32 protein-coding genes (1 of these 32 running past the window's edge) are annotated in these 57,671 nt (G+C 37.9%); 3 read left to right on the top strand and 29 right to left on the bottom strand.

Annotated elements, in window-relative coordinates; translation table 11 throughout:
* The 16 genes from ACUNWD_RS18825 to ACUNWD_RS18750 all read right to left on the bottom strand — a co-directional run.
* Positions 1-244 carry the 5' end (the start) of an SDR family NAD(P)-dependent oxidoreductase gene (locus tag ACUNWD_RS18825; RefSeq protein ID WP_445589409.1) on the bottom strand. Its footprint begins 467 nt before the window's first position, so the window shows 244 of its 711 coding nt (coding positions 1-244); the start codon lies at positions 242-244; the stop codon falls past the left edge of the window.
* Positions 245-268: 24 nt separating this feature from the next.
* Complete coding sequence (locus ACUNWD_RS18820; RefSeq protein ID WP_445589408.1) at positions 269-1,123, bottom strand: amidohydrolase family protein; 855 nt, start codon at positions 1,121-1,123, stop codon at positions 269-271.
* A gap of 24 nt (positions 1,124-1,147) precedes the next feature.
* Complete coding sequence (locus ACUNWD_RS18815; protein WP_445589407.1) at positions 1,148-1,942, bottom strand: SDR family NAD(P)-dependent oxidoreductase; 795 nt, start codon at positions 1,940-1,942, stop codon at positions 1,148-1,150.
* Positions 1,943-2,066: 124 nt separating this feature from the next.
* Complete coding sequence (locus ACUNWD_RS18810; protein ID WP_445589406.1) at positions 2,067-2,621, bottom strand: sigma-70 family RNA polymerase sigma factor; 555 nt, start codon at positions 2,619-2,621, stop codon at positions 2,067-2,069.
* Positions 2,622-2,723: 102 nt separating this feature from the next.
* Positions 2,724-4,823, bottom strand: coding sequence for a glycoside hydrolase family 127 protein (locus ACUNWD_RS18805; RefSeq protein ID WP_445589405.1), 2,100 nt, complete (start codon positions 4,821-4,823; stop codon positions 2,724-2,726).
* Positions 4,824-5,376: 553 nt separating this feature from the next.
* Entirely contained in the window at positions 5,377-7,173 is a 1,797-nt protein-coding gene (locus ACUNWD_RS18800) for a CRTAC1 family protein (protein ID WP_445589404.1), read from the bottom strand.
* A 28-nt stretch (positions 7,174-7,201) separates the two neighbouring features.
* Complete coding sequence (locus ACUNWD_RS18795; RefSeq protein WP_445589403.1) at positions 7,202-10,111, bottom strand: tetratricopeptide repeat protein; 2,910 nt, start codon at positions 10,109-10,111, stop codon at positions 7,202-7,204.
* Positions 10,112-10,292: 181 nt separating this feature from the next.
* On the bottom strand, positions 10,293-12,395 hold the full coding sequence (locus ACUNWD_RS18790) for a beta-L-arabinofuranosidase domain-containing protein (protein ID WP_445589402.1): 2,103 nt from the start codon (positions 12,393-12,395) through the stop codon (positions 10,293-10,295).
* Positions 12,396-12,496: 101 nt separating this feature from the next.
* Positions 12,497-14,533: a beta-L-arabinofuranosidase domain-containing protein gene (locus tag ACUNWD_RS18785; RefSeq protein WP_445589401.1), complete on the bottom strand. Its 2,037-nt coding sequence runs from the start codon at positions 14,531-14,533 to the stop codon at positions 12,497-12,499.
* 113 nt (positions 14,534-14,646) lie between these two features.
* Positions 14,647-17,949, bottom strand: a complete 3,303-nt coding sequence (locus tag ACUNWD_RS18780) for a VCBS repeat-containing protein (RefSeq protein WP_445589400.1) — start codon at positions 17,947-17,949, stop codon at positions 14,647-14,649.
* Between the two features lie 12 nt (positions 17,950-17,961).
* Entirely contained in the window at positions 17,962-21,318 is a 3,357-nt protein-coding gene (locus ACUNWD_RS18775) for a VCBS repeat-containing protein (protein ID WP_445589399.1), read from the bottom strand.
* Between the two features lie 123 nt (positions 21,319-21,441).
* Positions 21,442-22,047, bottom strand: a complete 606-nt coding sequence (locus ACUNWD_RS18770; RefSeq protein WP_445589398.1) for a hypothetical protein — start codon at positions 22,045-22,047, stop codon at positions 21,442-21,444.
* Entirely contained in the window at positions 22,031-25,384 is a 3,354-nt protein-coding gene (locus ACUNWD_RS18765) for a VCBS repeat-containing protein (protein ID WP_445589397.1), read from the bottom strand. Before ACUNWD_RS18765 ends, ACUNWD_RS18770 begins: the two co-directional genes overlap by 17 nt.
* A gap of 155 nt (positions 25,385-25,539) precedes the next feature.
* The gene (locus tag ACUNWD_RS18760; RefSeq protein WP_445589396.1) at positions 25,540-27,123 is read right to left on the bottom strand and encodes a RagB/SusD family nutrient uptake outer membrane protein; all 1,584 of its coding nucleotides are present in this window, start codon (positions 27,121-27,123) and stop codon (positions 25,540-25,542) included.
* 11 nt (positions 27,124-27,134) lie between these two features.
* Entirely contained in the window at positions 27,135-30,404 is a 3,270-nt protein-coding gene (locus tag ACUNWD_RS18755; protein WP_445589395.1) for a SusC/RagA family TonB-linked outer membrane protein, read from the bottom strand.
* Positions 30,405-30,581: 177 nt separating this feature from the next.
* A complete protein-coding gene (locus tag ACUNWD_RS18750) occupies positions 30,582-31,730 on the bottom strand; it encodes a FecR family protein (protein WP_445589394.1) in 1,149 nt (382 codons plus the stop codon).
* 119 nt (positions 31,731-31,849) lie between these two features.
* On the opposite strand from ACUNWD_RS18750, the gene ACUNWD_RS18745 reads away from it, so the two are divergent.
* Positions 31,850-32,437: an RNA polymerase sigma factor gene (locus ACUNWD_RS18745; protein WP_445589393.1), complete on the top strand. Its 588-nt coding sequence runs from the start codon at positions 31,850-31,852 to the stop codon at positions 32,435-32,437.
* A 27-nt stretch (positions 32,438-32,464) separates the two neighbouring features.
* Here ACUNWD_RS18745 and ACUNWD_RS18740 read toward each other — a convergent pair whose 3' ends face one another.
* From ACUNWD_RS18740 to ACUNWD_RS18680, 13 genes are all read right to left on the bottom strand, one after another.
* A complete protein-coding gene (locus ACUNWD_RS18740) occupies positions 32,465-34,825 on the bottom strand; it encodes a hypothetical protein (RefSeq protein ID WP_445589392.1) in 2,361 nt (786 codons plus the stop codon).
* Positions 34,826-35,254: 429 nt separating this feature from the next.
* Complete coding sequence (locus ACUNWD_RS18735) at positions 35,255-36,205, bottom strand: radical SAM protein (protein WP_445589391.1); 951 nt, start codon at positions 36,203-36,205, stop codon at positions 35,255-35,257.
* Positions 36,198-37,526: an asparagine synthase-related protein gene (locus tag ACUNWD_RS18730; protein WP_445589390.1), complete on the bottom strand. Its 1,329-nt coding sequence runs from the start codon at positions 37,524-37,526 to the stop codon at positions 36,198-36,200. Before ACUNWD_RS18730 ends, ACUNWD_RS18735 begins: the two co-directional genes overlap by 8 nt.
* 36 nt (positions 37,527-37,562) lie before the next feature.
* Positions 37,563-39,224: a CRTAC1 family protein gene (locus ACUNWD_RS18725; protein WP_445589389.1), complete on the bottom strand. Its 1,662-nt coding sequence runs from the start codon at positions 39,222-39,224 to the stop codon at positions 37,563-37,565.
* Positions 39,225-39,226: 2 nt separating this feature from the next.
* Positions 39,227-42,781 carry an FG-GAP-like repeat-containing protein gene (locus tag ACUNWD_RS18720; protein ID WP_445589388.1) on the bottom strand — a complete coding sequence of 1,185 codons (3,555 nt, stop codon included), beginning with the start codon at positions 42,779-42,781 and terminating at the stop codon, positions 39,227-39,229.
* Positions 42,782-42,824: 43 nt separating this feature from the next.
* On the bottom strand, positions 42,825-43,937 hold the full coding sequence (locus tag ACUNWD_RS18715; RefSeq protein ID WP_445589387.1) for an ABC transporter substrate-binding protein: 1,113 nt from the start codon (positions 43,935-43,937) through the stop codon (positions 42,825-42,827).
* 59 nt (positions 43,938-43,996) lie between these two features.
* A complete protein-coding gene (locus ACUNWD_RS18710; protein WP_445589386.1) occupies positions 43,997-45,304 on the bottom strand; it encodes an ABC transporter substrate-binding protein in 1,308 nt (435 codons plus the stop codon).
* An 80-nt stretch (positions 45,305-45,384) separates the two neighbouring features.
* Positions 45,385-45,954, bottom strand: coding sequence for a Rid family hydrolase (locus tag ACUNWD_RS18705; RefSeq protein ID WP_445589385.1), 570 nt, complete (start codon positions 45,952-45,954; stop codon positions 45,385-45,387).
* A 55-nt stretch (positions 45,955-46,009) separates the two neighbouring features.
* Positions 46,010-47,146: a hypothetical protein gene (locus ACUNWD_RS18700; RefSeq protein ID WP_445589384.1), complete on the bottom strand. Its 1,137-nt coding sequence runs from the start codon at positions 47,144-47,146 to the stop codon at positions 46,010-46,012.
* Positions 47,133-49,169: a beta-propeller fold lactonase family protein gene (locus ACUNWD_RS18695; protein ID WP_445589383.1), complete on the bottom strand. Its 2,037-nt coding sequence runs from the start codon at positions 49,167-49,169 to the stop codon at positions 47,133-47,135. Before ACUNWD_RS18695 ends, ACUNWD_RS18700 begins: the two co-directional genes overlap by 14 nt.
* 30 nt (positions 49,170-49,199) lie before the next feature.
* On the bottom strand, positions 49,200-50,642 hold the full coding sequence (locus tag ACUNWD_RS18690) for an HzsA-related protein (protein WP_445589382.1): 1,443 nt from the start codon (positions 50,640-50,642) through the stop codon (positions 49,200-49,202).
* A gap of 11 nt (positions 50,643-50,653) precedes the next feature.
* A complete protein-coding gene (locus ACUNWD_RS18685) occupies positions 50,654-52,255 on the bottom strand; it encodes a CRTAC1 family protein (protein ID WP_445589381.1) in 1,602 nt (533 codons plus the stop codon).
* 399 nt (positions 52,256-52,654) lie between these two features.
* Positions 52,655-54,520: a glycoside hydrolase family 127 protein gene (locus ACUNWD_RS18680; protein ID WP_445589380.1), complete on the bottom strand. Its 1,866-nt coding sequence runs from the start codon at positions 54,518-54,520 to the stop codon at positions 52,655-52,657.
* Between the two features lie 1,025 nt (positions 54,521-55,545).
* Between ACUNWD_RS18680 and ACUNWD_RS18675 the strand changes: the two genes are divergently transcribed.
* Together ACUNWD_RS18675 and ACUNWD_RS18670 are read left to right on the top strand one after the other, a co-directional pair.
* Entirely contained in the window at positions 55,546-56,934 is a 1,389-nt protein-coding gene (locus ACUNWD_RS18675) for a phage integrase SAM-like domain-containing protein (protein WP_445589379.1), read from the top strand.
* A complete protein-coding gene (locus ACUNWD_RS18670) occupies positions 56,934-57,536 on the top strand; it encodes a hypothetical protein (RefSeq protein ID WP_445589378.1) in 603 nt (200 codons plus the stop codon). The genes ACUNWD_RS18675 and ACUNWD_RS18670 overlap by 1 nt, the downstream gene beginning before the upstream one ends.
* Positions 57,537-57,671: the final 135 nt, after the last annotated feature.

Below are 57,671 nucleotides of genomic sequence, written 5' to 3'. Positions count from 1 at the left end.
ATATTCCTGCGTTATTTATTAGAGCATCTATTCGGCCTTCCTTTTTCATTATCTCATCAACCATATTATTTATGAATGTTTGGTCAGTGATATCTCCACGAAAAAAATAATCATTGGCTTCACCCGAAATATCAGTGCCGTAAACTTTTGCTTCACTTTTTCTTAATTCTTTCGCAAGCGTACCACCAATTCCTCCGGCAGCACCTGTCACTATTATTACTTTATTCTTAAAATCTAAATACATGTTCTGATTATTTATTTTAATTAATTACGATAGTTTATAAAATGACATGGCATTTCCGCGATACAATTTATAGATCTCGTTTTCTGTAACTCCAACCAATAATTCATCTAAAGTATTTACCCAGCGTTTGTAGGTTGAGGCTTGAGTAACAACCGGCCAGTCGCCTCCAAACATCACTTTATCGAATCCGAAACTTTCAATTACATGATCAAAATATGGGGTTAAATCGTCTTTTGTCCATTTTAATTGATCAGCCTCAGTTACGAGTCCAGATATTTTGCAAAAGACATTATCCAACAACGACAATTCTTTTATCTCCTTTTTCCAGGGATCAAAAGTTTTTCCTTTTATATCGGGTTTCCCAATATGATCCAAAATAAAGAGGACATTTGGACATTGTTTTATCAGTTCTATTGTATTTTCCAGATGAACATGAGAAATACAGATATCAAAGCTCATGTCATAATCCGCCAACAATTTCACCCCCTGCACAAAATCAGGTTTGAGGCAAAACATAGGATCAGGCTCAAACTGTATAATACGTCGGATACCTTTAATCAATTTATTATCTGAATATCTATCCAGAATATTCTTCGCAGCGCGTCCGTCTTCCAACGGAGCCCAAGGAACTATTCCTTGAATCCTATTATCATTTTTTGCTTGTTCTGCAACCCACTCTGCTTCCTGCTCGCATTGCGAAAATTCACATTCGCATTGGACAAAGACCATTTTATCTATATTAAAACTACCTGTTGCCTCTTTGTACTCTGGTAGTAAAAATGGTTTATTTAAAGAGGGTTCATCCTCCAACCAAGGATAACTATGATTTTGAGGATCCCATAAATGTAAATGTGTATCGATTATTGGAATTGAGGGCATATGCTTTCTTTTTATTCGTTAACATTACAAGCTTCCAGCAAATGAAGAATCTTCTCCAAGCCCTTCTCCTCCCATGGTCAGGTAACCTCCATCAATAAACAAATCTGTACCGGTAATAAAACTCGCCTCATCACTTAAAAGAAACGTTATTGGCCCGGAGCACTCTTCAACGCTACCCAAACGACGCAAAAGATGAAATTTCCCCCATATGGGTTCCCATTTTTCTCTACCACCAATAGCCGCTTTTTCAACTTCTTTTGTCCATATCCACGCAGGGCTCACAGTATTTACCCTAATTTTGGGGGCAAGATCCATCGCCATACACTTAGTGAGCTGCGTTACGGCGCCTTTAGCCGAATTGTATGTCCAGCGACCAGGTTGGGCTATATGTGCAGAAATGCTGGAAACATTAACAATTGCGCCTCCGTTTGCCTTTTGCATGTGTGGCGCGGCATATTTTGCCATTGTAGCATATGCAACTGGTCCGGCATGCATTACCCGATCCCAATCTTCTCTGGTTACATCTATTCCTTTTGATACAAATGAAAAAGCATTGTTGACTAGAAAACTTAACGAGCCCCATTTTTTCACGGCATTATTTACCAGCTCCTTACAAAAGCTCTCATTTGCCATATCCCCCCTGACAAACTGGACAGGAAATCCTTTTTCCTTCAACTCTGCTTCTGTTCTAATCCCAGCTTCACTGATACCAGAAAAGGTTACAGACACACCTTCCTCACACAGCCTTTCAACACATGCTCTTCCTATTCCGGAGGAACCTCCGGTTACTATTGCTACTTTACCTTTCAATCCTTTCATGTTCTTTTATTTTAATAGTTTACCTTATTAAATAATTTCAACAAGCAGGAGAATCAGGTAAGTGATTTGGTTTTTTTAATATGTCGAATAAATCAGCCTATCAATATTTCAGACCATCTGTATTTTAGAAGCTGACTTCACTCAATTTTTCCTTTAATTTCTTTTTTGTTCTATATATCTGATTGTCTATTGTTCTTACGGACAATCCTCGGTCTTGCGCGATCTGTTGACGCGACAACCCCTTTTCCCAAGACATTAAAAAAATATCTCTTTGTACGGGGGATAATTCAGCCAAAAGAGATTCAATTTTTGTTTCCAACTCATTATGAAAAATTATTGAGTAGGAAGAAGCATAATTGAGCTCAGTAATTCCATGAAGATAATCGTTGTATCTTTTTTTAACATCTTCATGTATCTTGTAATTACACACCTTATTCAGCGTTATCCGGTAAAGCAATCCAATTGGTGCCTTATTTTCTTCAATGTTTTCTTTATATTCCCAGATTTTCATGAATACGTCTTGAACAATATCCTCAACATCATATGACTTGTTAATACGAGATCTTACCAAATGGTAAATATTCTGTCTATGTGCATTGTATAAATCGTGAAAAGCCAGAACACAACCACTTTTCAATCTTTTAAGTAGCTGCACATTTTGATCAATTTTTTGAATCATTTCATTGAGGTAAGAGAAGATGCAGGGCTATAAAAACCCTACATCTAATTAAACCTACACACTTAAAAAACACCACACAACAACAACAACACCAAAACAGTTTTATTGCAGATATGGAATCCACACTTTATAGTTATCACCTGGTTGTATATTGCCAATTGCGTAATATGGGATTGCCCTAAATTCAACTTTTTCACCTTGATCGGTTTGTGCTTTACCTTTTATAACATTCACACCATCGAGTAGATTAGGCATATACTCCATATTCATTGTCTCAGTAGTATCAATTTCAAAGTCATCCAAATCAGCATTAAAATTCCCCTCCAGAGTATATACTATTGGCCCTGCTGCAATGGCTACTCGCCCGTTCAAATCTTTAACATTCTTGTTGGCATATACATATCTTGGTTCCACTGGTAATATGAGCTCAACAACATCATCGTTCTTCCATTTTCGGTTAATAGTAACATAACCATCAAACACGCCTGCAGTTATAGGTTTCCCATTTACTTTAATCCCAATATTTGATTCTGTCTTTGACTGATATAACCCAAACGGATTTTCAACACTTTGCGCCCAACCCGGTATACGTAATTTTAAAGCAAAATCACTTTCAGTGTCAGGAGTAACTTTTATTGCAATATCACCATTCCACGGATATGTGGTCGTTTGTTCCAGCAGAATATTTGTTTCATTGTCAAGCTTAATCTTTGCTTCACTTGCAACAAATAGGTTTATGGCAATTTCATCATTTTTGCTGGCATAAATGAAATCCGGAATTAATGATACCATCTTTAGAAACATTGGAGGGCAACAAGGACACCCATGCCAGTTCCAACGTTGATGACTATCAGCGTTCAGTGGATTCTGATAGGTATAAAGATCGCCTGACAAGGAAACTGGCGTAATTAAACTATTGTACAAGACACGTTCCAATTCGTCAATATATTCTCCTTCCCCGAGCAATTCGTTCATTCGCTGACTAAAAAATCCCGCACCAATGGCTGCACAGGTTTCAAGGTAAGCATCATTAGGTAGATAATAATTAGGACCAAATTTTTCATCTTCAGCAATAGCACCTACACCACCCGTTATAAACATTCTCTTTCCTACCATATTATCCCACAGATCAGTAACCGACTTTACATATTTAGGATCATTATTCTCTAATGCTATAGAAGTTGCACCTGTAGCAAACAAAGTAGCTCTAACAGCATGACCTTCTATCGTCTTTTGTTGAAAGAACGGAATTGAATCTTGAGCATATGCTCCAAAATTTAAACGTTTAAGATTACTATTTTCATGACTGCAATTTGTTCCCGTATGAGTATGATCACACATCAATAATTGAGGAGGATAGCCCTCGCTGTGTCCTTTGCCTTCAATCCAAAATTTAGCTAATGAGTAATAGTTCTCTTCATCAACAGGAACGCTAATTTTACTTTTCAATCCGGGATCTTCTTTAAATACCCAATACAATTTCATTGCTCCTTCCTCTGGACCAGAGTGGGCAGGAACAATATTTTGTTTAGGCGCAGGGCCTGCTATTCTGCATATATAATTAGCAAATTTTACAGCTACTTCCAGCAATTTAGTTTTTCCTGTTGCTTTGTAATAATGTACTGCCGCCTCAAATAACATCCCGGAGTTATATACATCATGTTGCCAACGTAAATTTCCTCCATTTTGTCCCCACCTGTGCTCTGGCTCGACCAATTGTGTGTAGGTATTAATATAGCCATCTGGATCAGATGCCTGGGCAGCTGCTATGCGATCAATATAGCCATCAATTCTTTTTTCCATTTCAGGATCAGGGAATTGCTCCAGCAAATCTGCCACACCACGAATCGATTCGTAAATCAGACCGTCGTACCATGGTGGACCGTCATGAATTCCAGTACCCCTTTCCCCTTTTGCAACTGCATCAAAATTTAAAAAAGCATCCCTAGTTCTTCCGAGTCTCTCTTTATCTTTAATCAGTTCATCGCTTTGAGGTTCGTATTTGCCTTCAAATTTGTCGAATACATCATAAGCAGTAGTTTTTCTCCACAAGTCTAACTTGGGCTTCCAAAACGTATCATTAATTTTCACATCGGTAACATTTTGTGAAGACTTCAGTATCGCCCCATCATTTTTCGAAAATATTGCTGTACTCATTGACAACAATAAAATAATCAATAAAGCAGTTCGATTAATAACCATAAATAATTGTTTAATAAATTGTTAATTGACTCTTTTTTTTCAGTACAATATAGTACTGATCATTCAAATTCTATAAAGCAACAACCATCGTTGATTTAGCTTGCTTTCGAAAGGTAAAATTAGGAATATATTTCCAACTAGTACGAACTGGTATGACTTTTTTATTCAAAATGCCAAATGCTTTAAAACATACTAGTTCATACCAGTATAATTTTGCTTATAAATTTGTGAAATAATATTATTCAAGTCTCATCCAATGAACTCTTTTTAAAACCGTATCACAGCAAATCTTCTTTAGAATTGGGGATACTAAGTTTCAATAAACCGCTAAAACTGACTTTCTCGACCCAGATAGGACTGATTATTCAATTAAATATGTGATGCTGGATGAAAATGAAATAAAATTCACTTTTACAAAATTATTACACCAACCAAATAATAGTGCCAACCAGAATACGCGAGCTATTACTTGTTTTCCATCATCAGCCTAACGTAGAAGTCACGAAAAACTTAGGAAATTAAAGAATAACTTAAACCTCCTGACTTTATTTATCTATTCTTCAACAACATGAAGCTTATTTATTTCCATACTTAGAAGTTTTTTCACACTTCCTGATGTTGGCCAAATAATCTTTAGACTATCAACCGTAGTTGCATCTCCCAGTCCAAAAATTGTTGTATTCACATCAGATTGAGAGAGATAAGACGAGCCAGTTTTTACCATTCGTTGCTGTCTGATTCCACCGGCATACAAATACAATTTAGCTCCGATCGCCTGCATATTGGGGTGTTTCCCCTTGAGGCGAATAACCACGAAATTGCTTTCATCAGCTAAATTGTTGCGCAGGAGCTTTGGAGAACCTCCATTTACGGTGATTAGTACATCCATATCCCCGTCATTGTCATAATCGCCAGTTGCGATTCCTCGTCCAACGATTGGTTCATCAAAGACACCTCCCGCTTGGTCGCTAACATCAATATATCTACCAGATAAATTACAAAAAACTTGTGGTTTTTGCTCAAAAGTGATGTCCTTCTGAATGTCATTTATTTGAGGCTCAATATGCCCGTTAACTGTCATTAAATCTTGGTATCCGTCCAAATCAAAATCACAAAAAAGTAAACCAAATGTCAACTGTAATAATGAAGACCGAGTTAACCTGGCAGGTCCTGCCCGATCCTGAAAAAGCTCCCCAGCTGCAAGCTGAGTATATAATGAAAGAGGTTCTTGCGAGAAGTTTCCAATAGCGATAGCCAAATTACCATCGTTACTAATATCTGCAACGTCTATCCCCATCCCCGCCCTGGCGCGACCATTTTCATCATATCCAATTCCTGCAACAACTGCCTTATCTGTAAAAGTTCCATCTCCATTATTCATATACAAAAAATTGGGCTGTGTATCATTTGACACCACCATATCCGGCCAATTGTCATTATTAAAATCCGCAATTGCTACTCCCAATGACTTCCCCTCATGATTTAACACTCCTGCTTTTTCTGTGATATCTTCAAAATACTTGCCTTTTATGTTCCTGTATAAACGGCATGACTCTCCTTCATAGACATCAGGTGTCGCATACGATTTGTTCTTTCCATCCCTGGTAATATAAATATCAGTTTCCGGTGTCCACTTCACGTAGCTAGCTACAAACAGATCAAGCCAGCCATCCCTGTCCACATCAACCCATGCTGCCCCAGTTGACCATGCAGGAACAGCATTGATTCCAGTATTATTGCCAGTTACCTTTAATTGCTGTGTTACATCCGTAAATTTGCCCCCATCATTTCTCAACAATTTGTTCTCGCCTACAGCAGTAATATAAATATCTAAATCTCCATCTGCATCATAATCTGCAAAATATGATCCCATTCCATAAAGAGAGAAGTTTATCAAAGCCTTTTCGGATACATCCTGAAAAGTCCCATCACCTTTATTTCTATACAATTTGGATTTAGCTTCATTCTGAGAAGCAGCATGTCCATCCCACTCCTTGCTATTAACCAGGAAAATATCTAATAATCCGTCATTGTCATAATCGAAAAATCCACCACCACTCCCAACCGTCTCTGGCATCCATTTTTGACCAAAAGCCCCTGTTGTATGCTTAAAAAATATCCCTGCTTCATTTGTAATATCGATAAATCGGAATGAAACTTCTGATACTTCTGATCTGTCTTGTGTAAAACTCGGAATCTCTTTGGTAAAATCTAAAGACTCCTTTTTAGTTTCCTTTCTGGTACAGCTAAAAAAAAGGAGCACCACCATTAAAAAAACAGATAAATGTCTTAATGCCACCATTACTTTTAAGAATATGAGATCATAATATATTAAATCAAAGCGTTTCATAATTCATTTTCTTATAACAAATACCATTTTACTTTTTACTTAAATCTAGTTTATGTATCCGAATACCTTGAGTCATTAAATTATCCCCGGGGTTACTTTGGCGATAATTCTTAGCTGTCTCAAAAGCCGACTCATCTATTTTATAATATTCAAAAGCTTTCTCCATTTTTACTGCTTCCACTTCATTTCCCAAGACTCTGTAATTTAATGCGAGATGATAATATGCTTCTCGATCTTCAGGATCAATCTCTAAAACAGCCTGGTAAGCTTCAATGGATTTTTGATACTTCTGATCAAGATAACAGGTTCTTCCCAATTGGCGCCACGCAGCTCTATCCTCAGGAAAATATTTTAGCACATAAGAATAAGCTGCAATTGCATCCTCATACAAACCATCTTCTTGTCTCACTCTTCCCCATACCCATGCCACCTGAGGATCTCCTGATTTTATATTTTCACAATCCTTTAAATGCTTATATGCAATCTCCAGATTTCCTTCTGTTAATGCTGTTTTTGCAAGGTTTAAATATCCATCCAAACGTTGAGACTGAAGTTCCTTTACCATTTCAAATGCACGAGTTGCACCTCTTGTATCACCCTCTAATAAAAGACCAATACCATAATCATTATACCTGATCCATCCTTCCGGGAGCTTTTCTTGATCATCTGAATGAATCAACAATTTAGTGTCTGCACTTGTAACAGTAAAATCAACTCTGTCCTTAGCAATTTCAGTAATCGGCAGCTTTGGTATGTCTTCAAATTGTTTGAATCCTTCAGGATTCGCGTTATAAGCAAATTCGAGATATTTCTGGTTAAACTTTCGCCATAACAAACGAGCCTCCATGGTTAACTTTTGTCCTTCCATTTCGTCAGGAACCTCAAAGCTATAGTGGGCAATATCTGCAGTTCCCGGCCCAATTACATTGCTATAAACCACCACGTGAATATCCTGAGCATTCCTTTTATGAATCGGATTACTGTTCTTATCAACGATTACAGCCTTGAATGCATGTGTCATTGAATCTAAATGACCATTTGAGTCAATATACCCACTAATCGCAAGGGTTATTCCTTTCTCATCTTTTAGAGCAAACTCCAGCCAACCTTCATTGGAATCATTTGTTCCACCAGGAAAAGTATGCCCAACACCTATGTTTCTAACCACGACATCTACTGTTATTTTCTCACCAGCTCTTACGCTTAACTCTCCCCTATTGATAGGCATAAACGGCTCCGATTGGTTTTCTGTTTTTAAAGCGAATATGTCAACACGCAACTTTTCATCCTGAAGAAATTCTTCAATTCTTTTAATGGTAGCAGTGTCATTTCGCAAGTATGGCAAAGCGGTATTTACTGCTAAAAACCGATGTGATTTCACCATTCCATCTTTCGCTGAAACATCCCCCAAAAGAGCAGGTTCTTGTGGCATATGACAATCCTGGCAGTTTCTCTTTGACGATGGCAGATAAAACGTTCTGGAAGCATTAAGCGCCACTCCACTATCGTGCCAATTGTCGTAATCATTCTGTCCTCTCAACCAACGATAATTATTAACTGATTGTGGCAAACTCACCTTGTGACATGAGAGGCAAAACTCACTATCACTGAAGAATGGTTTCATCAGCTGCCGTATGTGCACATCAGGTTTTGCTTTAATGGCTGCATCATGCAAAAAAGCGCCAATTGTTCCATCTTTGCTGTTAGCAAAAAGATATGGATCTTCCTGCTCATCAGCGATGTTATAATTACCATTTCCTGCCAGATTATGTATTTTATCGATAGCATGACAGGACAAACAAGTAAGCCCAGCCTGAGCTTCAGGCAAACGGCGATCGATCGGCTTATTCATTTTACCCGCCAACATAAGTGCCGGATCGTGACAACCGCTGCACCATTTACTTTTTGCCCGTCCAATACCATCCGATCCAAAATCTTTGTAAAGATTTGTGTGTTTCTCTATCCATTCATTTGGCTCATCGGCATGTTCCCGCATATCGGTAATAGTTGCTTCATAAAAAGGATTATTGAACGATGCAAAACGATGAGCAGAAGATTCCCATTGTGCTACAATATCGGGATGGCAACGAGAACAGGTTGTAGCTCCTATAGCTGTTTTCTTTACAAAACCAAACTCGTCAATCTCCTTTTCTATAACTTCTCGGGAGCCAAGGTCATTTCTTGTAATTATTCGAGATGGTAGGTAACCTCCCGTAGTTGTCGTTGCGGCAGAAGGGAAAAATGGACTTTCAGGTGGAACAAAGCCAACTGGCACAAATTTTTCCCCCAAGAACTCACCAACAACCCTATTTTTCGCACCTGGCCCCTCATGTAAACCTTGCTCTTTTGCCAGTTGTGCTTCTTCCGTAACGATAACATGACGATTGGTTGAAACATGCCACACAATGAGAACCACTAAAAATGCCAATATTGCTATTCCAAAACGTTTAAAGGCATCCTTAGTTGGTCTGTTTCTTCTGCTGGACAGACGATGCAAAATGTATCCGGTTGGAGCTAATGCAGCACATATCACATGAATCCACCATGCCCAGTTATTTTGCCTGCTTGCAGCTGAAGTCAAAATAAACAAGCCGGTAATTCCCAGGGTCAAGCCGACTAAAATATAGGCTATTCCGGTAATTCCGACTTTGTATTTATACATTCTCCAAACTTTTGGTAAATGAGCGATACCAAAAAATGACATAAGGAGAACGAGTAAAATACCAACTCCTGTATGCGATAAGATCATTGCCTGAAACAGTGGAGGAATTGATGTTTTTCCCACTGCAAAAAAATTAAGATCCAGACCGTCTGCTAGCCTATTCAATAATAGATACAATGTATTGGTCAGCATATAAATAGCCAACACTATGGCAACTCCCAATACAATTCTTAGGGGTTTCGATACAAACCAGTTCTTTTGAGTTTGTTTATCCATCTCTTCTTTAGTTAAAATCAGTTTTACACTGATATCAATTAAAATTATTCCTCACTATCCCCCTGAGGCTTCATTAAAAAATTAATCACTCACAATTCGGATCTTATCCAGCTACAAAATATCAATTCATTTTCGAAAATGTAATCGTTAGACAACTACCTTGTCGCATACAGAGATTATTCTATTTCAATATTTTAACGGTTGGGAATTCCGTAATTCTCAACGTTGTACATCCGTATGGAATGAGTATTATTTCATCAATATCATAGTCATTGGTCTTCAAATCTTTAGGACTCCATGGAAGATCAAGAGCTTGGCCTTTTATCTTCTGCCACCCGTCGGTTACAACACCTCTGGCTTTTATCATCACAGGTGCATTCTCAATGTTCCACGGATACTGCATATTTCCCTCAACAGAAGCAAATTGAAAGTTGTCATCTAAATCCTCCAGGTCATTTTCAATCAATGAATAGTTCCATTTACTGGCAGGATAAACCTCATAGAAGTTTCGATACTTATCATCATTAGACACATATTTCCATGTTTCTTCAACTTTTAAAGCATACACCAGCGGGCCACGTTCGATCGCCACTGAAAAATCGCACCACCTGCTTTTAGTAGTTTTCATGGGCAGAATCAATTCCAATACATCTCCCTTTTTCCATTGCCGGTTTACCACTACTATCTGATTTCCATTTTCTTTTGAACTATCTACTCCATTCACTTTTATAATAGCCTGCTCACACCATGCAGGAATTCGTAAATGAAATGGGAAAGATACATTGTCAGAGCCGCTGTAGGTGAAACTCACATTGTTGGTAAATGGATAATTCGTTTCTTCAACAAATGTTACTGTGCTGCCATTGCCCACTTTCGCTGTAACTTCGCTTGAGGAATATACAAGAGCGGCCAATCCATTGTTTGCTGATGCATACCATAAGTTTTGTACAAATTTTGGCCATCCTTGATGCATATTACACAAGCAACATGGATAACCAGTGAGCGTTCCATAGCAACTTCCGGTACAATCATGCTCTACGTCCTGATAAAAGTTCTTTGGATTTCTGGATACTTCAATCTGATTTGCAGTCTGAAAATATTGCTTCATTGAATATTCATCAGTCGATTGTGTTGGCAGTGCATTAAATGCCAGTTTCTCCAAGTGATCCGCAAAACCGATATCACCTGTTACCTGCAACATAGTCTCCAGTGAATACATCATCTCAACTATCGAACAAAGTTCTATACCCTGAACAGGATCGTTGCCATGAAGTGGCTCATCACCACCATACATTCCCTGAGCCTGCCCATGGTAAGTTTCTACATCGTAAAAAGCTTTTTTTACCGCATCAATACTTGTTTTATCCTTGCTCTTCTGATAGTACACAATTGGTGCTTTTATTCCCTGTGCAACATTCACACAATGAAATCCGCCAATTTGAGTTAAGGACAAATCTTCTTTTTCATCTTCGTCAAAAGGATAACTATTCACCCCAAAAGCATACCACGGTGTATCTTTCGGTTTTGTAACATTATCGTTTAGGAAAACATCCCCCCATGGGAATGTTTGTTCATGAATGACATCCGCAAGTTCTAAAAGGTATTTTTCACCAGTAATATTGTAAAGCCAGAATACCATCATCAGGTTATCTCCACCACGTCTGTTTGCCCAGAACGTCAAAAAATCGAGTGGCTTTTCAGATAAAGTTTTTAGCTGGTAGCGAAAATATTTATCCATGAGGCCAATAACCCTCTCGTCTTTTGTAGCTGAATAATATTGCTGAAGTACTTTCAACATTACCATCTTAGGCCACCAGTCTTCACGCATTCCCTGTTGAGTGCCGGGAATATATTCATATCCTTCCTGAAGCGGACGGGGGCCAAAATAGCCGTCAGGCCGTTGATTGGCAATACTCCATTCAATCCACTTTTGTGCTTTTGCCTTTAAAATTTCATCATCAAGTAAATATGCAAGTGGTACTAATCCATCCAACCAGTAAGGGCCGCGTTCCCAACCGTCTCCAGTTCCACCGAGCCATCCATTGTTATCACCACAAACAACCGCATATATGCTATCCAAATGCCCTGTTAATCCTTCCTTTTGACGTTCAAGCATTTCCAAAAGCATTCCCTTTGGCTTGATAGCTCCTATAGGCAAAGCTGTGTACGGTTGTTCAATCAGAGGTGCCTGATTGGTAATATAAAATGAATTGCGCTTGTCCTTTGCTTTTGCGCAAATCACCGTTAACGAAACAATGACAAGTATTAGAAATAATTTTTTCATAGTAGGTGTTTTTTAGGTTTATGTAATAATTCAATTTTTTAGTGTGGTCATTAACTAATTAGTATCAATAATTCTCTTTTCAAACTCTTGATCAAATACTCTCATTTAACAACCGGAAATGCCGAAATTCTGAGTTTCGTGCACCCGTACGGTATTAATGTCACCGTTTCTGTTTCTCCAACTTCACCAGTATAAAACCCATAACGAGATGTCACTGGTTGATAGGGTACTCCTCTCACTAATATCCAATCCGGAATTTTACGTGCCTCAACCTGTAACTCAATAGGGGCATTTGCTTGATTCCAATAAAAATTCCCTTCTATTGATTTGTGTATGACAGTGCCGTTCTTTTTAGTATCCTTGATTATCTTCTGCTCGATGCCATAATTCCATGGTGTCGTCGGAGATATATCGTAATATTCACCCTTTTCCTGATCATTCTTCTTTTCCCATTTCTCTCCAATCTTTAAAGCATAAACTAACGGCCCACGCTCAATCGCACGCGAGTTTTTTCCCCAGTTGCTTGTAAAAATCTGCATAAGAAATTCCAGAGTAACCTTATCGTTATTTTTCCATTCGCGTTCAATTCTCACAATTTGACCACTTTTACCTGTTCGTAAACTAACTCCATTCAAGAAAACATTAGCCTCTTTACACCATTTTGGTATTCGAAATGAAAGTGGGAAAGTGTCATTTTCCGGAAGGGTAATGGTTAAATTAATTGTGTTATCAAAAGGATATGACGTTTCCTCATTAATTGATACAGTTGTTCCCTTACCGACCTTTGCAGTTACTTTTCCTGGACCATATACCAGCGCAGCAAGTCCATTATCAGGCGTTGCATACCATAAGTGTGAAACGTATTTCACCCATCCCTGATGCATATTTGTCAAACAGCAATACCAACCGGTGCGGGCACCAATCACATTGCTCAATCGTTCACAATAAGAAAAATCATAATCTCCACCAGTTGCCATCACCTGGTTAGGCATTTGTAGATATTGCCTCATATTATAATCATCGGAAGTTTGAGCAGGAAGGGCATTAAATGCCACTCGTTCCAAAGCATCCATATAAGTATTATCACCGGTAATTGCGATTGCTTGTTCGAGTGAATACATCGTCTCCACAATAGCACAAAGCTCCGTTGCTTGCGTAGGAGCATTCCCGTGTAAGTCTTCATCTCCTGAAAAAATACCATTAGGAAGCCCATGAAGCAACATTAAATCGCTAAACCCAGTCTTCATAGCTGCCAAATATTTCGGATCGCCTTGCGATTGGTAATATATTGCGGGAGTTTTTAAGCCCATTGCCACATTCACTCCATGACGGCTCATCCAATTATCATCATTTTGTTGTGCCGCTGCATTGATCACCCAATTGCGATTCTCAAACCAATCGGTCCAGGGATAGGTTTGTTCGTATAATTTATCTGCCAAGTCAAGCAAAAACTTATCCTGAGTTATATTGTATAGCCAATAAACACTCATTATATTTTCCTGACATCTAGAATTTGCTGCCTGCTCAATATAGCGGTTTATTAAGGTGGTACTATCAGTTAAATTCCGCATTTGAAACTGAAAGTAATTGGTCATAAACGGTGGTACTCTCTTGTCACCTGTTGCTGTGTAATACTGTTGAAGTACTTTAAGCATAACCATTCTTGGCCACCAGTCATCACCTTGATTTTCTGTTTCAACTTTCTTACCACTTGTTCTTTCATACTGGGTAATCGGTCCAAAATACCCTGATGGACGTTGAGTATCAAGCGACCAATCTACATACTTCTGCACCTTTTCTTTGAGCCTTTGGTCGTCCAATAAATAAGCAAGAGGCAATGCACCGTCAAGCCAGTATGGAGTTGCCTCCAAACTGTCTCCTTTTCCTCCTAACCAACCATTATCATCCTTTAGCATCGAAAAAGTTTCATCAAGGTGACCGGTTGATCCGTCATTCATGATATTTAGTTGCTTAAGTAACCAGCCTTTTGGCTTAATAGCACCTAAAGGTAATTCAACATATGGTTGCTCGATAAGTGGTGCCTGATTAGATATATAAAATGAATTACGCTTGTCTTTCGCTTTTACGCAAATGCTTGCAAACACGAAAATTATAGCTATCAAAAATGACTTTATCATGGTTCGTGTTTTATTCGGTTAATGTTGTAATTTAAATCTTAAACTATTCTCATAATTTGCTCTCCATGAATCTATTGATTAAGCATAAGCTTCAAAATTGGCTAATTCAAAATCTAAAAAGTGAATAGTTCCATACTTTGGTCATTCCTGCTAACAAGTATCAACTTTTTCCCGTCTTTTGCATTTAATAATTTGATATCCCGAACTTCACCTCTAACTGCAAAACCAGATTCATCAGGCTGAACTTCTTTCCATTTTTTATCTTGGTCCATTTTCAGGAAATGACCATATGATGCATCATGGGTTCCTATACTAACTTGATTTGAACAAAAATTTCCTGCAGCTATAATCTCCACAGCTCCATCACTATCAAAGTCATAAGTTAAATAGCTGTAAATTGGTGAGAATTGAATTTCCTCTGGTAGTTCCACTGGAACAAACGAGCCATCCCCCTGATTCTCAAAACAAGTTGATTTAAAAGTAAATGCCTGAAGTCTCGCTCCTGTCAACAATTCTTTCTTCGGAAAAATTGAGGTAAACTCACTTTTAGCATAGTCACCATAAGTACGATAAACTTTTTTAATTGCTAATAACTGTTTCGAAATTTCATCAAGACTATAATATGGATATTCAACTCCATCACGATAGTAACTCAAAATAGGATCAACCGTCGAGTTGTTGTCAAAATCTTTAAGGTATAAATTAACAGGATATTTTTCAGATGCTTTTAATATTGAATTTTCACCTAAATTCCCAAGCAACAAATCTTTATCGCCGTCACCATCAATGTCGTCTGCGTAAATTGTATTCCACCATCCTGAAGAATGTTCCATTTTTTGTTCAACCAATGGAAAGCTTTTAAAATCCAAGGTTGTAACAGGCATCCATTCTCCAACAATAACTAATTCTTTACTATCACTGAGCCATACAGCATCGGTCACCATTCCCAGTTTTATATGCTGTCCAAATACTGAATTTGTAACATCATAAAGCTCACCTTTACCACTCCCCAATAAAATCCTGCTACGTTGATACAATCCATAGGATCCAGGGATAGATCGTGCTCCAACAAAAAGGTCGGTATTCCCATCGTCATTGAAGTCCCCAGAAACAACGCACGAACCATTAAAATCTAACTGAGGATGCGAGTTTGATTTTTGAAAATTTCCTTGCCCATCATTTACATAAAGCCTGTCGATAAATGTTGGATCCGGATAAGCTGCTCCACTTCCTCCACTCACGACATATAAATCAAGATCACCGTCATTGTCAACATCCAAAAAAGCAGACTCTGCATCTTCACAACCACGATCCCTATAAAAATCCTCAAATTCAGTAGAAACAAAATACTTATCACCACCATTCTGCTGAATGTAAATACATCCTGGTTGGCCTTTTGCCCCTCCAACATAAAAATCTTCCAATCCATCATTATTCACATCGCCGATCTCAATCTTTGGACCTTCTCGTGATAACATTCTTGGAATGAGCTTTTCGTTATCAAAATCAACAAATTCATTCTCTACATGTACAAAATCAATTCCGCCTGTCTCATCAATATTCTTGAAAATCTTTGATTTTTCCGTAACGTCCTTTTTTGGGGCAACTGATGCATCCGAATATTTCAGCACAAGTGTTTGATTTGCCGGCACATCTTCTAAAAGTTGCTCTTTCCCATTTCCCCAACAGACTTTGAGCTTATCTATCGCTTTTGATTCACCCAAACCAAAAATCAGTTCATTATTCATACTGGACAACCAGCCTTTTACAGGGAAAAGCTCCTGTAACTGTTTTTGGCCAGCACACTCTATAATCACGCGCGTTCCAATTCCAAACAAATTTCCCGAATTACCCTCAAACTTCATTTTAACATAACTATGAGCAGTATTATCAGATGCTGTATTTTCAAATATGACAGCTTCCGAATTTAGATTATTAGCAACTATGTCCAGATCACCATCATCGTCTAAATCGGCATAAGCCGTTCCGTTTGAACACCCGAAAAAGTCTAAGCCCCATTCTTTTGACTGATCAATAAATCTGCCATTCTTATTTTGAAAAGCTATATTCGACACCTTTCCCTCAGGTATGGTCGCTATTACTGAAAGAAAGTTCTCTTCTACCGGACTGTTATCTTCAACCCTATCAGTATATCGTATGAAATCCATATCATTTACTCTATGGGGAATTCCATTCGAAACATATAAGTCCTTATTACCATCCAAATCAAGATCAGCAAATAAAGGGCTCCAACTCCAATCCGTCGCGGCAACATCGTAATACTCGCCCAATTCAACAAATTGAGCCGTCTCGTCAAACAACTGTCCTTTATTGATTTGCATCATATTACGGGGAAATTGATAATAATAAGAATACCCCAATTTAAACTGATACACATCGTAAGTATCTATACCGGAAATTGATTTTTGCAATCTCTCTTCAGAGGGTTTCATATCCAGTGTGAAAATATCCAGCCAACCATCATTATTTACATCTGCAATATCATCTCCCATTGAATAAGTTGAAGTATGCCCAACGGATTCTTTGATAGCTTCTTTAAACGTACCGTCACCCTGATTGTAATACAGGTAATCATTTTCATGAAAATCATTGGAAACATAAATATCCGGGTAACCATCATTGTTTAAGTCGCCTACTCCAATTGCTAATCCATATCCCATAGCTCCTCCATATATGCCAGCTTCCTCACTGATGTCAGTATAGTACCCATCGTTGTTTTGATACAATCTATCGCCGGAAAGACTATCACGGATTGCCCTGCTTTCTCCTGGCAAATAGGAATTTGGAGAATGAAGAGACTGATTCAGTAAGTACATATCCAAGTCTCCATCAAGGTCATAATCAAAAAAAGCAGCCTGCTGCGAATAGGTGTATGCTTTTAAACCGTATTCTTCTGCTTTTTCAGAAAACGTACCATCTCCATTGTTTACATACAGTAGATTACCACCAACTATTTCTTTAAATCCATGAAGCATGCATACATAAATATCAAGCAATCCATCATTATTGATGTCCACCATTGTTACACCATTTGACCAACTAGTGCTACCTGTTGCCCCCTCTATTTTAGCAGATTCTGAAACATCTTTAAACTTTAAGTCACCTTGGTTCAAATAGAGTTTATTAGCCCCCTGATTCGCTGTAAAAAATATATCCGGAAGATCATCATTATTAACATCTCCAATAGCGACACCAGCGCCGTTATACATGTTCATATACAGTAAAATATTCAAATCTTCGGTCTCTTCAACTTGGTTGACAAAATCTATGTTTGTAGAATTTGATGAAAGTGTTTTAAAAAGCTTTGATCCGAGTCCCAACTTTTCACATGAACTACAGACTATTGCAACTGCAAAGATTAAAGCTACGTTTTTTATATGCTTAGTATTTATCATGGTTTTGCCTTATTATTTATGATCATAAAACTGTATCGGTTCATTACTTCGAGCCACCATCAATGTTTTTGAACCCCCAATATTTATCGCCTTGATATCCCTGACTTCTCCCTCGAAAACAAATCCACTTTTTTGGGAAGGTAAAACCTCAAAATTATTTTTCCCATCCCCTTTTAAAAAGACTCCATAGCTGGCATCATAACGCCCAAATTCAGGTTTCACCGGGAATAAGTTGCCCCCTAATAGGATGTCCTTATTCCCGTCTTGATCCATATCATCAATATAGATTGCATATACTGGAGAAATTTGAGCTTCATCCGGTAACACCTCAATTGAAAAACTACCATCCCCATTATTAATGAGCATAACCGTTTCCAACATCGTAACCCTGTTGATGAAACTTCCTTCTAACTCTCCTTTTGAAAATATTTGATTGATTGATTGATTCTTATAGGATTCATAAGTCGAATACTTCTTTTTCAGATAAGGCGGCAAGTGAAGAACCAAATCGTGCAGCAATGCTGTCGGATATGGCTTCCCTTCATGATACATACAAGTTATCTGCTCAATGGTACCGTTTCTATCAAAATCGTTGATGTAACATTCGATCGGATTGTCTTTGTTTGCCTTAAACCTTGAATTTGTTCCATGATTACCGGCAACAAAATCAATGTCTCCATCGGAATCAATATCCCCTGCTTTCAGACTATTCCACCAACCGGACGTTTCATTTAAACCCGCGGTAGAAGATATATCAGTCAGTATCCCATTTTGGTTATTAAATAACTTGATGCCCATCCATTCCCCAACTACCATCAAGTCAGAATCACCATCTCTGTCATAGTCGTTCCATTCAGCATCAGTAATCATACCTAACCCCAAAAGTCCGGGGGCAATCTTTTCCGTTACATTTTTAAAATTTCCATTCCCATCATTCTCAAGAATATATCCATTCTGAGGAATTCCAATGAATCCTGTTTTTAAGCGAATCCCAACAAACAAATCCTGATCGCCATCATTATCATAATCAATGTTCTTTACCACCGAAGTACTTTCAGAACCGTTAGTAGGTAAGGTTTGTCTTGATCTTACAAAGTTTCCATCGCCATCATTCATATATAGCCGATCGAAGAGTAAAAATGAACTTGAAGACAATTCATTACCACCACTCGCTACGTAAAGATCCATATCTTCATCCCCATCAGCATCAAAAAAGATGCAATTCCTGTCTTCACAATCTTTATCTTTTTCAAACAATTGATCATTAGCACTCTCAAAATGACCTTCTGCATCTTGAACAAACAATTTACCACTTGAATCCTTCGCTCCACAAATATAAAAATCTTCAATGCCGTCACCATTCACATCAGCTATTGCAATTTTAGGACCTTCATTTGATTTCATGTGATACAATAAACGATCTCTGTCAAAATCAGAAAAGCGGTTTTCCAGATGCCTGTAATCAAGCGCAATGTCCTTGGATTTATCAATAAACATTTCTGATCGTTTCTTTTTTATAGATTGTTTCTGTATCGTATTTGCATCTTTTTCATAAAGCTCCATAATTTGATTGCTTTGCACATTGGTAAGAATGGTTCGGCTTTCATAGGGCCAATCCACGATTATTGAATCAATCGTCTGAATTGAACCGAGACCGAAATTCAAGCGGGAATCAACCGTAGACTGAAAACCACGATAAGGAAATTCCTCCTGATAAAACATTCTTCCGCCTGCCTTTAATGTCACTTTCGTGCCAAAAGCATTCTTATTTTTTTTATCACCGTGTAAAATGAATTTTATGAAATTACAATCGTCTGAAACCTTTTCTACCTGATTGTTGAAGATAAAAAGGGGCATATTCACATTGTTAACCACCAATTCAAGGTCCCCATCATTGTCAAGATCTCCATATGCAGCTCCATTTGATAAACTGGGAATATCGATGCCCCACTCTTTTGTTTTATCCTGAAAACCCAGTTTGGAATCGCCAGCATATGCAAAATTGGATAGCTTAAATGTTGGAATAATATCGATTAACTTTCTGTAATCAATTGAATCATCTTGCACAACCATTCGCATTACCCTTTTATCGGTAATATGATTCAGATAATCCTGGTCCATAACATCTTGCGCAATTCCATTAGTTACATAAATGTCCTTATGACTATCGTTATCCAAATCAGTTAGCAAAACACTCCAACTCCACTCTGTCGCTTCAACTCCTGCCTGCCTACCTATTTCACTATAAGCAACACCTTTCCCGGGCATGATGCCATTATGCCGTTGAAACATGTTTCTGGTCAACTGATAATGGAATCCTGAATCGGCACTGAGCTGGTACTTGTCCCATCCTTCGAAAGTCATTTTTGTTTTAAAACGATCGTCTGAGTTTGGCAACATCTCTGTAACAAAGTACTCTGGATAACCATCGGCATTCATATCGGCAAAATCAGATCCCATTGAAGCCAGAGTTATCGAATGTACCCGATCTTCCAACTCTTCGCGAAATGTGCCATCACCATTATTCATGTACAGGTAATCACGTTCAAAAAAATCGTTACAAACGTAAATATCAGGCCAACCATCTTTATCGATATCACTAATTCCCACACTGAGTGCAAAACCCATAATACTTCCGTAAATACCAGCCTCCTCACTTACGTCCACAAACTTGCCATTATCATTTCGATATAGTCGATCTCCCCCCTGCTTATCCCGAATAGGACGCTCATCTTTCTTAAGGTTAAAATTCCGTATCGACTGGTATGAATTGTTAATGACATAAGCATCCAGATCTCCATCTTTATCATAATCAAAAAAAGAAGCGTTTATTGAAAGTCCAGGATCATCCAATCCTAATTCTTTTGCTTTCTCGGAAAACGTACCATCACCATTGTTTATGAAAAACTCGTTTCGTCTGTCATCTCCAGAAACAAACCCGGAATTGCTTACATGAATATCAAGCCAACCATCAGCATTGATATCAACCATTGCAACTCCCGTTGACCATGCGTGGGTCCCACCTACTTTTGCCTGCTCTGTAACATCTTCGAAAGTCAGGTCTCCTTTATTTAGGTAAAGCTTGTTCTGATATAAATTGGAGATTAAGAAAATATCAACCAGCCCGTCGTTATTGACATCACCAAGTCCTACCCCTCCACCATTATAGTAGTTTCTATATTTGTATATATTAAAATCATTATTATAAATAACGATATTTTCAAAATCAACATTTGTCCTTTTTGCATCCAAAACCTCAAACAGTGGTTGTTTGAAAAAAGACAACTTATTGCATGAAATACAAGCCAGTGCAGAAATTAAAAGAACTACACACTTTCTACTACAAACACGAATAAACTTAATTCTCATTTAGGTTTAATTTTTATTACTAGCTCATATTAAACTATAGACCTGCTTATTGCCTTCATCGTCTAATTTCACCAATTGCAAAACACTTTCCCATATTTTCTCCAAGGAAAACGAGATCACCTATTATTTTACTGCTTCGTCTTCAAAATGATTTAAATCGTCAAATCTCACATTCAAGTATTGCCCGGTAAAGGTTGGATCAATTGTTATTTGTCTGTTACCATCAATTTTTATGTATTTATATTTCAACAATGCATTCTCATTTGGAACCTTAATAAAATCATTCCCTTTATAGTTTGCCTCAAAATACGCCAATGTCTCTTTCAACAATTTTTCTATTGAAAACTCCTTATTGTAATGTGAGTAATTTTTATATCCAATTGTCCCCACATAAGAATAAATAGCTTCTGATCTGCCAGGTATAACTGGAAATAATTCAAAATATACCGGAAAGCTGAATCCATCTTTAAGGTCAAACAATAGCATGGTCCCCTTTTCATTGGTTTTAAACTTGCCCTGTAAATTCATATTAAAACAGTAATCAAAAAAACTTTTCAATTCCATCCCCAAATGAACACCATAAATCAGACTATCAACCCTGATCCCCTTAGCAAGTTCTGTTCTTCGAAGACTCTCATAATCTTGCTTTTGACTACAAGACGAAACCAAAACTACAACCAATACACTAATCAATAAAGCTGTTTTAACTAATCTACTTTTCTTTTTCATCGTTAATCTCATAAACACGTAAACTATCATTATTCATTGCAAACAATAAATGTTGCTTCCCTCGTATATTTATCAATTTTATATCCCTAATCTGCCCTGGGAGGTGCAATCCGGAACATGATGAACTCAAAACATTAAAATCTCGTTTCCCTGTCGATTTTAAAACCAATCCATTGCTCGCATTATAAATACCGGTTTGTGGTTTTGCGAACTGCTGGTTACCCCCCAAAACCAAATCTTTGTTTCCGTCCTTATCCAAATCAACAACACAAATTGCATAGACCGACGAAAATTGTGCTTCCATTGGTAAATTTTGTTTTGTAAACTTTCCACCTTCATTCCATAAAACAACTGACTCATTAACAAAAACTTCGTTAACCAATGAATTATTAATAACGTCCTCTGCGAAAATGTCAGATATAGACTGCTCCTTATAATCTGAATGTTTTGGATACTTTCTTAATAGGGCAGGTATTTGAGTTGTCAAATCGTTTTTTAATGCTACGGGATACTGTTTATTTTCCCTATAAGTAGTAATGATCTGATCCAGGTCACCGTTCGAGTCAAAGTCGTTTACATACATACGCACCGGTTCTTCTATCGACGCTTTGAAAAAGGTGTTATCTCCAAGATTCCCGACAACAAGATCTTCTCTCCCATCATTATCTAAATCAGCCTTCTGTAATACATTCCATAACCCATTAGAGGCGTTTAATCCAATATCTTCGTTAACGTAGTGGAGCTGACCATCCACATTTTCGTAAACTTTGATTGGCATCCATTCTCCTACGACAATCAAATCCTGATCCCCGTCAGAATCATAGTCTGACCAGACAGCATCTGCTACCATACCCGCTTTTAATAAATCTGTAGCCTTTTCATTGGTTACATCTTCGAAAATCCCATTACCGGTATTCTCCAGTAAAAAGCTTTGGATAGATACTCCATATGAGGATGCCATAAACCTTGATCCGAAAAACAAGTCTTCATCACCGTCCTGATCAAAATCAGCACTCCTGACAACAGAAGTACTACCGGGTTTTATTCCCGGGTAAATTTGGGTAATCTTACTAAAATTACCCCTTCCTTCATTTGTGTATAGACGATCAATAAGTGCGTAGGAGCTTGCTGAAAATTCATAACCACCGCTACATACGACCAAATCATTGTCTCCGTCGTCGTCAATATCAAGAAACAAGGACCCCACATCTTCGGAAGTTTTATCACTTTCAAAGAGTTCTGAACTCATTTCGATAAAACCATCTGCAATTTGCTTAAATATTTTCCCTGGAGAATCTTTAGCTCCCCCAATATAAAAATCATCCAGTCCATCACCATTTACGTCACCCACTGCAATTTTTGGCCCCTCATTTGAAACCATGTGAAACAACAAGGGATCACGTTCAAAATCAATGTATGGGTTCTCAACGTGTTTGTAATCCATACCTGCATTGTCAATCAACTTATGAAGAAGTGCAGGTTTGCTTTCCTTCTTAATAAAATCTGCTTGCTTTTCTATTTTATTTGGTTGCTGGCAAACGATGAATGTATCAACCGGTACATTTGTATCTATTTTCTCTGAACCATCTGACCAAATTATCTGCAAAGTGTCAATTACTTCAGATTTGCCCAGACCAAAATTTAGCCTGTCATCTACCGCAGACATAGCACCACGGATTGGAAATAGTTCTTGGTAGAAAATCTTACCTCCAGCTTTCAAGGTTACCTTTGCACCTATATCTGTAGCAGCTTTCCTATTTTTTATTGTTAGGTTTATAAAGTGATTTTCTGAACTATTACTAGTATTTCGGTAAACATATGGAGGTGAGTTTATATTATTTACCACGAGATCAAGATCTCCGTCATTATCGATATCACCATACGTAGCTCCATTTGAGTATCCCTTTTGACCAATTCCCCAACCTGAAGCAACATCCGTATATTGAAGATTTTCATTCAGTTTATACAGATAATTTGACACTGGAACCATCGGCATTTGGTCAATAAGCTCCTTAATAACAGCACCTTTCTCTTTTAGTGTAGCCCGAATTCTTCTTGGATCGAAATTAGATTCCACATAATCCTGATCCAGCAGGTCTTTTACAATACCATTTGTTATAAATATCTCGTTGTTTGCGTCATTATCGAAATCCACCATTTGTACACCCCAGCTCCAATCAGTGGCACTTACCCCGGCATACCTTGATATCTCACTAAAAGAAACTTTGTTATTTGTATTTGAAATCGGGCCATTATTCAATTGAAAAGAATTTCTTGCAAATTGCCGGTGATACCCATTGATGTATTTTCGATAGTATTCATCCCAGGTTTCGAATACTGCTTTGGTTTTAAGGCGGGCCTCCATTTCAGGCATCATTTCGGTAACAAATATCTCCGGATAGCCATCGTGGTTCATATCAGCAATATCAACCCCCATCGCACCCAAGCTTATTTCACCTAACATCTCATCTATTGACTCCGTAAACGTTCCATCCTGATTATTAATGTACAAGTAGTCTTTTTCGAAGTAATCATTTGCAACGTAGATATCCGGCCATCCATCTTTATTTAGATCGCTAAGTGCTATACCCAAACCAAAACCAATGGAACTACTATAAATACCTGATTCTTCGGTTACATCAGTATAATAATTGTTGTTGTTTTGAAAAAGCTTGTCACCTCCTCCTGACTTTTCTTTGGTACGTATTCCTTTTTCTGCATCCACATACATCTCTGTCGGTTTTATCGTGCTACTCGACAAATACATATCCAAATCACCATCCAGATCATAATCAAAAAATTGAGCATGAACCGAAAAGCTCAATTCATCGATTCCAAAATCTTTCGCCTGCTCTTCAAATACGGGAATTCCATCGATATTTGTCCCCGTATTTACAAACAATTCGTTTCGGCGATTTCTTTCACCCGGATCACCGCTTTTACAAACATAAATATCATTCCAACCATCCTGATTAATATCAACAACACTCACTCCAGTTACCCATGCGTTTGGACTGGCTACTTTTGAAATATTCGTAACATCTTTAAAATTGAATTTACCATCACCCAAATAGAGTGCATTATTGACCTGATTTCCGCAAAAGAAAAGGTCCAGATAACCATCATTATTAAAATCGGCTAACGCTGTGCCAGCACCATTGTAGAAATTTCGGTATAGATACACATTGAAATCTTCTGTGTAGGTAAGTGTATTTTCAAAATGTATACCTATTTGAGATGGATCTAATTGTTCAAATACTGCACCTTTTTGTAGTACATTATTTTTTGTGCAAGAAATTAATGCAAGCAAAACTATCAAATAACCACACCACCTCATAAAAATTAGAATCAATTATTTACTCCGACAACTGAGAGTAAAGTAATTTATAAAAACAACCTGAAAAAGACTGAGATAGTCTTTTTCAGGAATTTATTATAGTTTTTGCAATCTCGATATATTAGCTCATTCGAAATAACTAAACTTCAGAAACACTAATAACCAGGATTCTGCACCAGATTCTCATTGGATTGCAACTGATTGTTAGGAATTGGGTAAATCCTTTTGTAAGTTTCATTGCTATTTGCATCCTTCAAGAACCATTCATCCTCCCAGTGTCCAAATCGGATTGTAATTTCCCTCGCGTAATTTTCAAGAGCAAGCTCTTTCTTTAGTTCCCAATAAACATCGTCCTCTGTTAAAGATTCCAAAGGATCAACTCCTGCTCTTTCTCTTACCTGATTGATCAAAGACAATGCTTCAACACTGCTATTATCCATACGCCAAAGTGCTTCAGCTCTCAACAACATAATGTGCGCATAACGGTAAATCGCAAAGTCATTACTCATATCATAGGCTTCTCCAAGCTTGTACTCATATTTACCATAACGGGCACCCGCCTTGTACAAATAACGATTGCCATATAAAGTATAGTAAGGAGTAATGTTTACACTACAGCCATCTTCAATTTGAGCCTGAATTTCGGGAGTAGTGGCGAAATTATCCCAGTCTTCCCAACATGCAACCAATTTATATTGATCATCTGGTGCTGCATAGTAGAAACCTAGCTCATCTGAATATGAAGGTTGAGCTTCAACCGTATATTGCTGTCCTGCGATGAACGAATTTCTTCTCTTATCATTTTCGTCAAAAGCATTGTAAAAGTCTTCCTGGATACTAAAACCACCCCATGGGCCAGGTGAAAATCCAAAAATTGCCCCACCAGACTGAGGTAACGCCTGATGTCTTATTCCGAAACCTCCTGCAATATCCCTGTCATAAGGAACAACAAAGATATTCTCTTTTGATCCTTCGTTATTTACTTTAAAGTTCGTAAAGTACTTAGCTTCCATCTCGTAAGGGCTTTCATTGAGCACTTTTTCTGCTGCTGCTGCAGCTTCAGCCCATTTAGCGGTTCCGGTAATTCGTTCTGAATTGATATATAAATTAGCCAAAATAGAATATCCTACCCACTTGTTTATTTTTGCATAAACTTTCTCCTCTGTCAAATTATCAATTGAAGCTTTCAATTCAGATTCAATCAGGTTAAATGCCTCTTGCGGAGGAACCTGAGAAGGGCTGGGATCTGCTTCTGCAAACCTTGTTTCAATTGGAATATTCCCAAAATCACTTAATAAGAAATAGAAATACAGTGCACGCAATGTCCTAAGCTCATAAACAACAGGTGTATCCTCTCCAAGGCTTTCACTAAAAAATTCGATTAGACGGTTACATGCACTCACACCACCGGACCACTGGCTCCACTGGCCACCAACAAAGTCATTTACATTGAATTCATGACGCATCAATCTTGGCCAATAACCTCCATCATCCCAACCATTGTTTGAACGAATCGGGCAGGTAGATTGGTCGGAACAAAGATCCTGTAATTCATTTCTACCCCAATAACCATACAAAGGAGTATACGCAGCAGATGCTGCAGCCGAAATCTGAGCTTCGTTATTGAAGAACTCCTCGGGCAATAATTCAGAGTATACTTCAGGTTCTACACTACAAGAAAAGGATAATGCACCTGAAATAAATATTATCAAAAAGATATATGTTTTATTGATCTTCATAGTATTACTTCTTAAAATTTAACATTAACACCAAAAGTAATTGTACGGGTCGGGAAATAAGTTACCCTACGATCGATACCAGGAACGAGAATGTCCCCACCATATGCATTGTTAGCGTTACCTTCAGTAATTGGCCCTGGGTCAGAATACCTCACCTCCGGATCTGTACCTGAGTATTTTGTAATGGTAAATAAATTATTTCCAGCCACATAAACTCTCAATTGTTTAAATACCTTATTACCATTGATATCAATATTATAACCCAACGTAGCATTATCCAGTTTTATGAAGTCTGCTTTTTCAACATATCCAGAATGGTATGCATCCTGTTCAGAATCATCCGGATTGAAATTATCAGTCATTACAAAGTTCTGTCTAGCCGCAATTGACGGGTGTTCCCAGTATGCTCTTTGAATATTTACTAAAGAATGACCAACAGCTCCCCGGAAGAAGAAATTCAAATCAAAATCTTTATATCGTAAGGTATTGTTAATACCAAAAGTGAAATCAGGTAATCCATTTCCAACAATTTGACCATCACGATCCAGGTTACGTTCGGTTGTAGCTTCGCCAGTTTCCTGGTTAATCATTAGTGTTCTTCCTTCAGAATCATAACCTGCAAAAACAGAAGCCCTTATATTACCAATTTCTTCACCTTCAGCTACCCGAACAACATGCGTATTATTAAGCCCTGGAGCACCCAAATTACCTCTGTACAATACAGCATTCTCAACATTATTCAATTTGATCAATTTCGTTTTAAATGTTGCAATGTTTGCTCCAAAATCCCAACTAAAATCTTTTTTATCAAAAATACTGTAGTTAAGTTGTACTTCCAGACCTTTGGTTTCCAACTCACCAATATTCAATAAAGTACTACCATAACGATTCGGTGGCTGAGGTACTGGTATCGAATTTAACAAGTCAGTAGTATTTCTCATAAAATAATCAAATGATCCAGACAATTTTGAATCCAACACAGCAAAATCCAGCCCAATATTAAGCTCACCCTTCTCTTCCCATTTCAAATCAGGGTTCGGGTTAGAAGTTGGCTGAATAGAAGCGATATATGCACCATCAACAAAACCGGTAGCACCTGTACCTAAACGTTCCAAAAATGCATAACGAGGTACTGGTTCATTACCTGTCAATCCATATCCTGCTCTAAGCTTCAGCATATCAACCTCTGGAATCTCAAAGATTTCATTGAGGTCAACACCTCCACTTACTGCCCAGAAATTACCCCAACGATTATTGGCACCAAATCTGGATGAAGCTTCACGTCGATAACTAGCAGATAAATAAGCCAGATTTTTATAGTTTAAGTTAATACGACCAAAATAAGCAGCAAGCTTTGCCTCTTCTCTGTTTGAACCTACACTTGCACGCTTGTTATTAATACCAATACCTAGTCCAAGATTATCAAAACCAACCTCATTACTAATAAAATCCGAGTTATATGCACTGAACCACTGATAATCAAACTGCTGGAACGAATAACCTCCCAAAGCATTGTAAGTAAGATCACCCACTTGCCCATTGTATGTCGCTGTAAATTCAAAAAGCTCAGAAGTGTTATTATTTGTTGATCTGGTTGCTCTACCATTGTCTCCGATTCCATTGGAAAATAATGCGTTATTTGCAAAAAATTCACCATAATGAATGAGTGTACCTTCTGATGAATAATTGGTCGCCAAATTTAATCCGTCGATTACTTCCAATTCAGCTCTGAAATTAATCATGTAATTTTTGGTTTCCTGCAACTTTTTATTTTGTTCATTCAATGCAACCGGGTTGTATACATCCTGAACTCCAGTTTCAAAATACCCTCCGTAAGTATTCGGATCACGTGCCAATTGTTCAGCTGTCCTGTTTTCCATTACTGGAGCGGTTGGATTAAAGGTTTGAGCATAACGTAAAGACTGGGCAAAACCAATATTTGCACGTTTTGAGGTTGTTGCCATAATTCCTGTTAGCTTCAGCTTATCATCCAAAAAGCGTTGCGAAACATTCAACCTTGCATTTACCTGGTCATAACCGGTTTTGGCAATAACCCCCTGAACATCCCTGTAATTAATAGAAGCACGATAATTAAGCCCTGATGCTGAGCTACCTGAAAATGCAACATTATGAACGTGGCTTAACGCTTTTCTTGAGACCTCGTCTACCCAATCGGTATTACTTCCAAAATCCATACCTCCATACTCCAGGTATTCATCATGATTTGCGACCCGAATTAGGTTTGAAATTTCTTCCATTGCCACGTAACCATTGTATTCTACAGATGATTGCACTCCTGTACCTGCTCCGGATTTTGTGGTAATAATAATCACACCACTACTACCCCTGGTTCCATAAATAGCAGCCGCCGATGCATCTTTCAAAACGTTAATGGAAGCGATATCACTTGGATCAACCGAATTAACTGAACCACCAATCACTCCATCAATAATAACCAATGGCTCTGCATTTGCTCCGAATGTACTTAAACCACGAAGCCTGATCTGAAAAGGCTCATTTGGGTTACCCCCTGCCTTGGCAATATTCAGACCTGCAACCTTACCTTGCAACAATTGCTGGGGACTATTAACATTACCAGAATTAAAATCTTCTGAATCAATACGAACAATTGAGCTGGTTACTTCTTCTTTTTTCTGTGTACCATATCCGACTACTATAACTTCTTCAATTGCCGCTAAATCTTCCTTAAGAATAACATCAATCTGGGATTTACCGTCTAAAGAAACTTCCGTAGACAAATAACCAATATAAGACACTAGCAGACTTGCATTCAAATCTGCAACTTCCAATGTAAAAATACCATCGAAATCAGATTGTGTTCCATTTAATGTCCCCTTTTCAATAATATTTGCCATTGGCAATGGGCTACCATTTACGTCCTTTACAGTACCTGAAATTTTAACTTTTTCCTGTTGAGCTTCTTCAACTTCCGGTTTTATTTTATTCGGGCTTTTTACATTAACAGATTTCTTGAGAATAATCTGTTTATTGAAAACTTCGTATACAACATCCCCATTTGGGAATAATTGATCCAAAATTTCAAAAATTCGCTCTTTCTTAACATTCAAGGAAACACGTTTAGTAAGATCAATTTCCTGAGTGTTAACGAAAAATTTAAATTCACTTTTCGCTTCGATTTCACTAAGGACTTCATCTATACGAATATCCTCGAAGTCCAGTGTAATCTTCGTATTCTGAGAATACGAGTTAGCGTGCACGTTACACAATGCTATAAGCATTACAATGATTGTTAGCCTCATTTTCAACAATAAATTTGAGAGGTAACAAAAGTTACTCGTTTTTTTCATACTTTTAGGTTCGAAAATTTAGTTTAATAAATTAAATTGACTCTTTAAAATCGGGGGATAGGACCAGTATTTCCCGATTTTTTTGTGAATTAGATTTTAGTTTTTCTAGCTCATAATGTTTCTATTTTTTTAATTAATAACTACCTTATTATCAACTATTTCGTATTTAATACCGAAATTTATATTAAATGTCTCCAAAACTTCATCTATAGATTCAATATCAAACGATGCATTAAACGTTGTTTTATCCAATGATGCATTATTATTAACGATTGATACGTTATAATGCTTTTCAAGTTTTATTCTTATCTCCTTAAATGTTGCATTTTTAAAAGTAAGTTTCCCGTTCATCCAATCTGTATAATCTGAAACATTTACTTTTGTTACATCAAATTTCTTGTTTTCCCTGCTCCATGAGGCTTTATTTCCTGGCAAAATTGCATGTGATTTATCGGTTGATGAATCAAGTATTTTAACACTACCAGTAACCAAAACCGTACTGATATTATCATATTCTTCATAGTTAGCAACATTGAACTCAGTTCCCAACACCTCCACTTGTAAATCACCCGCATTAACAACAAATGGATGATTTTTATCTTCAGCAACTTTAAAATAGGCTTCACCAGAAACAAATACTTCACGATTCTCGCCCTCAATAAACTTCACAGGATATCTCAACTTTGAATCAGAATTTAGATAAACTATGGTCCCGTCTGATAATTGAATTTGAAACTTTTTACCTCTCGGTATGGAAATGGTATTGTAAATAAGTTTATCAATATCCAATTTGTCTTCATAAACAATTCGTTGGCCTACTTGCTTAATCTTAATCTGCTCATTATTCTTAATTATCCGATTCACCTTTTTCTGATTAATGAGTTCAACCTCACCATTATCAAACTGCAAGGTAATTCCTTCGTCCGGTATGTCTAACAACGAGGATTCCTGTTCCATTAGTAACTTATCTTTTACTAAGAAACCAATAGCCACAATTCCAATAAAAATTGCAGCATATTTCATCCAACCATTAAAAATTCTTTTAACCGGCTTTCTTTTAGGTTCCGAATTAATATGAGAAATGAATTCCTGATATGCCTTATCTGAGTTCAGTTTATTATATTTCTTTGAGATAAGGTAATTTATTTCAATGGATTCACTAAATGCCTTCTTCACATCCTCAATAGCGATCTCTTCAGCCAAATACTCAATTTGACTGTCGTCTATCTCCCCTTCTAAATACTTTTGTATTAAAATTTCAATTTCTGTTCGATCCATATGTGTTATATAACTTCAATTTCTATTACACCGCTAAGACCCAATTTTTATATTTATCCCTACTTTTTTATTTTATTTTTTTAATATTTGTATACGGTATTAATAACCAATCTCTATTTATGCTATCGTCTCAAGAAAAAATCATCCTTAAGGAATTAAAACAAGGAAACGAAGAAGCATACAAGCAACTCTTTGAGCATTATTATGAAAGTCTTGTATTATATTGTCAGAATTTATCTGGGAATAGATCACAAGCTGAAGATATTGTTCAAGAAACTTTCATTAAAATCTGGAATAATAGAAATGCATTGGATATTACGACTTCAATAAGAAGTTATCTTTACCGCTCAGTCTACAACAATTTTATTAAGGAATACACAAAAAAAGTAAAGGCTGAGAAAATATTATTGGATGTCAAAAGAGAGACTTTAAATAATTTAATTGAATTAGACAGGGAAATTTACGACAGAAAAATAAAACTGATTGAAAACGCCATTGAAGAACTACCAAGAAAATGCAAAAAAGTATTTTTAATGAGTAAAGTTGATGGCTATAAATACAAAGAAATCGCAAAACTTTTATCTATCTCAGAAAAAGCAGTTGAGAAACACATAAGTAGGGCAATTGCCAGAATTAAAGAAAACCTAAAAGTAAAAAGTAACCTTCTATTGTTCTCTCACTTTGTTAATTTATTTAGATTTCGTTAGAACAAATAATAACATAAGATTCGTCACCTACTGGCAACATCTGCCTCCCCCAAAGTCTCCAATAAAAAAGACTGGCTTACCACCAGGCGTAACACCTTCGACACATACCTGTATTTGCCTGGCATTATCTGAATTAAAAAATTCAAATGAAGCGTTTCCATTATCATCGGTCTTGATGGATGGAGACCAGTATAATGTAGCCCGTTCATCAGGGCGAGGATTATCTCTTTCTTCGTCGTATTTAGGTACATAGAATTCTTTAGAGCCATCATGCCCAAACAAGGTAAATTGTAGTGCAGATTCTTTTTCAACATAACCTCCCAGCTTGGTATATACCAATATCATTGGCCCAGATCCCCTAAGTCCAAACACTGCCCTTGAAGCAACTGTTTTCAGCACTTCTATTCTTTCAATGCATGAAACAGGCAAACTTAAAATTTCATTTATACTGGTAAAATTTCCATCAAGCATCCATATAGTAGATTCTCCTCTTACGCTTACGCTAGCTTCAATTCCGCTCCTTAATATCCACAAACCAGAAACAGTGTTAAGCAACTGAAAAATATCAAAAGTCCTAGCATCTGTGTATACAGTAGCATCTGGAATAACTTCGTACACGGAAGGCGTGGCTGGTTTCATTTCCAGCTCAACCTTGTTTGCTTCCACCACCACCTCTTCTAACTGTATCGTACTGTTGGTCTTGTAAAGTGAGTCCCAAAGGGCCTTTTGCCTGGAAAATTCCCAGTATTTCTCTTCCAGACTTGGCACATCATCCTCTTGCTGAATGGTATCTTCACAGACAACGGGCAGTGCTGAGGCCAATGGCGGCTCAGTAAACTCTTTCTCCAGAGAGGCATCAAAAAACAACTTGCTGCCTTTTTCATTAAACGCACTCAATACAATCCGGATAGAGTCCTCCAAGGTAATCCCATCCATCCTGAAACAACCTTTTTCATCGGTTGTATCCAACGCTATCTCAATCCCGCTTTTTGATTGTCCGAACAAGTTGATCTTTACGTTCTCTAATGGCTTCCCGTTTTCTTTCCTTGCTGTCCCTGTCAGTGCGATCCCCTGTAAAAATGGAAATTTGTATTTTTTATACTCATCATTCCTAAAAGACTCATGGTTATATTTACGCCAGCCATGGGTAAGCATTACTAAATCCAAACGTGCCCGGGAATCTCTCGAATCTCCACTTAGAAAAAGCCCCGGAAAAGGAATACTTCCACTTATATCTGATTCCAGAAGCAAATAACTGGAGATATTTCTGCCATTTGGGTCGCGGAGAGCTTTGCCAACATCAGTGATCGAAACAGACAAGTCCATCTGGACCGGTTCTCCATTTTCATTTTCAACATGAATATCAAAACCAAGCTTACTTCGCCGCTTCAACACCTTAGCATCCATCTGAACAGAAAGTGACAAGTTATCCTGTTCCGGGATGAAAACTACACGCTCACACAATGGGTTACCCAGATTATCAAGTAAAGTGATTGCCATAACACCACCGGGAAGGTCTCGTGTTGGCAACTCAAACTTTACACTCTTTTTTCCGTTCATCTCAAAACGCCCCTGATAATAAACCTGATTGCGGATAGTGCCTATAAGATAAAAGGCCTTGTGCTCTATGCCCGGGCTTGAACGAATGATAACTTTAACTTTGCCTGTATCAAGATTATTAACTGTCATGGCGTATCCTTCTTCTATAACTTCCGGAAAAGTAAAAAACTGCCCATCAACCAGTTCTGCCGTGTAATGCTCTCCTGCCTTCGGGGTAAATGCAAAACTCCCTGAACCATCATAAAAACTTTTAAAAAATGCAATAGGTGCTCTTTCGGAATCCAGAATATGTCCTTCTACCTTGCAGGGCAAGCCATCTCTTCCCACAGCTCGAAAAGCAACTTTTCCAACCAAGCCTGCAACTGCATGACCACCTTCCGGGAAAAACTGTAGATCAATCTCACCGGAATTAATTTGTGGAGCATGGAATTTGATATCCTTTTCCCCAAGGACTGTTATTTCCTTTGCGAAAAAGAAATCGTCTTTAAAATTACGCATCCAATCCGTATAAGCCCGAAGACGATATTTGCCCGGCAAAAGATCCGATGAAACCTCCATTGATCCGCGGCCTCGCCCGGAGTTAACAGACTGGGTCTGCGAAAGAACGATGCTCCCGTCAGGGGCTACCAGGTCAACATGCAAAACCTTACTTCTCTGCGAGGGCAAGTGAAATGGCCCCAAAACCAGGTAGGCACTATACCACAAATCCTCTCCCCCGACATAAAAAGACCGGTCGGTGTGCAAATAAACTTTTTCAATCGGTGAAAATGTGTTGTAATTATCAATGTCCTGTCCGATTTGATGCAAAAGAGAATCTTGCTGGGACATGCCTAAGACGGGTAAGAAAAGTAAAAGATAAAGGCAAACTAAATGATTATATACTCTGCACAGGTTCATGTTGGAATTGCATAAATACTGTTACTAAATAACTTCTACATTAAATTGTTCTTGAACTACAATTTCAAATATCTCTTCAGCACCCAACCTCCCATATTGCTATATCAGCAATTCTTTACTTTGTCTATCGCTAGTAATATTTCTAATTAATTATTACCTGACTTGTCCTGTTTTGTTTCTAAGCTTAAATCCTCAAGTTTCATTCTAAATTCAAATCACCACCCCAATCAGGTATTAACATATCACATATTTATGATCTGATTTTAATGATTTCCCCTACAATTTCATTTTACAATATATAGGGGCTGGATATCAGAAAAATTTTCCTCAGATAAAAATCTTTTTGAAAAAGGAAGCTAGTTAGGTGGTAAGACAGTTGCACGAAACAGGCTCAGCTATCCTTTGGTGTAGATTTATTTTTGTGATTCGGTCAATTCGTTTTTCCAGGCATTTGTCACATGTTGAGAAAAGTTTTAAGTCCCAGGTATCAGCAAATACCCTTCCCGCATTCAAACTAATACCATAATCCAAAACTTCCTCAAGGGATTCGATCGTTGGTGGACTAAAATGTCCGATTTCCATCAGCCTGTCCATCGCACCGTTTCCGGGCCGCACCGGAATAATTGTACAACACCCAACTCCAGCTTCAAAAGCAAATTCCAGGGATTTTTTTGCCCAGTACACTCCTTCCTTTTCCGACATGAAAGGCGGTTTTAACAAGATAAATGTGCGCGTTTGGATTCCATGATCTTTCAAAAAACGAATCGACTTGCGAAAATCAGCCAAAGTCATTTGCTTGTTTAAGCGTTCCAGAACATTTTCATTTACTGTTTCCAATCCAATGGCTACCTCAAGATCAGTTTTCAATAGTTCCTGAAAACGCAAGCACTTATCACCGATATAATTGGCATGACTTTCAACAATAATATTTTTAAATCCTTTTAATAGCGATGCAATCGCGCCATAATCATCAACAAGAATGGCTTTTCGATCAAAGAAGCTACCGCTATTATAAAGTTTCAAGTGGCTGACAGGTGCTATTTGATCCAACGCCCATTTTAGCTGAGATGGGATGGCTCCCTTTGGAACCACCCCATCTGTTGTATTTTTCCACAGGTCGCACATCATGCACCGGTAGGAACATTCTCTACTGGTCAGGAAAATAACTCCTGTATCTTCAACATTTCCATAAGCTGTAAGTTCCTTTTCAACAAGCCACGCATATGGCTTATAAGGATCTACAGGATTCTTTTGTCCTCGTTGATTAACAATCCAGCTTCCATCAAACACCTGCTGCTTTTCATTATTCATACCTGGACAGGAACTCTTTACGGTAAGCTATTTCTTTTTCAGGGAAATGCCTTTTAAAATCATTGTTAGAAGCAGCTCCGTGCTGGAAACGCCTCTTTTCAAACACAGGCATATCCATTCCTGTTACCGATTTTACTCCTGCTGCCACAATTTGACCTTTCAAGTCATATAATTTCTGATGATCCCAATCGGTAAGATCAATAAACGGAATACCTTCTGAGATCTCAATCACATTCGGTAAAGTATATGGACTGAATCCTTCAAATCCAAGCACATCAGCTGGAGAAAATGTACGCATATAACCTCGGCTTAATCCTCCGGAATATGTCAGTGAGTGCTTAATCGACTCTACCCCCCAACCTTCATGATAAAGCATCAGGTTATTTAAGACACTGCGAATGGTTAATTCAGGATTCTCTTCAATCGGATAATCTTTTAGGTTTTCGTCACCACCGTCACCATCAATCAAAAATTTCCAATCCGGGTATTTGGCCCGAATACCTTTTAGCAATGCCAAATTCATGGTTGCGGATTGTATATCCAGGGGTTTATAGTCTTCAACGATATTGATAGCCTCTTTCCAGTCCAACGAATTATAATCAAGCTCAATTGGTTCCAAGAATAACTCCAGACCCAAAGTTTCCAGAAATTTTCTCGCTTGCATTAAATCTGCTCCATCACCGTCAATCGAAAGGGTAAACGCTTTCAACCTTGAGGGACTTTCACCCAGTTCCCTCAATGCATGATAGGTAAGCAGAAAAACAGAACCACTATCAATTCCGGCAGAAAAGGTTACACCAATCGGACCCGAATTTGCCCGGTATTTCAACCATTTCTTTATTTCTTCATACACTGCACCCAGGTACTGTTCACCAATCTGTTGTGGATTTTCCGGTGAGAATTTATTCCGTTCAGGAGCAAAAAAGCGGGTATAAACAGGATTTGGGTCAGGACATCCCAGCAACTCTATTTTCGTGATGTAATGAGCCGGAACCATCCTTGTGTATGATGGATGAAATTGATCGTCCATACCTTCTTTTTCCAAATAATCGTAGATCACATCAATTCGTTCAGCAACAATTAACTGGGGTCCTGCCGCCCTTTTGGCAATAAAATATCTTAATGGACGTCCGAGTGATCTGGCCATACGGATTGTTTTCCCATCAACAGAAATAAGCGAAAATTGGCCATCAATCTTACGAACTGCTTCTATATCCCCGGACTTCACAATTTCAACTGCTTCCTCATGAGTCATATTATAAATGACATTCTTTTGTGGATCCGTTAAATCCACCACTTTGCTTACATACTGAAAATTCATGTTCATCTATTTTTTCTATTTATTCATTCTAGTAAACTACTCCCTGATAATTCCTTCTCCCTGCTTAACAACCAAATACTGATTTGCCTTGATATCTTTATAGGTTTCACGTTTCCCATCAGTCCAGTCAATTATAATTTGATCTACTCCAGATGCGTCATCCAATCCAACATGAAGTCGCGGATCGTTGTTGGAGAGATACCCGGTTGCCCATTGATTAATAAATACTTGTTTTTGAGATCCTGAAATCACTGTTACTTTTGCAGATATTGCCGCAGCAGGTCCACTTTCACCTTTTAGCGTTATGCCCAACCAGTTATTTTTATTTCCACCTTCATTTTCAAGAAGTACGGCATTACCCGGTTTGTCCAGATGGGAAATAATGACATCCATATCTCCATCGTTATCAAAATCCAATACTGCTAATCCTCTGCCTGAACGCTTCACCTTAAAGTAGTCTCCGTATTCTTTCCCTCTATCGGTAAAATGCCCCTTCCCATCATTCTCTAGTAACAACGGATACTGTAAAATTAATTCTTCAGCAGTTCCATTAGCTGAAACAATATCCAGATCACCATCATTGTCAAAATCAAAAAGTGCTGTTCCCCAACTTCCTTTGCCTGCAAAAGTCTTTGCTACACCACTTTCCTCAACAATATCAGTATATAAACCATTACCCAAATTGCGATAAAACGCACCATACTTCAAATCAGACACCAACACATCCACAAGTCCGTCACCATCAATATCACCCAATGTGCCGTCCATTGAGCCAGTACCCTTTCCCTGGTTATTTGCGGCGATACCACTTTCAACACCGGCCTCTCTGAAAACTCCTTTTTCTTTCTTAAAAAGAAAGTTAAACTGATGATCATTGGCCTGCAGAATATCTAAATCCCCATCATCGTCCGCATCAAACACCGTAAGTCCCATACACTTGGAATCAGGATAAGCCAGGTTCTTCTTTTCAGTTACATCTATAAATGTCCCATCAGATTGCTGCTCATAAAACATGGACAACTGTCCTTTGTATTCAGAAGGGTGGGGCATCATTCCAGGAGTTTGTGTTGAAATATATTCCGGGTCAAAAGCAAGAAAATTACCGACCATCAAATCCAGTCTGCCATCCTTGTTTTCATCCCAGTATGCCACCCCGATGCTCCATTTTTCAAAACCATTTAGCTTTTTGGGGCCAACCAAACCAAGCGTATTGGCAATATCAGTGAAAGTTCCATCTCCATTGTTGCGGTAAAAAACATTTGGTCCGTAATTCAGAAGGAACAAATCTTCATCACCGTCGTTATCGTAATCAATCGCACCTGCGGCCATACTCCAGTGACGATCATCAACACCAGCCTTTTCGGTTACATCTGTAAATGTTCCATCACCATTATTATGATATAACTTATTGCTTGAATTTTGATATTTAATTCCGTCTTTATCGGATATCCCCTCCAAATAAGTCCCATTCATTAAGTAAAGATCCATCCAGCCATCACCATTGTAATCAAAAATAGTAATACCTGAACCACTACTCTCCAGAATATTTACATAGGAATCATCCCCAAAATTGTATTTAAAATCGACACCCGCTTTTGCAGCAACATCTTTAAACATGACCTTATTTTGCCCAAAAGCTGTTTGCAGACTGATAAACAAAGCAAAAAGAGCAATACTCAGAACTAATTTTCCTCTCATTTCTAATTCATATTTTTTAATACATTTCTATAATCCTCTCCATTAACCACCCGGGTATTGTATTCCTGATTATACTTTTTAAGCCCTTGATCGCTTGGATAAATATCTGTTTCAGATGGCGGATAACTTTTCATTCCATGGTACGGTAACGGAGCAACTGTTTGTCCCAAAGCTGTATTCAAGTCGCCGTCTTTCACCCAACCAACATTATGAATCAGGAAGTCCCTTTTCCAACCTGGCTTTAACTCAGGCAACTGGCTCGCATCGTAACTAACCGTTGTTTCATCCCCCGCATTCGAGATAATATACTTACTGTCCGATTCCATCAACAAGGGAAGCACATCCCCGTATCGGGTATAATTTCCAGTAAGGTCTCTCCACTTTGGTGCTGTATCAACATCGTAATAGTCAAACCAGTGAGGCCCATAACGACTCCCCTTTCGATAACTCCTGGAGAAACCGCGATAGTGGATATCTGCTTCAATAGGGTCTAAAGTAGTTGAAACAATTGGCTCATTGGATGAACAATCAGAGAAGAAGACCTCATCCCAATAAACTTCCATATTTGACCGGATTCGAATTCGGTGGTCTGAAGTCAAAAACTTATCGGTCAAATCTGCAATTACCATTTTATCTTTTCCCATCGGGAATCCCAGATAATCGATCACGGTCTCCCATTCCCCTTTTTCATTAATTACCTGCAAATGGGGAGGCAATACCTGAAGTTCGTTTGATTGAGCTATCGCGTAATTGATACTGGCATCAGTTGGGAAAATCCATCCGTACAAAAAGATATGTAGATTATCTAATTCCGCTACATTTCCCGGATCTAAAACCAAATCATGCATTTTTGTTACTCCCTGGTATTCATCAGGAATAAAACCCGACAAGTAATTATCATCTCTTTCTCTGATAATATCCAAAACATCTTTATCATCATTGTCAATCGCTGATACTGGGTTGAATTTATTTTTCACCTGATAGATTGCAGCACCAGGGAATGGGGGTGGTGTAAACTGTTCAGGAACGTATACATCAATATTTTCCGGATGATCTACTGCAACCAGACTTAACTTGTCAATATAAATAGTTTCCCAAAGTTCTGAAGTTACCTGAATAGTATATTTGCCATCCTGTGGCTTAATGACATCACCAGGTATTTTAATATAGTCATCAGATGCATCTGCAAAACCATATTTGGTCTCTCCTCCCATTATACCTAAAGGCATACCAAGGGCGCTTCTCCATATAATATCTTTCACAAATACATATTTCTCTCCATTCCACGCATACAAAAATGGACAAGACCCTTTTAATGTCTGTGCCTCAATTAAGTCCTGATCTGCATTCGGAAGGAAAATATTCTGAGGAACTCCGTTGGTCCAGGTAATCCGGATCACATCGGCCTGGGTTCTTTCCCCCAAACCAAAATGTACATTTGGGTCAGTCACAACCATTGTTTGATAAAGCTCGCCAGCCCGAATCTCAACCTTTGCACCAATACCAAAGTAATTATTTTTAGCGCTTCCTGTTCGGAGACCTACAAGCTTCATTTTCACATAGTGATTTATGTTTCCTCCATCATTTCTTAACAAGGATATCCCTCCATCAAAGCCCACGATTAGCAAATCCATATCACCGTCATCATTGTAATCAAATAGGGAAATTTGACGCCCTTCTTTCTTATTTCTAGGCAATAATGAAGAAACATCGGAGAATTTTCCCTCACCATCATTGTGATACAAGAAAATACCTCTTTCACCTGCTGTTTTTGATTTTCCTACTATTAAAATGTCCAGCAATCCATCATTATCGAAATCGAAGAATTCAGAATCATACGCCTTCATATTCATCGCTCCAAAAATGTCTTTTGATTCCTGAACCAACTGAAATTTATCACCCAGGTTTTTATAGAAGTTAAACACGGTTCCATTATTTTCAGCAACAAATAAATCTAGGAATCCATCGTTGTTATAATCTCCGACTGCCAGGGAACTTACACCACCAGTAACCTTCAGGCCAGCTTGTTCTGCAATATCCTCGAACCTACTTTGCCTCATATTTGAGTAAAATGCGATTCCTGACTTTTCATAGCCTACAATTAAGTCAATATCACCATCATCATCAAAATCTCCGAATGCAGACGCAGTTGCTCTATCACCATCACCTGCCAAATTCATTTGTTTGGCATAGCTGACAAATGTACCATCACCATTGTTTCTATATACCAGATTTTCACCGTTTGTTGTTTCAAATAAATCCAGGTCCCCATCGTGATCCAAATCAAAAAACACCGATTTTTCGCCCCCGGTTTTACTGCCAATTTCCGCATCGTCAGTTATATCTTCAAACACGCCTTTCTCAACATTTTTATATAATAGATCGCCATCCTCACGAGTAATGTATAGATCCAAAAAACCATCATTATCAAAGTCAATGAATTTGGCGGAAGTTTCTTTCCCTGAATGTGACATACCAACTTCATCAGCAATATCATTGAATCTGCCCATCTCATCATTAAACAAGAAATGTTTGTACGAATTAGAAGTTGCATCGTAACATCCGGCATAAATATCAATATCACCATCAGCATCGAAATCAGCAGTTTCAACATGTGTCTTAACTTTAGATTTATCGCTTTCGGTAGAATATTTAGAAATAATTTCCAAACCTGAAGACTTGGTGACATCCGTAAATTTTATCACCTCTAAAAGTGACTTATCACCCAAAGCCTGCAATTTGGATTGCTGATCATAAACAATCAACGGAAATCCCACAACCGCTCCTCCCGGACCTTTCAGTTCAGTCATTCCAGCCTGATAAGTAGATGTAACTTTCAGGTAATTGTGAAAGATGGTGAATTGAATAATTGCCTGATCTATTTCGTTCTTTTTGAGTAAAATTAGGGTTTGCTCGTAATAGCTTATGGCTTCTTTGGGAAATTCGGGAAATTGTTGCTTAATAGTTTCAAGTTGTTGTACTGCTTTATCCGCATCTCCATTTTTAATAAAAATATCTGTTAGATTCAGTTGAGGTACGATATTTCCTTCAGCAATATTAGCAAGTTTCTGTGTGTATTCCTGGTATTTTTCTCCGGAATCATCCTTATTATCTGTCGAATATATTTCAGCCAAATTATATAGTACTTTTACATTTTCAGGATCAAAACTATATGCTTCCTGCAATTGCTCAAGTGCCTTATCCTTTTCTTCTTTCATTAAATAGACATTCGCTAAAAGCAACCTGATATCCGCATCTTTTGAATCAATATCAATCGCTTCAAACAATTGCTCCTCAGCTTCATCGTATTTGCCCATTCTCAAATAGGTCAGCCCAAGGTTTGCATAACCCAGTTTCTCTTTGGGTGCCAATTCAATAAAGTTCTTAAATTCCTGTTCTGCTTCTTCCAGTTTAAACTCTTCCAGATAAGCCAGACCTAAAGTTTTAGATGTTAAAAGCTTTACCAATTTCTGTTTATTTTCTTCCTCGGAGTTTCCGCAAGAAAAAAGCAGACCTGCTGCAATAATAACCACTAAAAACAAGCAAATCTTTTTCATGTCTCTTTTTTTATTCGATTCAAATCAGACTGATCTTCTAAATTTATTCAACGGGACAAACACTATCAATATTCACAAATCCAATATCCCCGACACGATTACCTCTCTCATCAAACTTGAAATTACCTGTCACCCCATTCTTTTCTATTCTCATCACCTCTTCCTTTAGCTTATGCCTTTGCAGTGCTGAATTCTTAATAGCAGTTGCCAAAACATAAATACCATCGTAAGTATACGCTGCTTTAACACCAGGCAAGCAAGCAAATCTTTCCAAAAAATCATCATGGAATTTACGCCAATTCTGACTTTGAAAATCAATCGTAGTTATAAAGTTAGTTTTATCGGGCTTACTAACTTTAATTTCATCGAAAAAAATTTCACTCTGAGCAGAAAGAGTCAAGTAAAAATGATTTTGCTCAGATTTTGCATTTAAGATTTTATTGGTTCTTTCGGAATTGGAAGGAATATTTACAAATACGACTGCATAGTTTTCATCGCTATCCTGATTAACCAGCTTCTCAAAATCAGTAGAAAAGTCACCCGAATTAAACTGGATAACTTCAACGTCTTTAAACGAGTTTGATTTATTTTTGATTGCCCTGCAGGCAAACTTAGAATCATAAGATTCATCAGCAATCAAAATTATTTTTGTAATTCTTTTTTGATTTACAATTTCCTCTATTAATGCATCAGCCTGCTGATTGTAGTTTGGCACACAACTGAAGTACCATGGCACAAATGCCTGTGATAATGTTGGATCGCCGGACCATGCAGACAAATAGACAACTCTCGCTTTTGCTGAAACCTGTTCTACCAAGTGGGCATTTCTCCCATCATGAGATCCCAAAATAGCCCAAACATGATCGTTAAAAATCATGTTTACCGCTTTAGTTCCTCCAATGCCCCAAGGCCCTTCCATTGACTGAATGACTACCTTCAATGGATGTCCCTGAATTCCACCTTTACCATTAATTTGCTCACAAGCCAGCTCTGCTCCTTGTATTGCTCCCTTCCATTTATGATCCTGTACCAACAAGCCCAACTTAATGGTGTCATTTTTACCAATTTCATGCTCTCCCGCATAAAGAAAATTGATATTTACAAGTAGCAATATGAAGTATACAAAGCCAATATATTTTGCAACAAACAATCCCATTAAAACGCTCCAAAAAGTTTGGTGATCTCAATTGAACCTAACTAATTTACAACAAAGAATCAATATCCTGCGATACTTTTTGAATGTCTTCTTTTCTCCATTGGTGGAGTTTCAAAAAACTGAAATTTCCCGTTTTCTACTTTTGACATCCAAATATCTCCAATATCATTCCAGCTACCATCAAAAATAATCTCTCCAGTTACCCCTTTGTACCCCTGATATGTTTTCATATCAGTAAGTAAATCACGAATAAGCACCCTATTTAACCCAGCTTTGAGAACTGATTTAATAATCATATTCATTCCATCATAGGCATGAGCCGCAAACACATCCGGTTCAATTCCAAATCGCTGTCTGTAGCCAGCCTGAAATTTCTTTAATTCAGGTAGATCTGCACTGGGATTATACTGACATGTTGAGATAATTCCATTTGCATTTGCTCCCGCTACTTCTAAGAATTTAGTTGACACTACCCTATCAGATGCATAGACAAGCTGTTTCAGTCCCATGCTACGTGCTTGGTTTAATATCAAAGCGGATTCTTTAGCATTTCCCCAAATAAGAATAGCATCAGGATTTGTCTTTTTAATATTCTCAAGCTGCATAGTAAAGTCAGTCTCCCCATCGTTATATCTTTCCTCGATTATAATTGGATGCCCCATGCGAACGGCTACACCCACAAATTCCATCACACCTACCCTTCCATAACGATTGTTTGCACGAATCACAGCAACACGATCGTGTCCCATCACATTATACATGTAGCTTGCCAACGCATAACCACTTTGTCTGTCATCACTAATCACACGAATCACCCAGGGAATATTAGTCTCGGTGAAAGTGGGATCCGGATCCCCCGTGTTGACATTAGCAATTTCACATTTTAATGTAGCTCTGATAGCAACATGAGAATTGATATCGTCAATGGTTCCTAACCACGCCCAAACTTTTTCATCATCCATTTTAATCACTTCATTTGCTGCAGCGCCCCACAACCCAACATCATTGTGAACCATTAACTTAAAAGGCAATCCCTTATAACCATCTCTTTTGTTTGCTTCCTCAATAGCCAAAGTTGCACCATTTAACATCTGTTCCCCTAAATCCTGAATGATTGATCCTTCCAACGGGCCAAGAAAGCCAATCCGAACCTCTGTCAAATCTGTTGGTTCAGGTTTTTCCCTACCAGCTCCATAAAACTCAATTGGTTCCAGAAAATGGTACTTATATGCCTTTTGAAAATTGTTGTACGGAAACACTTCATCTGGCGTTTTACCATACATCATTTTATCTTCCTGAGCTGACAATTTAATTATCGGCGATAAGATCAGGATTATTGTTAACCAAATCCAGAAGTTTTTTTTCATGAAGCATTGAGTTTAAAGTATTTCATCTTTTTTTTTCTAAATGGTTCAAATTACAGTATAAGATTGTCATTCGAACACCTCTATTCTGCTTTACAGATTGCATATACTTCCAATTCTACCAACAGCGTTTCCCAACAAAGTCTGGCTTGAATACCAGTACTTGCAGGAAGAGGATCCAGATTCATCCAACTAAAAAAGGTAGTACGTATTTTATTAAATTCTTCGTAATCCCTTTCAATATCACGCAAATAGTTAGTTGTCCTTACTACGTCGTGCCAACTCATTCCTTCTGCCTCCAATAAGGATGTAATATTCCGGTAAGTTCTCCAAAGCTGGGCTTTAAAATCGCCAATATGCTCCGGGTTACCATACTCGTTTACACTAGCAGTTCCTGAGATCAGTAGTACCTTATACCCTGCGAAATCTAACCTTAACGCTCTTGAAAACGAAGATGGTTTCTGATAATCATAGGCCTCATTTAAAACCTGCGGTACATGTACTACATGTTTTTCAATTGGAGGCCTTGTTTCGTGAACCGTAGGCGTTATAAAATCACTTATTGTATGTTCTTCTGATAATATTCCCAGTTTCTTCATCTCGACCTGCTCCCCGTCTGTCAATTTTGACAGGTCAATCAATACTTTTTCCATAAGATTAGTTTTTTTATTCGTTTATTCCTCATAGTTTATCCTTCATCAAAAAATCCTACTTCTGTAATTCTCCACGGCATACCCCATCAGATGTTGCAACCCAAATAAAATCACCCTCCGCGTCAACACCAATAGTGAAGTTATGTGAGATTGAAGGTGTCAATTTGATTTCGCTTTCCAGTTCACCTTCAATAATTATGGCTTCACCATTCTTATCTGATTCATTCTTCTTATAAGTCACCCAATTGGTTCCATCCGTACTACTTAAACCTCTATCTGTACAAATGAATACAACCGGACCTTCTGCCCTTATAAAATTGATGAAGTTGCTGGCAAGTCCACTATCATGATCAAAATAGCCTTTCCAATGCACCCCGTCGTAGCGACTTAGTCCAAAATAAGTAGAAACCCATAAAATTCCGTCAGCCCAGGAAGTTGTCGTCGTAATATCATGAACCACGCCATCATCCGGGAATAAATCAATTTCCATATTCCCATCAGGATCCACATAATCCCTGAACTTCTTTGTTTTCGTGTTATATTCAATTACGCCTCCACCCCATGCAGCAATGAAAATCTTCCCATCTCCTGCAGATACACCATAAGTCCATGGCTCGTGCATTGGCGCGTTCATTTCTGTGAAAATTTCCCATTGTTTGGTAAATGTATCGTAATGTCCTGCACCACCTCCTGTTGCTACCCAAACATCTCTGCCATAGCAGATTACAGAATAAACCAGGTCATTTGGCATTCCACTGTTAAACTGCGTAAAGTTTTCAAATTTTCCTGCTGACCATCTGGATAATCCACCCATAGTACCCAACCACACGTCACCTGTCTGCTCACTAACATCAATTGCAACAACCCCGTTATGAGCCAATCCATCCGCGGTCGTGTAAGTAGTCCACTTTTCGTCCTCATAAACACAGAGCCCATCGTGCGTTCCAACCAGTACGCGATCCCCGTCTATCCGCACAGCATAAGTTTTATTGGAGGGCAATCCATCTTTTTTTGTAAACGTCTTCCAATTTGCATAAACCGGCATCCTGCTATCCTCTGAAACGGCATTCCTTTCAGAAGACTCCAACTTCTGATCAGGCTTATTTTTCATTCCTGAAACATTCAAAGCCAAGCTCAGTGCAAAAAGTATGATTACATTAAACTTTATCATGATCTTATTAATTTGTTTCATATGATGGTTTTTTTTCATTTACTATAATCCGCTCAAGTTGTGGAGCACTCAATGATTTCAGATACTCTATCAAGTCATTTAGTTCAATTTTTGTTAAGTCATTAACATATCCATGGTCATCTTCACCTCCATAAATAGTCCAAATTTCCTCCAACGTTTCTGCACGTCCATCATGCAAATAAGGTGCTGAAGAGTAAATATTATTTAAATGAGGAGTATCAAACAGGATTGAATCATCTGAAACTGCAAGCGTCCCTACGTCTGCCAGTTCAAAATTTGAAAAATAGGGTGCTGGATGGCAGGTCACACACCTTCCGTTTTCTGGAATTGGCTTTCCATAATTATCAACACTCCGTTCAAAGATTTCTTTTCCTCTCAACTGTGAGTCTGTAAGTTTTCCATCCGGATTATACATTAGATTTGGCGGATACTTAATGCCCGTTTTAATGTATGCAACCAGTGCATCCAAATCCGGATAACTGAATTGCTCTGTGCGTGTAAGCACTGTTGAAAAACGTATTCCGTCTTGCTTGTAGACTGTTTGATTTTTCCCATTCCACTTGAAAGGGCCTGTCCCGGCAATCTCTCTCAATGACTGTGTGTTTGTCACATTCCTACCCATATCTTTACCTGCCATGTTGTAAACAAGCCCATCTTCATGCGTATCCGGGTGACAAGTATAACACGAGTATTGATATTGGAAAGTACCACCTGAGCTATTCAATATTCGACGTCCGCGTCTGGCAACTGTAATTCGTTTTGGGCCACCTAAATCAATTCCCCGAATGTACTCAAGTGAATTTGCATCAATAACACCAATCTCATCGGCCAATTGTTCCGCCACATACAACCATTTACCATCTGGTGATATTACAAGCCCTTTAGGATTTGATCCGGTTTTAATACGTTTCGACACAAACCTGCTACTAATTCCTAAATTATTGGCATATTTTTTTAAAAGATTAGGCGATGTGGATTCCAGTATTGACCGTATTGAATCAATTTCTATAACCGAAATAAAATCGGTGCCGGAACTTGACAGAAATGCTCTTTTACCATCAGGACTTACAACAATATCAAAAGGATCGGCGTAGTATGCATTAGGCTCATCAGCCAATAGTTGGTAAACAACCTCCTCCCCATCATCATCTTTACAAATAATACCGAAGCCATTAGTCATCATCCAACCACGTTCAACCTGAATCGTAGGAATCAGATTTTTGGGCCTAATCAAACTAACCAATGCCAAATCACCTGATGGAGTAAAATCGATATTCTCCATCATATATGCAGACTCAACTTTAAGCAACTTCTCTACAATTTTTCTTTTACCGGACACTTTGGCGAGTTCACTATACATAGGCTCGCCATATGGAATAATTTTAGCACGTCTGCTGGTTACATAAAGTCTGTCTCCATCTGGTGAAATTGCAACACCGGTGGGATTATTCCCCGTTGTAAGTCTTTTAATCTCCTCTGACTTTTCAAGATTAATTACAGATAAATCGGAACTAAATGAATTTGCAGCATAAAGAAACTTTCCATCTGCGCTCAAAGCTAAGCCAGCCGGCCCGTTTCCAGTTAAAAGAGTGTCAGATACAATATTTTCTACCAGATCAACAACAGATATGTTGTCTGCCCACTCGTTACTAACATAGGCTGTTTGTCCATCTTTTGACAAAACGATACTGTGAGGGTGTTCGCCAACCTTAATTTTATCCAAAACCTGATTTTGAGTGGCATCAACAATAATTAATTCTCCCGCATCCTGAGCCACTACATATAATTTTTGTCCATCATTAGAAACTGCCATGTTTATTGGTGAACAGTAATCTTCATTTATCAGCTTCGAAATAAAATTATCTCTTTGCGTGTATAGGTGGCAGGAAGTACAAAGTAAAGGATGATCTTCAACTGCAGTCTTTTGGTTAACATGCATCCTAGCTAATTTACGCCCGGGAAAGTAAATAATTAGTGTAATCAGAATGATTATTAGCAGCAATATTAATTTAGTCTTCCTCATAACTTTCGAATTCTCTTATCTGCCAAATTTTTATTTAACATGTTCCAAATCAATCGTTCCATGTGTGGTGCCCTGAATGGATGAACCGATCCGCACCGGGTCTTTCCGGATAGCCATCGGCTGCCTGTTGTCCGGGGCCTGTTCTCTGTCTTCATGACAACCGACACAACCACGACGCTCATTAGATCTTAAATAAATCCAACTACTTGGTCCATTGATAACTTTTCCATCTTTATCGAGTGTCTGCAACCGGAAAGGGGTGTTAGCATCAACTTTCAGATAAAACGAACCGTCGGGCTCAACAGCAACCTCACCTAAGCTGGAATTTAAACCTAGCACCTCCATCGTCACACCCAGAACCGGGTCTACCTGTTCTTCCATCTCATTGAGGTCTCCGCTGAAATTAATATCCTGGCACATGATCAGTCCGACTGATGCACTTTCTGTAATTTCGCTAGGTAACTTCCTCGGTCTTTCCCGCTTTTCAGCCCGGGTAATCTCGGTGATATCGTATTCTTCATCCCGGAAAATCAATTCTTCCGGTTTATTGGTAACCGGATTAAAACGGTATAAAGAATAACGATCAGAAGCTGAAGGCCTGTATGAAACCAGATATTCACCAATTTTCATCGGAAAAAATCCATACAATCCACCTGAAAAACCTCCAGACAAATCAGATACACTATGCAGTGGGCGACTATACTTTATGGATAAAAGGCTATTTTCCTGATCAGCGCCCCCATTTTCACAAAAAATGATTTTCCCATCTCCCGTTTCAAGAGGCCTACTTAACAATTCAGAACGGACTTTCCCTTTATAAAACATCTCTTGTTTTGAGCCATCGGGTCTCATCACCATAAACATCGACTCCTTAATTTCAGGATATTGTTGGCGGCTGATCGTCAACACCCGACCATCCATCAGAACAGTAGAAGCAAAATAGTTAGCCGGATTGTATGTTATTCGTTTCTCATTTGTTCCGTCGAGCTTGCAAGTAAAAAGAGCGTGACCTGACTTTAAAGAATCATTTTCCATTTTTTTACTGTACACAATCCTGTCTCCCGGTATATAAGCCGGATCTGTACAATCATCAGTCCCATCAGTAATTTGTCTCGATTTTAAATTGGAAAGATCCATTTCCCATATCTGCCACACATCCTTTTCCGTTTTTTTTGCAGAAAAAATCATACGGATACCAGTATAAGATACTTCGGGAGACCGGGCAGAAGAAAATTCTTTTGTAAGAACGACGGGTAATTCATCCTGTTCCTCAAGATCTATCGCAACAATTCGTGAAGCTAAAGGATACCTCCAATTTTTTCCACTTACAAAATCTGCCTCATCCTGACCTACAGGAACCTGGGTGCAAATAATCATCCCATCAATCGATGTCTGCTGACAGGAAAAAATAAAAATACACAATATGCCTACCCACAAGGATGTGAATAAAATACCAGTTACGTTTTTTTTCATAATGCCAAGTATTAGGATTCTGTTATCCTAAATATTTGATTCACTTTCACATTTTCAAATACCTGTGTTTTGCCTGATGGCCAAATAACCTCAATTTTATCGATCATCTGATCTTTGCCAAGTCCAAAATGGATCCGTGGATCATTCTGGGAAAGGTACCCGGTTGTACTCTTCTTCTGCGCAATCTGAACTTTTTCACCAGTTACAACCTTCACCCGACAGCCAATACCGTCCCAGTTACTTGTTGTTCCAACCAAGTCCAAAATGATCCAGTTATTATTGTTACCTTTGTTGTTCCTTAAAAATTTACCTTCGCTGTCCAGGTTCACAACATAGATATCCACATCCCCGTCGTTGTCGTAATCCCCCAAACAGGCGCCACGGCCAACAAATTCCTCTTCAAAGTATTTCCCAAGCCCAACCGAAACATCATCAAACTTCCCTTGTCCAAGATTTTCAAAAATCTGATCCTCCATCCCGTAAGCGTGCTTAAGTTCACCATTGGTTTTAAAGAGGTCTGCATCTCCATCATTGTCATAATCAAAAAATGATGAGGACCAGCCCACAAACTGGCCGGATGCTACAGAAATACCGGATACATAGGACTTATCACTAAAAATTCCATTCCCTAAGTTTTCATACAATGAGCAATAATTGTCATCGGAAATAAACATATCCAGTTTACCATCACTGTTAAAATCTGCAAAATCAACGGACATGCTTACCGTTGCCTCCCCAGCCTGGCTAAAACCGGTACCGGACATCGTACCTTTATCGGTAAAACTTTTTCCACCATCATTGTGCCACAGGTAATTCACCGTGTGGTCATTAGCTACGTAAACATCCACATAACCATCTTCATCATAATCTGCTGCGCCTACACCCATGGCCCTTCCATCCTCGTCCATAATACCCATCTGTTCGGTGACATCTTCAAAGGTTCCGTCTCCACGATTATGGTACAAAACATCTACCTGACTGTCATAGGCCAAAGGTCCCGGAAATCCATCCGGGGCATAATAATAGTTGTAATCAGGGTCAAAAGACAGGTAATTACCCACATAAAGATCCAGTAGCCCATCATTGTCATAATCAAACCACACCGCTCCTACGCTGCATTCATTCCCTCCTCCGACATTCGCTTTTTTAGTTACCTCACTGAATGAACCATTGCCATTATTCTTGTAAAGCGTATTGGATCCATAATTGCTTACATATATATCCGGGTAACCGTCATTGTTATAATCGCCAACAGTCACACCCATGCTGTACATCGGGCTGCCTACTTTCGCCTGATCAGTGACGTCCTCAAATGTCCCGTTCTGAAGATTATGGTATAATTTGTTCCCCGGTAAATGTTCCGGTTTTTCTGATTTACTAAAACCTTCAATCCAAGTACCGCTACAGACATACAAATCAATGAATCCGTCTTTGTCATAATCTAGAAAGGCTGCACCCCCACCAACTGACTCAACGATATTTTCCAAATGTTCGGATCCTATTGAATGAACAAAATCAAGACCAATAGCCCCTCCAATCTCTTGAAAAAAATCCTCTGTTGCTGCTGGCAACTTAAGCTGATTTTGTTTTTCTTCTGTCGAAGATTTACGCATTGGATTGCAACTAAAAAAAAGAAGTGTGATGACAAAAAATAAAGAAAAGTAAACGCACCGTCTCAACCTCTTATAAAATCCCATCTTATTAAATGCGAAAGCCATAGTTCGTTTTAGTTTTTTAGTATAAACCATTTCTATAATACGAATAATTCACAAACTGACTCTCGGACCAGAAAAGCCAATAATATTTATTCGAATATTTTATAGAAATGGTTCCCTTCTAAGACCAAAAATGATATTTAATCCCTACATTTTTTAAGACTTTTTTTACTTAAATTTTCCCATCTTACAAGATGTCTTCAATGCAGTGAATTCATTTACAACAACATAAAATGGGAAAATCATTTTGAACTAAGGTTTATTATTCTACCTGCTTAATACATGTAAATAACACGTTTACATCTCATTAAACGGAAGCCAAACTTTCATTTTACCAGCTTCTCGGTTATCCCATGCATTATATGGAATAAGAGTCAGGACGCCCTGCCCAGTATTTGTTTGAATTTTCTTCATCCCACTAAGAACTCCACTAGCATTCCTCACTTCAAATTTGTTTGAAGCATCCAAATTGATATCACCCCAGCTCAATTTAGCATTATCCATCTCCTCAATGCAATAAACCAATGGTCCTCTCTGAATAGCACGAGCTCCAACATTAGCTTTAACTCTTGGATCTGCTTCAACTATCTCAACTGGCATATCCATGTTTAAACTCACAGTATCACCTTTTTTCCAAACCTGCTTCAAACTCAGATAGCCTTTCACAACATTGGGTTGCTCGATGGGCTGCCCGTTCACCAATACCTGGTAGGAAGTACACCATCCGGGAATACGCAAATTCAGCTCAAATTCGCTTTCTTCTGCTGGGGATACTCTAAAATCAACCTTCCCTTCCCATGGGTAATTGGTTGATTGCTCCAAGATAACTTTCTTTCCACCAAATTCAATTTCAGATTCACTCTGGATATACAAATTTGCAAATACCTTGTCTTCACTGGCTGTATAGACATAATTTCCTACCGATGGTAAAAATCTGGAAATATTGCTGGGACAACATGCGCAACCAAACCAACGCTGGCGATGATGATCACCATCTGATTCCAACGGATTCACATAAAAGAAAAGGTCTCCCGAAAGCGAAACACCAGACAATACTCCATTATACATCGCTCTTTCCATAATATCTGCATAGAAAGACTCTCCTGTTAATAGATTCATCCGGTTGTTCCAGTACACCATCCCGATTGAAGCACAGGTTTCTGCATAAGCTTCTTTATTTGGCAAATCATAATCCTCAGTAAACCCTTCATTAGATTTTGAAGAGCCTATACCTCCTGTAATGTACATATTCCTTAAAACAACGTCTTCCCAAACGCGTTTCATCGCATCAATATACCCTTCATTTTTTGTTTCAGTTGCAACATCAGCCATCCCTGTAAATAGGTACATTGCCCTTACAGCATGCCCTTTAATATCGGTGATTTCAGATACCGGAACATCATCCTGACAATAACTGGCCCCGTGGAATCGGTCGCTATCCCAGATCGTACCTCTTCCATGGCCGTGTCCACGCTCCTGCAACAACCAATCTGAAAAATTCAGGTACTCTTTATTTTCAGTCAAATGATAAAGTTTTACTAAAGCTAGCTCAATTTCTTCATGACCAGTTACCCAATGTCTTTTCTCTGGACCGAAGGTATCCATCAGGTGATGAACAAATTTTTCGGCAACTTTAAGAAATGAATCCCTGCCAGTAGCACGGTTGTGAGCAATCGCAGCTTCAATCATATGACCGCCACAATACATCTCGTGCTTTTCCATATCTGTCCATTTCTCATCCGGATGGCTTAAGCTGTAATAAGTATTCAAATAGCCATCTTCTTCCTGAGCCTTGGCAATATAACCAATCCAGGTTTCCAACAGCGCTTCCAGCTCAGGATTAGGATTATTTATAAGAGAATAAGCCACCCCTTCCATTGCTTTATAGACATCGGAATCATCAAAAAAAATCCCCTCATGCTGACCTTTTTCAAGACCAGCTGCCCTCATAAAGTTGGATATTCTTTTAGTTGAGTCCTGCATCTGGGCGATACAAGTGCTTAGAGTTACTTTTGAGTGGGTTTTTAATCTACTTCCCCAAAAATCATCAGTAATTTTCACTGACGTAAAAGGCACTGACTGCCTTTGTTCCTGCGCTCTGATATTTACTCCGATTAGTAATACCAGTAAGGTCAAAACTGTAGTGATAAGGTTTAATTTCATGTGTAATTTAGTTTAATAAAATAAATGCTCTCTTAGGGATATACGCCGCTTGACAAAACGTCGCACTCCCTATCAAGAGAGACCTGATTTTTCTATTTTCCCCTACTTTCAGAATTCGATTTTTTCACCTCAACGATAGATATAAGTCACTGAAATTATATTTAAAATCTCTCACTAAACCCTATAAAAAAATAAACTCCACAACACCTTGCCAACAGAGCAACTGATTTTATAAAAATGCTACGTTTATTCATAATATTCCATTAAATACTCAAAATGAGTGATTTTTGATTCATCCTTTATGCCTCGATTTTTTGAAGAAAATAAGAATACACTAGTACCTCCTGGAAAATACCAGCAAAAAAAACCTTACTGAACGGGGAATGTATTTTAGAAAATATAACTGGGAATATCTTTTTCTCATATTTTGATAAAAGATATTTTATTTATGAACTTCTTCAGCAGAGTGAAACATCTATTACACTTAATCTGTTTTATTTCTTAATAGGAGAGAAAATATATAGATACCTATAACAATTCCAAGAAAATATCGGGACACCAGATTTGAACCTAGGATCTCGTTTTAAATCAATTACTGAGGTTTATATTTTTCAGGTATATAAAATATCAACTATTTATTATTTAAAACAAGGACTAGATCACAAATGAACGGATATAAAGAATCACATTTATAGTAAATAGTTCCGTTTAAAGTTTTCGCTGAGAAGATGCCACTGTGCCTCAAATATGCCTCAAAAAAAAAGGGTTTGTAATGACCTGCATTACAAACCCTTGAACCACTTTAAAAGTAGCGATAGGCGCGCTACTAATCCAACCATCACCAAACACTCACATTCAACACTTTAATCTACTTATCAATACTTTAATGACTTTTTCAAGGATTAATAAGAATCAATTACAACCATTAAAAATCAACTGCAAACAGCTTTAGTTTCTAATATATTTCTAAACAGAAAAAGAATTCGTATCTTTATATATTGCTATTTATTAAATGAATACGAATAATGTCAAGTTTCAATCTATTCCTACATAAGCCTTACGTTTCTAAAAAAAGAGACAAAAATGGCAATAAGATACTTTCAAAGGTAAAAACAAGGGTTTATTTATATATAATCTACAACAAAGAATACAAAGCAAGTTTTAAAACAGAATTTGAGGTTATTCCAATTCAATGGAACTTTGACAAACAACGCCTCAAACATCAAGTAGCAGGTGCTGTAGTAATAAATAATCGCATCGATAGATTCCTAAAAGATATTGAACTGCAATACAATTCAATAAGAAATGATTTTCCAGATATGGAATTCAAGGAAATAATGCAAAACATTAAAGAGTTTATTAAATATGAAATTTCACCCTGCTACGCTAAAGAAAACAAAACCTTTTTTGAAGTATTTGAAACGTTTATTGATGATAAAAGTGAAAATGTTTCTCACTTAACCGTAAAAAAATATGAAACTGTTAAACGCAGTCTGAAAAACTATGACCCTAGTCTTACCTTTAGTCGAATCAATCAGAGTTATTACAATGATTACATTAAGCATCTGCGTCAACAAAAACCAACGGGAAGACAAAAGACACGAAACGAAGGCAACCAAAAAGGACTACTGAATGATTCAATTGGGAAATATATAGAGGTTCTTAAAAACTTTATGAGATGGGCTTATGAGAACAACTATTCGAAAAATACCAACTTTCAAAAAGCTTGGTTTAAAGTCAACCAACGCTCCAAGAAGCAGCAAGAATTAGGTAAAAATGACATTATCACTTTATCTGAATCCGAACTGATGAAGTTTTACAACTTTGACTTTTCTGGAATAAAACGCTTAGAACGTGTTAAAGATGTATTTTGCTTTATGTGCTTCACCTTACAACGATGGAGCGATACTAAACAATTCAATAAAGAACAAATTACACAAGTGGAATTTGATGGGCAACAAGTCACCGCATGGCATTTTAACCAATACAAAACGGGCAAAGAAATTATTGTACCATTTATTGGCTATTTAGCTAATGCTTTTGATATTCTTCAAAAATACGACTACATATTACCAATTATCAGTGAGCAGAATTATAATAAATATTTAAAAGAAGCTTGTAAAGTTGCAGGTCTGAATAGAGAATGTACTTTTCGCAGATTTATTGGCCAAAAAGAAATATTAGAAACTAAACCACTATCTCAATTTGTATCTTCCCATACTGGAAGGCGAACTGGAATCACAATTCTTTTAAACGATTATGAATTACCCACTCATTTTGTGAGAGACTTATCTGGTCATAGTGATTTAAAAACGCTTGACAAGTACCTAAATAAAAGCAAAAAATCTTTAATAAACAGTTTGCAGAAACATACAACGGAGAGAAAAATTGCAACCTTAAAAATCGCCAGATAATGGATGACGTCAAATCATATAAAACAAATAAGAAGCGTTTTTTCACCAGGTTACAATTTAGGTGTGGTACATATCGTTTTTTTGGGAAGTATAATAATGCAATCGATGAAGCTCTCAAAAACATTAAAACAATAGACGAATTTAGGAATAATAATATGCCTGAATTAACCCTATTTACAACCTTCTATGCACGAAAAGTGCAAGGCGCTATAAAAAATAGCACCATAAATCCTTCCAAGTTGGATTCTAAAAAAGCCCGCGAAAATAATCAATTGGTTGATTTTCTCAATAGATATAGAAGTAATCCTGTCGGTAAAATAGATAGCTATACATCAGGAAAAATTCGAAAAAAGCTGAGAACAACTTACCCTATTGACAAAATTACTTTTCATGAAAAAAGCACAAATGATAAAGTATCTATAAATAACTTTGATCTAATACCGAAAATAATCTTTGTTTTAATAGACTCTGAGGAGTTTGATGACAAATTGAAAGAGTTTACTAATTCTAAACGTAGTAGTTCTTATTATGTAGAATTATACAAATCATTAGCACCTGTAAGTCTTCAGCCTAATTTGAACTTTTATGGGTTATTAAATTAAGAGATGGTTTTCTTAATTTAATAACCCATAAAAGTTCAAATTAGGCTGAAGACTTACAACATCTCGAACGAGTTTCAGAAGTTTATCGACGACAACGATATGAAACATGTTCGTGGAGCGCCGTATCATCCGCAA

The sequence above is a fragment of the Sunxiuqinia sp. A32 genome, from assembly GCF_052690465.1.
Note: the sequence above shows the minus strand (reverse complement) of the source record. Positions and strands in the feature narration are given on the sequence as shown.

Bases quoted from the DNA above. Each gene is read 5' to 3' on its own strand.
- ACUNWD_RS18820 (WP_445589408.1), bottom strand. From the start codon at position 1,123: ATGCCCTCAATTCCAATAATCGATACACATTTACATTTATGGGATCCT.
- ACUNWD_RS18815 (WP_445589407.1), bottom strand. From the start codon at position 1,942: ATGAAAGGATTGAAAGGTAAAGTAGCAATAGTAACCGGAGGTTCCTCC.
- ACUNWD_RS18810 (WP_445589406.1), bottom strand. From the start codon at position 2,621: ATGATTCAAAAAATTGATCAAAATGTGCAGCTACTTAAAAGATTGAAA.
- ACUNWD_RS18805 (WP_445589405.1), bottom strand. From the start codon at position 4,823: ATGGTTATTAATCGAACTGCTTTATTGATTATTTTATTGTTGTCAATG.
- ACUNWD_RS18800 (WP_445589404.1), bottom strand. From the start codon at position 7,173: ATGAAACGCTTTGATTTAATATATTATGATCTCATATTCTTAAAAGTA.
- ACUNWD_RS18795 (WP_445589403.1), bottom strand. From the start codon at position 10,111: ATGGATAAACAAACTCAAAAGAACTGGTTTGTATCGAAACCCCTAAGA.
- ACUNWD_RS18790 (WP_445589402.1), bottom strand. From the start codon at position 12,395: ATGAAAAAATTATTTCTAATACTTGTCATTGTTTCGTTAACGGTGATT.
- ACUNWD_RS18785 (WP_445589401.1), bottom strand. From the start codon at position 14,533: ATGATAAAGTCATTTTTGATAGCTATAATTTTCGTGTTTGCAAGCATT.
- ACUNWD_RS18780 (WP_445589400.1), bottom strand. From the start codon at position 17,949: ATGATAAATACTAAGCATATAAAAAACGTAGCTTTAATCTTTGCAGTT.
- ACUNWD_RS18775 (WP_445589399.1), bottom strand. From the start codon at position 21,318: ATGAGAATTAAGTTTATTCGTGTTTGTAGTAGAAAGTGTGTAGTTCTT.
- ACUNWD_RS18770 (WP_445589398.1), bottom strand. From the start codon at position 22,047: ATGAAAAAGAAAAGTAGATTAGTTAAAACAGCTTTATTGATTAGTGTA.
- ACUNWD_RS18765 (WP_445589397.1), bottom strand. From the start codon at position 25,384: ATGAGGTGGTGTGGTTATTTGATAGTTTTGCTTGCATTAATTTCTTGC.
- ACUNWD_RS18760 (WP_445589396.1), bottom strand. From the start codon at position 27,123: ATGAAGATCAATAAAACATATATCTTTTTGATAATATTTATTTCAGGT.
- ACUNWD_RS18755 (WP_445589395.1), bottom strand. From the start codon at position 30,404: ATGAGGCTAACAATCATTGTAATGCTTATAGCATTGTGTAACGTGCAC.
- ACUNWD_RS18750 (WP_445589394.1), bottom strand. From the start codon at position 31,730: ATGGATCGAACAGAAATTGAAATTTTAATACAAAAGTATTTAGAAGGG.
- ACUNWD_RS18745 (WP_445589393.1), top strand. From the start codon at position 31,850: ATGCTATCGTCTCAAGAAAAAATCATCCTTAAGGAATTAAAACAAGGA.
- ACUNWD_RS18740 (WP_445589392.1), bottom strand. From the start codon at position 34,825: ATGTCCCAGCAAGATTCTCTTTTGCATCAAATCGGACAGGACATTGAT.
- ACUNWD_RS18735 (WP_445589391.1), bottom strand. From the start codon at position 36,205: ATGAATAATGAAAAGCAGCAGGTGTTTGATGGAAGCTGGATTGTTAAT.
- ACUNWD_RS18730 (WP_445589390.1), bottom strand. From the start codon at position 37,526: ATGAATTTTCAGTATGTAAGCAAAGTGGTGGATTTAACGGATCCACAA.
- ACUNWD_RS18725 (WP_445589389.1), bottom strand. From the start codon at position 39,224: ATGAGAGGAAAATTAGTTCTGAGTATTGCTCTTTTTGCTTTGTTTATC.
- ACUNWD_RS18720 (WP_445589388.1), bottom strand. From the start codon at position 42,781: ATGAAAAAGATTTGCTTGTTTTTAGTGGTTATTATTGCAGCAGGTCTG.
- ACUNWD_RS18715 (WP_445589387.1), bottom strand. From the start codon at position 43,937: ATGGGATTGTTTGTTGCAAAATATATTGGCTTTGTATACTTCATATTG.
- ACUNWD_RS18710 (WP_445589386.1), bottom strand. From the start codon at position 45,304: ATGAAAAAAAACTTCTGGATTTGGTTAACAATAATCCTGATCTTATCG.
- ACUNWD_RS18705 (WP_445589385.1), bottom strand. From the start codon at position 45,954: ATGGAAAAAGTATTGATTGACCTGTCAAAATTGACAGACGGGGAGCAG.
- ACUNWD_RS18700 (WP_445589384.1), bottom strand. From the start codon at position 47,146: ATGAAACAAATTAATAAGATCATGATAAAGTTTAATGTAATCATACTT.
- ACUNWD_RS18695 (WP_445589383.1), bottom strand. From the start codon at position 49,169: ATGAGGAAGACTAAATTAATATTGCTGCTAATAATCATTCTGATTACA.
- ACUNWD_RS18690 (WP_445589382.1), bottom strand. From the start codon at position 50,642: ATGAAAAAAAACGTAACTGGTATTTTATTCACATCCTTGTGGGTAGGC.
- ACUNWD_RS18685 (WP_445589381.1), bottom strand. From the start codon at position 52,255: ATGCGTAAATCTTCGACAGAAGAAAAACAAAATCAGCTTAAGTTGCCA.
- ACUNWD_RS18680 (WP_445589380.1), bottom strand. From the start codon at position 54,520: ATGAAATTAAACCTTATCACTACAGTTTTGACCTTACTGGTATTACTA.
- ACUNWD_RS18675 (WP_445589379.1), top strand. From the start codon at position 55,546: ATGTCAAGTTTCAATCTATTCCTACATAAGCCTTACGTTTCTAAAAAA.
- ACUNWD_RS18670 (WP_445589378.1), top strand. From the start codon at position 56,934: ATGGATGACGTCAAATCATATAAAACAAATAAGAAGCGTTTTTTCACC.